This window comes from Oerskovia turbata, assembly GCF_000718325.1.
Lineage (GTDB): Bacteria > Actinomycetota > Actinomycetes > Actinomycetales > Cellulomonadaceae > Oerskovia > Oerskovia turbata.
In genome coordinates, this window is record NZ_JOFV01000003.1 from 1 (window position 1) to 56,285 (window position 56,285).

The window sequence follows — 56,285 nt, forward strand, 5'->3', positions numbered from 1 at the left end:
AGCAGTCGTGTTCACGACCGTGCCCGTCAGACGCACCTGGCCACCCACGTTCTCCGCAGCGACCGACACCTCCTGCGACCACTGCGGCACGTAGCAGCTCACACCGGGCACCTCGTGGCGTGCGACCTCGCGCCCGTCGGCGCGCACGACGAACGTCGTGCCCCGGTAGCCGACCGAGTCGTCCAGCGTCGCGACCTCGCCGGGCTCCACCCCGACCGGGTCGTGCCCGGCGACCGTGAACTCCACCGGCAGCGTCGACGCCGAGTTGTCGAACGTCAGGGTCACGGGCGCCGAGGACGTCCGCGTCTCGGGAACGTAGACGCACGCGCCCACCGTCGGCGTCGGGCTGGCGGGCGCGATCCGCGCCGCTGCATGGCCGACCGTGAGGTGCTGGTCGTACTCGCCCGGGTCGCCGTCGGCGTCGGGCACGGACAGGTGCTGGCTCACGACGAGGTCTCCGGCCGCGAGGTCCTGCTCACCGGTCGACCGGGAGAACGTCGCGCTCTCGCCCGGGTCGATCGTGACCGTCGCGCGGGAGGCCTCCTCGGCCCCTACCGGCGCCATGTCGTCGACCTGGATCGTCAGAGGACGACCGGTCGAGTTGGTGACGGCCGCCTCGAGTCGGACCGCCCCGGCCTCGTTGCCGGTGTGCGTCGTGACGTCGGCGTCCGACAGCCACTGCGGGACGAAGCAGTCCTTGGCGGGGACGCCGCCCACGGGGACCTTGCGCGTGAACTCGAGCCCCTCGACCGTGGTCACGAGCGTCAACGATGCCGGGGCGTCCTTCGCGACGCGCAGGTCGTGGGGCACCTCGAGCCGGGTGGTGGCCTCGCGGCGCAGGGAGAAGCTCTGCGAGACGAGTCCGTCGACGTCGAGGGTCACCCCGAGGTCGTCGTAGGCCGTCGTGTTGGTGACGTCCTTCAGCGCGACGGTCGCGGCGCCGTCGACGCACTGGGCAGCGAACGTGGCCACGGCCGGGACCTCGTCCGCGCCGGCCCACGGCTCACTGACGGTGAGGTCCGCGACCGCAGAGTCCTTCAGTGTCCGGCCGGCCGAGGACGTGGTCGCGGAGAAGGAGAGCCCGGACGTGGTCTCCTCGGCCCCGTCTCCTGCGAGGAGCTGGACGTCGAGGACGACCGGCGGGCCGGACGTGTGGCTCCCGCCGGGAGCCACGAGGTCCACGCCGTACGTCGGCGTGCACGTGACGGACGCGTCACCGGGCGCGCAGGTCCACCGATCGTCCAGGGGCTTCGCCGTGACGCCTGCTGGCAGGTCGCCCACGGAGAACGACACGCCCTGGGCGTCGACGTCGCCCGTGTTGCGAGCCGTGAGCCGGACCGAGGTCGCGCCGGGGTTCACGAGCGGGTCCTTCTTGGTGCCGCCGACGGTCGGTGTCACCAGGTCGATCTCGGCGCCGTACGACGGAACGGGCGCCGGCACGTACTCCTTCTTCACGGGGGGCAGCCCCTTGCCGTGCACGGTGCCACCGAACGTGTAGCTCCCGCCGCGCGCGGCCTGGACCGTGATGACGAGGTCCTTCGTCTCCCCCGGGGAGAGCACCCCGACCGAGCACGAGACGATCGACGACCCGTCGCCGGACGGTACCGCCGGGCCGCACGGCAGCGCCGCGAGCCGGATCGCCGGGACGACGCCCCGGCGTGCGGTGACCGCGGAGGTCACGACCGAGACGTTCTGCGGGAGCGTGACGTCGACGACGACCTCCTCGGCGGACGTGCCGCCCGAGTTGGACGCCGTGAGGGTCAGGTCCTCGGAGACCCGGGGAGCGAGCGTGAGGGGCGCGAACGCGAGATCGAGAGATGCCGGGGCCGGCGGGTCGACGGGGTCGACGGGGTCCGGGGTCCCAGGGACGACAGGGAGGACCGGGGTCAACGGGAACGTCGGAGGCTCGAGAGGCGTCGACGGCTCACCCTGACCGGTCGGCGGGGTGTCGGCCCCCGGGGCCGCACCGCCACCGTTCGACGCCGGCGCTGCAGGACTGGCGGGGTCGGCGGGGGGCGCCTCGGCGAGCGGCACCGTGTTCGTCGGCGACGTGGGGTCACCGCTCGGAGGCGACGGCTCGTCCGTCGGTGAGGTCGTGGGAGCGTCAGACGGCGACGCCGACGGGTCGGGGCTCGCGCCCGCGCTCGGAGGTGGCTCGGACGAGAAGCCACCGGACACGGCGACGACGCCCGCACCGACCGCCGCGACCGCCACGACGCCCACCGTGGCGGCGATCAGCGGGGACGCGGCGATGAGTGCTGCCAGGCCGGTCGCGCCGGCCGCGGCAGCAGCCCCTGTGCCGACCGCGGCGCTCGCGCCCACGGCCGCCGCCGCGCCGAGCCCACCGCTCGTGGCGGCAGCACCGGCCGCCGCAGCGCCTCCCACGACACCGGTCCCTGCGGCCCCTCCGGTAGCGGCGGCGCCTCCGGCGGCCCCGGTCCCGGCCGCGGCTCCGCCACCGCCTGCGGCAGCCCCGGAACCTGCTGCCCCGGAACCTGAGGCTCCGGCGGCACCGCTCCCCGCGCCACCGCCCGCGGCCCCCGTCGCTCCAGCGGCGCCGGCTCCGACGGCTGCGCCCCCCGTGAGCGGGAGCGCGGTCCCGACCAGCCCCAGCCCCGCGACCCCGAGGACCAGGGGTGCGATGACGGCGCGCATGCCGTGCGAGACGTCGCCGAGCTCGAGCACGAGCGCCCGGCACTCGCCGCACTCCTCGAGGTGCGCGTCGACCTTGGCGGTCTCCCGCTTCGCGAGGCCGCCGCGGACGTAGGAGCCGAGGAGAGGGTTGACGTTCTCGCACCCTGCGCTGCTCGCGCCCGTCAGGTGCTGCTGGAGGTAGGCCTGGCGCAGGCCCTCCCGGGCACGGTAGGCGAGCGCGGAGACCCCGTTGGCCGTGAGCCCGAGCAGCGGCGCGATCTGGGCCGGGTTCATCTCCTCGACCTCGGTGTACCAGAGCACGGCCTGCCAACGCTCCGGCAGCCCCTGGTAGGCCTTGGTCACGACGGAGCGCTCGAACCCCTGGAGCGTGGGGTCCTCGGTCGAGGCCATGGGCCCGAACGCGCTCTCGAACGTCTCGATGTCGTCGGTGGGCTGAGTGCGTCGGCCCGCGTTCGACAGGTCGTAGGACAGGCGCCGGACGACGGTGAAGAGGTAGGCGCGGAACGTGACGTCCGGTCCGCCTCCCGACTGCAGGATGCCGAGGACCTTGGCGAACGCTTCCGAGACCATGTCGTCGGCGTCGGACCCCGAGCGCACGTACTGGCGGGCGACCGTGCGGGCCGCGGCGGCGTGCCGCTCGTACAGCGCACCGAACGCCGCGTAGTCGCCTCCGCGGACGGCGGTGATCAGCTCGGCGTCGCTCGTCGAGGCATCGTCCCTCGACGTGTCGACCTGCGTCATGCCCCTACCGCCTCTGACTCCGCCTCATCAGCAGGTGAGGCCCTCCCGTTCATCCTAGACGGCATTTTCGGTGGTGTTATCTACGTCTCACCGCGGGTTCGCCCGTCTTGTCCGTCTGTCAGGATGACAGAACCGCCGGAATGTGCTGCATGTCCGTCGGTGTGTCGAGTGGATGAAAGAGAAACCGGACGGCTGCTGTCGCGTCATGAGCACCAGCCTCGTACGTCTCATGGGTATGGACCTACGACCTGGCTACCCCGAGCCAGCCGTCGCCTCGCTGCTCGACGAGTGGCAGGCGGCCAGCATGAACAGCGTCTGGCTGCGGCCGGGCGACTGGTACCACCCTGCCGTCGAGGCGCTCGTCGAGGCGCTCACGGACGCCCGGTGCCCAGCAGCGGCGGCCGAGAGGCTCGGTGAGGCCCGCGGCCGTGACGGCATCAGCATCGGCGAGACGATCGACGACCTCTCGTGCTTGTTCGACCTGTGGGGAACGGCCCCCGACGTCACCGTGCTGCGGGCAGTCAGCACCGGGTGGGCCGTCGGCAACGAGCTGATCCCCGGCGCACCGCCCACGACCGACCCCCGCTCGGGTCTCGCGACGATGCCCTACCTCGTGCAACGCCTCCAGGAGACGTACGGGCAGGCGGAACGCCTGGGGACCCCCGCGTCCACGACGCACTGCCTCGTCCTGGTGGACGTCGCGATCGAACGCATCGACGGGTGGCAGCGGGTGGCTCGCGCCGCGGCCATGGGCAAGGTCCTGACCGAGACGTTCGGCCTCGGGCACCCGGTCGCGACGCTCGGCGGCGGGATCTATGCCGCGCTCAGCGCCCGCACGGCCGACGTCGGGCCGGTGCGCGCCGAGCTGCGGCACAGGATCGAGCGCACGGCGCTCACCTTCGGTGTGACCGCGATCCTGCGACGTCCGCCTCGCATCTGGGTCGAGCCCCTTCCTGCGCGGCACGCCGACGCCGTGCAGATGCTCCGCGACCTCTCACGCTGAGGGCGCCGACCGCCCCTGCCCGCCGTGGCCCCTCGCACGTGGACAGCGACAGCCCCGCGCACCACGACGCCCCGTCGTCCGGCGAGGGACGAGCGGGGCGTCGTGGAGGATCGCGCCGGGGGGAGCGCGAGGGTCAGCGGGGGCTGTAGGTCAGGCAGTCCGCGTGGTCCGCACCCTGGGGTCCGGCTCCGACGCGGATCGCCGACGCGTTGCACTCGAGCGACTCGTTGTGGGCGCACTCCCCGCGCTGGCAGGCGCCGACGTGGGCGATGACCTTCTCCAGGCCGCCCTTGGAGGTCAGGGGGATGAACGTGGCGCACTCGGCCTCGCTGCCGTGCGCGGCGATCGTCACGGCGCCGGCGTGGCAGCCGTGCTCGTGGTTGTATCCGCAGCCGTCGATCGAACACTCGACGACCTGGGGCATCTCCATCAGGCTGCTCATGGGACTTCTCCTTGCTCGAAGGACAGGGGCGTTCAACCGTGCATCTCCTTCACGGTATTCCTCGGAACGGACCCTGTACAGGAAGCAAGGCCTCACTCACTTCGGCGGAATTCCGCCATTTTTACGTCACACGGACCGCACGTAAAGCCATTCTGGGAAAGTCCTGGGCCGGTCTCTGGTGGCACTGCCCGAGGTCAGGAGCCTCGGCCCGGGCGCCACAGGACGAGCGCTCGCGTCTCGGTGGACTCGACGACCTGGCCGCCGCCACGGCCGGGGTCGGCACCTCGGTCCGCCGTCGTCCGCCGGACACGCCGCCCCCGCGGCACCATGACGACGTCGCCGCTCACCCCGGCCGCGAACACGCGCCCTCCTTCGAGCCGCGCCGACAGGGCGTCGAGGCGGGCCTCGAGCCGGCTCACCTGCTCCTCGAGCGCGAGGATGCGGCGGATGCCGGCGAGGTTGATGCCCTCCTCCTGGGAGAGCCGCTGGACCTCGAGGAGCTTGGCGACGTCCCGCTGGGAGTAGCGGCGCCCGCGCCCCATGGTGCGGCGCGGGGTCACGAGGCCCAGGCGGTCGTACTGGCGCAGGGTCTGCGGGTGCATCCCGGCGAGGGCTGCGGCCTGCGAGATGGCGAGCACGGGGGCGTCGTCGTACGCGTTGAACGGGATCTGGCTCCCCGTGGGAGCCTCGTTCCTGGCCATGCTCTCCTCCTCGCCGCTCCTCGTGCCTGCTGGTCGGTCCGTTACTCGGCCGCGCGCCCGAACAGGTCGGAGCGCACGTCGCTCTCGCCGTCGGTCGCCGCGGCGAGCGTCTCGACGGCCTCCTTGGCGGCCTTCGAGAGCTTCTGCGGCACGACGACCTGGATCGTGACGAGCAGGTCGCCCGTCGCCTTGGCCGTCTTGACGCCCTTGCCCTTGACGCGCAGCGTGCGGCCCGACGGCGTGCCCGCGGGGACCTTGACCTTGACGGGCTTGCCGTCGAGCGTCGGGACCTCGATGGTCGCACCGAGCGCGGCCTCGGCGAACGTCACGGGAACGGTCAGGCGCAGGTTGTGCTTCTCGTCGACCGAGAACACGGGGTGCGGCGTGACGTGGACCGTGATGACCAGGTCGCCGGGGGCGCCACCCGCGACGCCGGGGCGGCCCTTGCCGCGCAGCCGGATCTTCTGGCCGTCGCGCACGCCCGCCGGGATGCGGGCCGTGATGGTGCGGCCCTCGGTCGTGACGTTGACGGTCGACCCTTCGACCGCAGGACGGAACCCGAGCGTCGCCGACGAGTGCACGTCGGCGCCCGCCTGCGGGCGCTGGTAGCCGGCGTTGGGTCGGAACCCGGTCTGGGCTCCCCCACCGCCGAACATCGACCCGAGGATGTCCTCGAAGCCGCCGCTTCCGCCGCTCTGCGTGGAGTACCGCACGCGGCCTCCGCCGCCACCACCGCCGCCGCCGAACATGCCGCCGAAGATGTCCTCGAACCCTCCGGCCCCACCGGCGGGTCCGCCGGCTCCTGCGGAGAAGCGTGCGCCCCCGCCGGCCATGGCACGGATCGCGTCGTACTGCTGGCGCTGCTCGGCGTCGGACAAGACCGCGTAGGCCTCGCCGATCTCCTTGAACTTCGCCTCGGCCTTCGCGTCACCCTGGTTCTGGTCGGGGTGATAGGTGCGGGCCAGCTTGCGGTACGCCTTCTTGATCGCGGCGTCGTCGGCATCCTTGGGGACGCCCAGCGCGGCGTAGAAGTCCTTCTCGATCCAGTCCTGACCGGTCAAGGCGCCTCCTCTCCTAGGTCTCGACCGGCCCCGGGGCCGGTCGTGGTGCTGACGTTCATGGTGGTCGTTCTCCCGGGGGCCCGACGGCGGAGGTCACCTTCACGCGGAAGGTGCGCTCCGCCGTCGGGCGTCCCGGGGCGGTGGGTGCCCGGTCCTGCAGGACTCGGCACCCACCTGTGTCACTACTCCGGTCCGATGACCGAGACGCGTGCGGCGCGCACGATCTTCTCGCCGATCCGGTAGCCCGGCTCGATGACCAGGTTGACCGTGGCCGACGTGGCCTCGGGGTCCACCTGGTGCATGAGCGCCTCGTGGACGGTCGGGTCGAACTCCTCGCCCACGACGCCGTACCGCTCGATGCCGAACTTCGCCAGGCTCGCGTCGAGCTTGTCGGAGATCGCGACGAACGGGCCGTCGAGCTCGCCGTGCTGGCGCGCCCGGTCGATGTCGTCGAGGACCGGCAGGAGCGCGGCCAGGACGTCCTCGACGCCCTTGACCCGCGCGGCCTCCTGGTCACGCAGCGACCGGTTGCGGTAGTTGGTGAAGCTGGCCCGCTCGCGCTGGAGGGCGTCGAGGTGGGCCGCCGCCTCGGACTGCGCAGCAAGAAGAGCCGCATCGTCCCCGGCCTCGCCGGTGGGCTCGAAGTCGAGCCCTGCCAGCGGGTCCTGCTCGGCGTCGTCACCTGCCGAGCCGGCCCCCTCGGGGGCAGCCTCCTTGGGCTGCCCCTCCGGGGTCACCTTGCGCTTGTCCGTGAAGTGGAAGGGCTGGTCCTCGGAGCCGTTGCGCTCCTCGGGACCCTGGGCGTCGCTCGTCACTTCTTGTCGTCCTCGTCCACGATCTCGGCGTCGACGATGTCCTCGTCGGGAGCCGACGACGCCCCTGCCGCGCTGGCCGCGTCAGCGTCAGCGGCGCCCTGGTCGCCCGCAGCCTGCTCCTGCTCGGCCGACGCGTACAGCGCCTCGCCGATCTTCTGGCTCGAAGCGAGGAGCTTCTCGTGGGCCGACTTCACGGCGTCCGCGTCCGTGCCCTCGAGGGCCGTCTTGACCGACGCGATATCGGCCTCGACCTCGGTGACGACGTCGGCGGGGAGCTTCTCCTTGTTCTCCGCGACGAGCTTCTCGGTCGAGTACACGAACGCCTCGGCCTGGTTGCGGGTCTCCGCCTCCTCGCGACGCTTCTTGTCCTCGGCCGCGTGCTCCTCGGCCTCCTTGACCATGCGGTCGATGTCCTCCTTCGGCAGCGCGGAGCCACCGGTGATGGTCATCTTCTGCTCCTTGCCGGTGCCGCGGTCCTTCGCGCCGACGTGCACGATGCCGTTCGCGTCGATGTCGAAGGTGACCTCGATCTGCGGCAGGCCACGCGGCGCCGGGGCGATGCCCGTGAGCTCGAACGTGCCCAGCGGCTTGTTGTCGCGGGCGAACTCGCGCTCACCCTGGAAGACCTGGATCAGCACGGACGGCTGGTTGTCCTCGGCGGTCGAGAACACCTCGCTGCGCTTGGTCGGGATGGCCGTGTTGCGCTCGATGAGCTTGGTCATCACGCCACCCTTGGTCTCGATGCCCAGGGACAGCGGCGTGACGTCGATCAGGAGGACGTCCTTGCGCTCGCCCTTGATGACACCGGCCTGCAGCGCGGCACCGACGGCGACGACCTCGTCAGGGTTGACGCTCTTGTTGGGCTCCTTGCCGCCCGTGAGCTCCTTGACGACCTCGGTCACGGCGGGCATGCGGGTGGAACCACCCACGAGCACGACGTGGTCGATGTCGCTGACGGAGATGCCGGCGTCACGGATGACCGCGTGGAACGGCGCCTTGGTCCGGTCGATGAGGTCCTGCGTCATCTGCTGGAACTGAGCACGCGTGAGCTTCTCGTCCAGGTGGATGGGGCCGTTCTCGCTCATCGAGAGGTACTGCATCGAGATGTTGGTGCTCGTCGCGGACGAGAGCTCCTTCTTCGCCTGCTCCGCAGCCTCACGCAGACGCTGGAGCGCGATCTTGTCCTTGGACAGGTCGACGCCCGAGCTGTTCTTCACCTGCTGGATGAGGTGCTCGACGATGCGGTTGTCCCAGTCGTCACCACCGAGGCGGTTGTCGCCCGAGGTCGCACGGACCTGGATGGTCGAGAAGTCGTCCTCGTCCTTGCCCACCTCGAGGAGGGACACGTCGAACGTTCCACCACCGAGGTCGAAGACGAGGATGAGCTCGTCCTCCTTGCCCTTCTCCAGGCCGTAGGCCAGAGCGGCGGCGGTGGGCTCGTTGACGATGCGCAGGACGTTGAGGCCCGCGATCTGCCCGGCGTCCTTCGTCGCCTGGCGCTCGGCGTCGTTGAAGTACGCCGGGACCGTGATGACCGCGTCGGTGACGGGCTCGCCCAGGTACTCCTCGGCGTCGCGCTTGAGCTTGCCGAGCACGCGCGCGGAGATCTCCTGCGCGCTGTACTTCTTGTCGTCGATCTCGACCGACCAGTCGGTGCCCATGTGGCGCTTGACCGACGTGATGGTGCGGTCGACGTTCGTGACTGCCTGGCGCTTGGCGATCTCCCCGACGAGGACCTCGCCGGTCTTCGAGAACGCGACGACCGACGGGGTCGTGCGAGCGCCCTCGGCGTTCGCGATGACGGTGGGCTCCCCACCCTCGAGGACGGCGACCACCGAGTTGGTGGTGCCCAGGTCGATTCCGACCGCTCGTGCCATGTTCGTGCCTCCGTTGTGTTGCCGTGTGCTGCTACGTGTGCGTCGTTCGATCGGCAGCCCGTGGCGGTTCACTGCCCGACGGCGCGTGGTGGCGCGCACGTCCGGACCTTCCCCTGCCGGGTGTCCCCACCCGACTGCCGGTTGAGTCGTCTTCACTCAAGTTATGCCGGTCCGTGCTGCTGCGCAAGCGACGGGGCCGTGAACTTGAGTCCACTAGGCTCAACTACGGGGTGGGGCGGGGTATTCCCGGGCGGTTGGCCGGAAGGTGCGCCTGGGGCAGCCCAGCCACACGCTCACAGAACCCGCTCGTCGCTCACACCAGCTCGACGGCGTCGGCCTGCGGCCCCCGGTCGCTCTGGCGCACCTTGTACCGGACCCGGTCGCCCTCCTCCAGGACCTCGTCGCCCCGCACGACCGACACGTGCACGAACAGGTCCAGGCCACCGTCGTCGGGGGTGATGAAGCCGAAGCCGCGCTCCTCGTCGTAGCGCGCGACCGTGCCCTCGCCCCCGCGCACCGGCCCGCCGGATGCCGCGGGACGGCCCGGCCGACCCCGGTCCATGGCGCCGCGCCCGCCCCCGGAGCCGCGTGCGAGCTGCACGTTGCGGGCGTTCGGCCCCTTGTCGCCGTCGACGACGTCGTACGTCACGCGGTCCCCCTCGGAGAGCTCGGTCAACCCCGAGCCGAGGGCGCTGACGTGGACGAAGACGTCCCCACCGCCCGAGTCGGGGGCGACGAACCCGAAGCCCTTGACCTCGTCGTACCAGGTCACGGTGCCGTCCGCGCCGTCCGAGGCCGGCCGCGCGGCCTCGGCCCTGAGCGGGAGCAGGTGGTCGGCCTGCGGTCCCTTCTCACCGTCGACGACGAGGAACGCCACCCGCTGCCCCTCTGAGATCACGCCGCCACCGACGATCGCCGAGCTGTGCACGAAGATCTCGACGCGGTCGTCGTCGGGCGTGACGAAGCCGTACCCCTTGGTCGGCTCGTACCAGTTGACGGTGCCGAGCACACCCAGGGGCGCGTCGGCAGCCCGGTCGCCCGTGACCCGGACACGGCGAGCCTGGGGCCCACGGTCCCCCTCGCCCACCTCGAACTCGACCGTCTGCCCCTCACGGAGCAGCTTGGGTCCGTCGTCACCCATGATCTCGGACGCGTGCACGAACAGGTCCTCGCCCTCGTTCCCGAGGTCGAGGAAGCCGAAGCCTCGGTCGGCGTCAAACCATCGGACAGTTCCCTGGGGCACGGAGGACTCCTCGTCTAGACGAACACTTGCTGTCGTCCATTGTCCCCCGGCGGGAACGACGACGGGTTGGTCCAGCGGTTTCCGTGAGGATCACCAGGCCTGTCCCCTCACCCTGCCGCCTCCGCCACCTTCCGGGCGAGGTCCGGCCAGAGCGCGGCGAAGCACCCGACCCAGGGAGCGGGCATCCGCCCCGCCGCGCGGTGCGCATCGACGTCGGCCCACGTGACCCAGGCGGCGTCGTCGACCTCTGCCGGGTCGAGGACCAGCCGCGGACGACCGGGTACGGTCGCGACGTGGACGTCGAGGAACGACGCGGACTCAACGCCCCTCCCCACGCGCTCAAGCGTGCCCTCGTCGAGGACCAGCCCCGTCTCCTCGCGCACCTCGCGCACGGCAGCCTGGATGCCGGTCTCGCCCGCGAGCACGCTCCCGCCGGGGATCTCCCACGCGAACGGGAAGGTCTTGGTCGCGGCGCGGCGGGTCAGCAGGATCAGGCCGTCGGACCGGACGACGCACGTTGCCACCATGAGGTGGAAGCGGCCAGGGGGCCATCCGGGGCCACCTCGGCGGTGAACCTCCCCGGTCGGGTCACCCTGCTCGTCGAGCAGGTCCCAGGTCTCCACATCAGCCATCCAGGCATCCTCGCAGCCGCGTGCGCCGCTCTCCAGGCCTGCCCGACGGCGGATCGCGCCCGTGCACTACGGTTCCAGCAGTCGCCGGGTCGAGAAGGGGAGACGACATGACACAAGGTCTACGACGGGGCGTCCTCGCCCTGTGCTGGCTCGCGATCGTCGGCGGAGCGCTGCTGTTCGCCGCCGGCGCGTACACGGGCTACGTCGAGGGCGTCGCGGCGGACGAGGAGCGCACGGTCGGTCGACTCATGCCCGCCGAGGTCGCGGCGTTCGTGCTCGGGCTCGTCCTCGCGATCACTGGCGGCACCGTCGCGGCGGCGTTGCGCGGCTCTCGGACGACGGTCGCCGACGCGCACTGACACCGCCGTTCGCGAGGTGTCTCAGCGTCGCCGCGCCGCCAGGTCGAGCACCCGCGCCACGGTCGCCGCGTACACGTCGCCGACGTCGAGAGGCAGCCCGTTGAACCAGTGCGTCGCGATGCGGAACACCAGCGCGCGCACGAGGTGCTGCGCGAAGCCCTCCCCTGGGTCGATCGTCTCGAGGAGGGACGGCGGCGCCCCCTCGAAGCAGACCGCGTCGACCGCGACGACCGCCACCGAGTACCGCACCGGCCGCCAGTAGAGCGTCAGGTCGATCACCGCGGGCGGCAGGTCGTCGTCGAACAACACGTTGCCCGTGAGGTCGCCGTGGACGACCGTCGACGGCTCGCTGACCACCCGCCGGGCCGCGAGCAGCGCAGGGAGGTGCGGGACGTCGTCGGGCACGTCCACAGCATCCTCGCCCCAGGCGAGCCGGTCCGCCCGAGCCCAGGCATGCGTCCGCTCGTCGAGGAATCCAGGGCGAGCGGCGCCGTCGAACACTGCCGCGAACCGGTGGGCCACGTCCGCGATCTGCGCCCACCTGCCCGCGACATGCTCGCCCGGGAGGGCCGAGAACGCCGTCCAGCCGTCGACGACGGCGTCACCCGACGCGCTCGCGAGCGGCCGGCCGAGCCGGAGGTCGCCCCCGCCCGACGGCGCATGGTCCCGCAGCCAGTCGAGCTCGGCCGGGAGCACGTCGAGCGGCTTGAGCACGACGTCCCCGACGCGCCAGGCCCGGCCGCGTCCGCCGTCGAGCCTCGTCGCCGGCCCGACGGCGTCGAACGCCTCGAGGACCCGTCTCGGTAGGTGCACCGGGCGAGCCTACCCAGGGCGACGCGAGCGCCCCGCCGTGCGAGTCGTCCCGTGTGCACGTAATGTCCGGGAACTCGCGCCCGACCCACAGGTCGGGCGCGCCGACACGCCTGGAGGCCCCGTGCACCCGTTCGTCCACCGCTACGAGCTCGACACCTCGCGCCCGACAGGCCGCGAGGTCGCCCGCGACCTGGCACTCCGGGCGTTCCTGCCCGGCGCCGCGCTGTGGGTCGTGATCGTGGGGCTCGGGTTCCTCATCAAGGGTCCGCTCGAGAACCTGCCCGGTGAGGCCGACGTCAACCACACCCTCGTCGAGGGCCGGACGCCCCTCCTCGACACCGTCACCGAGATGCTGTCGGCGATCGGGATGACCGAGTTCATCATCGGGGCGTGCGTGCTCGCGGTCGCGCTCATCTGGTGGCGGACCCGGCAGTGGTGGTTCGCCCTGGTCCCCGCGCTCGCGGTGTCGCTCCAGGCCCTGATCTTCCTCACGTCCTCGCTCGTCGTGGGCCGCACCCGGCCCGAGGTCGACATGCTCGACCACGCCCCGCCCACGTCGAGCTTCCCCAGCGGGCACACCGGCGCGTCCACGGCGTTCTACCTGACGCTCGCGCTCCTCGCGCAGCGCGTGCAGAACCCCGTGCTCCGGGTCGCGCTCACGGTCCTGGCGGTGCTCGTCCCGTTCGCGGTCGGCTTCGCACGGCTGTACCGCGGCATGCACTCGCTGACCGACGTCCTCGCCGGGCTCGTCAACGGCGTCGTCTGCGCTGTCCTCGCGTGGGGCTACCTGCGCCGCGACACGTCGCAGGTGCGGGTCTGACGACGGCGGCAGCGCCGACCGGTCACCCTCGGCGGGGTGGGGCGTCACCCTCGGCGGGTCCGGCGGTCACCCTCGGCGGGCTGGCCCACGCCCACGCCACCGCTGCCGCTGCCGCTGCCGCTGCCGAGCATGCGGTCAGCGCTCCTCGAACATGCGGTTGGTGTCGCGAAACTGCTCAATCACGACGCCAACCGCATGTTCGGCACCGAAGCCGCTACCGTCCGCGATCCGCATGTTCGGCACCGAAGCCGCTATCCCTCCGCGATCCGCATGTTCGGCACCGAGACCGCTATCCCTCCGCGATCCGCTTGATCGCAGCGAGGCGGCGGTCCCACTCTGCGCCGATCGCGTCGAGCGCGCGGGCGGTCTCGCCCAGGCGGGACCCGATCGTGCGGTAGCGGACCTCGCGCCCAACGCGCACGGGCTCGACCAGCCCGGCCTCGGCGAGCACGGCCAGGTGCTTGGCGATCGCCTGCCGTGTCACGGGCAGGACGGCCGCGAGCGCCGATGCCGACAGGTCCGCTCGTCCCAGCTCCTGCAGGATCTGCCACCGCGTGTCGTCGGCGAGCGCCGCGAACACGGGGGCCAGCGTCCCGGTGCTCACGCCGCGGGGCCGTCGGCGGAGCGCGCGACGCGCTCGGCGGGGGCTTCCCCTGCCGGGAACCGCGGCCCCTCGACGAACGCGACGAGCTCGTCGAGCTCGTCGGTCCAGCCCGTCCGGTTGTCGGCCATCGCGCCCTCGGCGCGGTCGCCGAGGCGCTCGAACCCGGACTCGACGACGGCGAGCACGGTGTTCTCACCCTCGGGGGTCAGCGTGAACCGGACGAGGGTCGAGGTGTCGGGGCGCAGCTCGGCGCCTGCCTGGTGGGTCCAGGTGAAGGCGAAGGCAGCGGGTTCGTCGTACTCCTCGATGCGGACGGCGAACTGCCCGTAGCCGTCGAAGCCGAACGTGCCCTCTCCGCCCACGCGCAGGTCCGGCAGGTGGGCCTCCTGGCCGAACCACCGGGCGATCAGGTCGTCGCGCGTGAGGGCCGCCCACACCCTGGACGGAGGGGCGTGCACGATCAGGGTGCGGGTCACCTGGAACGCCTCGGTGTCGATCGAGGCCTGCTGGTCGGTGGTCGTCATGGTCGTTCCTCGTCTCTCGGGTCGCGCCGGGTCCTCCACAGGAAGTGCAACTCAAGAGTTGCACCAGAGCGGGCGGAGCGCAACCCTTCAGTTGCACTCGACGCGGCGCCGCGAACCCCGCCCGCACCGCCCAGGTCACGCCCCGGCCACGGATGCCCGCTCGCCGAGCCGCCCCGGGACGTGAGACGTACAGTCGGCAGATGGGCCAGTCCACACGACCCCGTCAGCAGACCTCGGCCGTCAAGGCGCTCGCGCTCCTGATGGCCTTCCTGCTCGTGTCGGCCGTAGGGGGCGTCCTCGCGGCTGGTCTCCTCCTTCCGCTCGCCGCCGGCGCGAACACCGTGACCGAGGACGTCACGAAGATGTTCGACGAGCTGCCCGACGAGCTCGTCCCGGGCCCTCTGGCCGAGCAGTCCCGCGTCTATGCCAACGACGGCACGACGCTGCTCGCGACCTTCTACCAGGAGAACCGCATCGTGGTCGCCCTCGACCAGGTCTCCCAGCCCATGAAGGACGCGGTCGTCGCGATCGAGGACCACCGCTTCTACGAGCACGGCGGGATCGACCCCGAGGGAGTGACCCGCGCCGCCGTCAACAACTTCACGGGCGGCGACACCCAGGGCGGGTCCAGCCTGACCCAGCAGTACGTCAAGAACGTCCTGATCGAGCAGGCCGTGCGCGACGACGACCCGGTCGCGATGCGCGCGGCCCGCGACGACACCCTGGGACGCAAGGCCCGTGAGGCCAAGCTCGCGATCTCGCTCGAGACCGTCATGTCGAAGGAGGAGATCCTCCAGGGCTACCTCAACATCGCGCAGTTCGGCATCCGGGTCTACGGCGTCGAGACCGCCGCGCTGCACTACTTCTCCAAGCACGCCTCGGAGCTCAGCGTCGTCGAGGCCGCCACGATCGCCGGGGTCACCAACGCCCCCACCAAGTACGACCCCGTGACCAACCCGGTCGACTCGGAGAAGCGTCGCAACCGCGTCCTGAGCAAGATGCTCGAGCAGGGCTACATCACCCAGCAGCAGCACGACGAGGCGGTCGCGACCCCGCTGCCCGCGACCCTGGTCGTCCAGCCCGTCGCGGGAGGCTGCCAGACGGCCGGCGGGGCCGCCTTCTTCTGCGACTACGTCACCAAGGTCATCACCTCCGACCCGACGTTCGGGGAGACCAAGGCAGAACGCCAGGCGCTGCTCTACCGCGGCGGCCTCGACATCACGACGACGCTGGACCCTCGGATGCAGGCCGCGGCCGAGGCAACGATCACCGCGGCCGTCCCGCCCGGCGACCCGAGCGGCATCGAGGACGCGCTCGTCGCGGTCGAGCCCGGCACCGGCAAGATCCTCTCGATGGCGCAGAACCGTCCCTACGACGTCGCACGCGAACCCGCGCCGGGCACCACGGCCGTGAACTACAGCACCGACCAGAGGCACGGCTCGTCCCAGGGGTTCTCACCCGGCTCGACGTGGAAGGTGTTCACCCTGGCGGAGTGGCTGCGGTCGGGTCGCACCCTCAGCCAGACGGTCAACGCGAACAAGCGCACGTTCGTGCCGAACCGGGACTTCCACGCCTCGTGCGCCCGCCTCGACCGCATCCCCTGGTCCCCGGGCAACTCGGACGGCTCGACCGACCAGGGCGAGATCCCGGTCCTGCGCGCCACCTTCAACTCGGTCAACACCGGCTACGCCACGATGGAGTCCCAGCTCGACCTGTGCGCCGTGCGGGACATGGCGTGGAACATCGGGCTCCGCCCCTCCCGCACGGCCGAGGTCACGGGCGACGCGTCCGCGATCCACGTCATGCCGACCATGACGATCGGCACGCAGAACTCCTCGCCCCTCCAGCTCGCCGCCGCGTACGCGACGTTCGCGAGCGGCGGGACCTACTGCGACCCGATCGCGATCACCCGCATCGTCGGGGCCGACGGGAGCGAGCTGCCCGTGCCGTCCGCGAGCTGCAACCCGAACGCCCTCGACCCGAACATCGCGAACACCGTGACGTACGCGCTCCAGAACGTCATGACGCAGGGCACGGGCAAGAAGTCTCAGCTCTCGCGCCCGAGCGCCGGCAAGTCCGGCACCGCGAACAACAACAACCACACCTGGTTCATCGGGTACACGCCCCAGATCGTCACCGCCGTGTGGATCGGCAACGCGGAGAGCGACGTCTCGATGAGCCGCATGACGATCAACGGCAAGTACCAGCAGCGCTGGTACGGCTCGACGCTCGCGGCCCCGACCTGGCGCTCCTTCATGGAGACCGCGCTGGAGGGCTCGCCGGTCGCGGGCTTCCCGGCCCCCGACCCGAACATGGTGGGCACCCCGCCCGCCCCCAAGAAGCCCAAGGCTCCCCCGGCGCCCCAGGACGACGCACCGGCCGCCCCGACCGAACCGGCGCCGCCGACGGACCCCGCCCCGCCGGTCGAGCCCGCCCCGCCCGTCGACCCGGGCGTCCCCCCGACGCCGTAGGCACGTCCGCGCCGGCCTCGGGCGACGTTCAGGGTTCTTTCAGGGAGATCCCCGATGCTCCGCCGACCGGTCCACCGCCAGGATGGACGCAGCGGCTCGGAGGGTGAGACGTGGGCGTCCCCCCAACGACGCTCCCCTCGACCGGGTCGCCGCCAGCACGCGCACCCTTCGAGAGAGAGTCCCGCCATGCCTTCCCCGTCCCCTGCCCCGGCCACCGTGCCGGCGGCCACCGCCGGCGGCACCCCGCCCTCCGCCCCCGACGCGATCGCGACCGCGCGCGGCCTGGTCAAGACCTACGGAAAGGGCCCGACGGCGGTCCACGCGCTCGCGGGCGTCGACGTCGACTTCGGCCGGGGTCGGTTCACCGCCATCATGGGTCCGTCAGGTTCGGGCAAGTCCACGCTCATGCACTGCATGGCAGGTCTCGACACCCCGACGGCCGGCACGGTCGTCGTCGACGACCTCGTCGTCTCCACGATGAACCAGCGCCAGCTCACGAAGCTGCGCCGCACCCGGCTCGGGTTCGTCTTCCAGTCGTTCAACCTCGTCCCGACGCTCACGGCCGAGGAGAACATCACGCTCCCGCTCGACATCGCACGCAAGCCCGTGGACCGGGCGTACCTCGCGAAGGTGGTCGACGCCGTCGGGCTGACGGACCGTCTGGGGCACCGCCCGAGCGAGCTGTCCGGCGGGCAGCAGCAGCGTGTCGCGTGCGCGCGCGCCCTGGTCTCCAGGCCGTCGGTCGTGTTCGCGGACGAGCCCACGGGGAACCTGGACTCGACGTCGTCGCGCGAGGTCCTGACCTTCCTGCGCGAGTCGGTCGACGACCTGGGCCAGTCGGTCGTCATGGTCACGCACGACCCCGTCGCCGCGAGCTACGCCCACCGGGTCCTGTTCCTCGCCGACGGCCGGATCGTCGACGAGGTCCTCGACCCGACCCCGGACTCCGTCCTGGAGGTCCTGGGCTCCCTCACGCGCAAGAAGGCGGCCGCCTGATGCTGCGCGTCGCCCTGCGCAACGTCCGTGCGCACCTCGTGCGCCTCGGCATGTCCATCCTCGCGGTCGTGCTGGGCGTCTCGTTCGTCGCGGGCACGTTCTCGCTGCGCGAGATGCTGTCCGCGACGTTCGACGGGATCGTCGACAGCTCGTCGGCCGACGTCCTGGTCCGCGGCGAGGAGGAGTCCTCGGCCCTCACCCAGGAGAACGCGAGCGCGGGCGCGGTCCGCAACACCATCCCGGCGGACCTCACCGAGACGGTCCAGGGGGCCGACGGCGTCGCGCACGTCTTCGCCGACTACACCGGTCCGCTCGTGCTCGTCGGGGCGGACGGCACCCCGCCACCCACCACGGGTGCCCCGACGTTCGGTCTCGCCTACCGGGCCGAGGACCCCGCGACCCCGCTCGTGGAGGGCGCGGCGCCGTCGGGCCCCGGAGAGTTCCTCCTCGAGGCCGCGACGGCCGCGTCCAGCGGCCTGGCGGTCGGTGACACGACGACGATCGTCGTCGCCGGACAGGTCACCGAGGCGACGCTGACGGGCATCGTCGACATGGGCGCCTCGATGGCCGGTGCCAGCATCGTGTTCTTCGACGAGCCGACCGCTGCCGAGGCCTTCGCGCCCGACGGCATGGTCTCGACCCTCACGGTCCTCGCCGAGGACGACGTGAGCGAGGACGACCTGAGCGCGAGCGTCTCCGCCGCGCTCGACTCGGTGTCACCGACCGAGCCCGTCGAGGTCGTCACCGGTGAGGTCGCCCGCGACGAGGCCCGCGAGGACATCGCGTCGATGCTGGGCTTCATCGAGACGTTCCTGCTGGTCTTCGCCGGGATCTCGCTGTTCGTCGGCGGGTTCATCATCGCGAACACGTTCGCCATGACGGTCCGACAGCGTCAGCGCGAGTTCGCGCTGCTGCGCGCCGTCGGCGCCTCGCCGTCCCAGGTCTTCGCCTCGATCCTGGTCCAGGCCGCGATCATCGGCACGCTCGGGGGCGCGCTCGGCATCCTCGGCGGGCTGGGCCTCGTCACAGCCCTCAAGGCCGTGTTCGAGTCCATGGGCATGGACCTCACGGGCGACATCCCCGTCACCGCGTCGATGATCGTGGTCTCGCTCGTGCTGGGCGTCGTCGTCTCGGTCGCCTCGGCGGCCCTGCCGGCGCGGCGCGCAGCGCTCGTCGCGCCCGTCGAGGCCATGCGCGACGACGCCCCCGCCCAGGCCGGGTCGCTCACGGTCCGCGGGATCGTCGGTGCGGTCGTCGCCGGGGCCGGTGCGGGCGCCGTCGTCCTCGCGGTCGCGCAGGCCGCGGCCGACGACACCGCGAGCACCGGGGGCCTCCTGGGGCTCGGTGCCGTGGGCGTGGTCGTCGGGACGCTGATCCTCGCCCCCGTCGTCGCACGCGGCGTCCTGCGCGTCATGTCTGCACCGTTCGTCGCGTGGGCCAAGCCCCTCGGGACGCTCGCGCGCGGCAACGTGACCCGCAACCCGCGCCGCACCGCGAGCACCGCGGGCGCCCTCATGATCGGCATGTCGCTCGTCGGCGCCGCCTCGGTCCTTGCCGCGTCCATGCAGGCGTCGATGAAGAACATCGTGACCGAGGAGTCCCTCGCCGACATAGTGGTGCAGTCCGCGACCGGCACCGTCCCCTCGGGCGCGGTGAGCGACATCGCCGACCTGCCCGAGGTCGGCACGGTCGACTCGATGACGGCCGACCGGTACTTCGTCGGCGAGTCCTCGGGCGACGCCGCCGACGCCACCCCCCTGCTCGTCCTGGGGGTCGACCCCGGGGTGTTCGGCCGGACGTGGCACACCGAGACCGTCGAGGGCAGCCTCGACACGCTCGCCGACGGGCAGGTCTCGGTCCTCCAGGCGACCGCGGACGACGAGGGCTGGGAGCTCGGCGACGAGCTCACGCTGCGGACGCAGCTCGGCAGCACCGACGTGACGATCGGCTCGATCTTCGACTCGCCCGCCCTGGGCGTGCCGGTCGTCGTGCCGGACACGGTGTTCGCGGAGCTCTCCGCGGCACCGACCGAGATGGCGACCCTGGTGCTGCTCCAGGCCGCCGACGGCGTGACCCAGGACGACCTCGACACCGCCGTGACCGCCGCGGCCAAGCCGTACATGATCGTGTCCGTCATGGACAACGAGGAGTTCATCTCGTCCCTCGCGAGCCAGGTGAACCAGATGCTCACGATCCTCTACGCGCTCCTGGGGCTGTCGATCGTCATCGCGATCCTCGGCATCGTCAACACGCTCGCGCTGTCCGTGATCGAACGGACGCGCGAGATCGGGCTCCTGCGGGCCGTCGGGCTGGGACGGTCCCAGCTCGCCGGGACGATCGTCATCGAGTCGGTCCTCACGGCCGTGTTCGGGACGGTGCTGGGCCTCGCGGTGGGCGTCGGCCTCGCGGCCGGGATGCCGACCGTGTTCGCGAGCACGGGCTTCACCGACCTCGTGATCCCGTGGTCCGGGCTCGGCACCATGGTGGGCATCGCGGTCCTCGTCGGGGTCCTGGCCGCCGGGTGGCCCGCGCTGCGCGCAGCCAGGCTCCCCGTGCTCGACGCCGTCACGGTCGACTGAGGGCCCGTCGACCGGCCGGCCGGTCGTCGGTCGGCCGGTCGGCCGGTCGGTCGGCCGGCCGGCCGTCGTGCGCAGGCGACCGATGCACCGGATCGCCTGGCGTCAGGCCACGGGCTCCGCGCTGGGTACAGGACCGCCCGTCGAGAGCCAGGAGCCGAGCGGCGCCGACGGCACGTCCTCGTCCGACTCCTCGGTCCCGCAGACCACGAGGCCACGAGCCCGGTAGTTGGCCAGGGCTGCGGGCCCGTCGAGCGAGCACGTACGCACCCAGACGCGGGTGACCTGCGGAAGGTCGAACCGCTGCGGCAGCGACCACGCTGCGGCGACACCGTGCTCGAGCAGCACCGCTCCCAGCCCGCGACCGATCGCCTGCTCCGCGAGCCCGAAGTAGCGGATCTCGACGTGCGTCCCGTCGACGGCGACGACGGGCTGGAGCTGGACGTAGCCCCACGGCCCGTCCTGGCCGTAGAGGATCCAGAACTCCGTGCCCGGCACCTCGAGCTCCTCCGCCCACTGCTCACGCGTCCAGCCGAGACGGTCGGTCCAGGTCCAGGGACCGCCGACCAGACCGTAGAGGAACCGCGCGTACTCGGGGCGGACCCCCACGGTCCGTTCGAGCCGGACCCCGTCGGGGACCTCACGCGGCGAACGGTCGGGAGCCTGGAGCATCTGGAGCGTCGTGGTCGTGACCTTCACGAGCGTCAACAGTACGGCCGCGACGCCCCCGTCGTTCCCGCCGCGGACCGCGCGAGACGCGCACCACACAGCACCTCGCAGCACCTCGCAGCACCCGGCCGGACGACGCCCCGTCGACCGCGTCCGACGACGTCCCGCACCAGAACGGCTAGCTCGCGGGCGCCGTCGGGTCCCAGACGAAGCCCAGCGCGTCGAGCGCCGCGGTCCGCTCGGGACTCAGCGTGCCGCCCGTCCCCTCGCTGCGTCGGCTGCGCACCCACTGCCCGAGCCGGAACCCGTCGTCGCGCCGGTGCCTGATCGGCACGCGCGCGTGCCCGTGCTCCGCGACGTAGGACCCGAGAGCCTCGATCCCGTGACGCCACAAGGCCTCGTTGTCCCGGATCCGCCACTCGAAGCCGAGCGCGTCGAGGACCTCGACCCGCCGCTGCGCGAGAAGTCCCTTGGCATGTCGGGCACGCACGTACGCGACCCAGTCGCCCAGCCTCCTGCCGTCCGGGCTCACGAAGCCCGCCGGCACACGACAGTGCCCACGCTCGGCCCGAAAGGTCTCGAGCGCGCCCACCCAGGCGCGGAAGGCCTGGTCGTCGGTGCCACGCGTCGCTCCCGTCGACGGCGTCGAGGCCCACTCGAAGCCCAGGGCCTCGAGCTCGTCGACGCGCTCGGCGCGCAGCAGGCCGTGACGGTGCTCCCACCGACGTCGGGCGACCCAGGCGCCCAGGGGGGTCCCGTCGGGGGCGACGTGGTCGCCCGGGACCCGACCGTCCCCGTTCTCCTCCACGTACCGCGCGAGCAGCTCGACGCCCGAGCGCCACAGGTCGTCCTCCTCGTCGCGCACGTGCCAGACGAACCCCAGGTCGTCGAGCCGTGCGACCCGTCCGGCCGAGAGCGTGCCCGCCTCCCGGGACGCGCGCTGACTCGACACCCAGTGCCCCAGGCGGGTCCCGTCGTCGCACTCGAACGTGGTGGAGATGTCCGGCCCGTTGCGCGCGATGTACCTCGACAGGCACGCCAGGTGAGCGTCCCAGTCGTCCGCGTCCGGCACGCTCGGGAACTCGAACCCGAGGTCGCGCAGCTCGCGCTCCTGCGTGGCCGACAGGCGCCCGGCACGCCGGTCGCGGCGCACCCGCGCGACCCAGCCCGACAGGTCGAACCCGTCGCTCGTACGGTACGGGTCCGGCACCCGGCCGTGCCCGTGGTCGGCGACGAAGGCCGCGAACGCCCGGTGGCTGCGGCGCTTCGACGTCTCGAGCGCCAGGGTCCAGTCCATCCCCACGGCGTCGAGGTCCGCGACCTGCTGGTCCGTGGCCTCGCCCGACGCCCGGCGCCTGCGCATCCGCCCGACCCACGCCCCGAGCCCGAACCCGTCCGCGGTCTCGTAGTAGTACGGGACGCGGGTGTGCCCGTGCTCGTCCTTGAACGCCGCCAGCCGGTCCACGTTGCGCTGCCACTGCTTGAGAGGGTGCCGGACCTCGAACGCGAACCCGGCCTCGCGCAGCGCACGCAGTCGCTCGTCCTTCAAGGTCCCGAGGGAGTGCTCACGACGCTGGACCTTGACCCACGTCCCCAGGGCGAACCCGTCAGGCTCGGTGCGGTGGCTCACGGGGACCCGGGGATGCCCGTGCTCGGCGACGAACCGCACGAGGTGGGCGTGCCCCTCCCACCAACGCTCCTCGTAGCGTCCCACGCGACGGCCTCCTCTCCCGGACACACCGGCACCGGCCCGTCCGGGCCGATCAACCTGGAAAGACGCACCACGTCGGCCCTTGTGACGGCACGTCGTCGACCGATCGCCGATTTCATCCGCTGCTCGGACTGCGGAACGCACGACTCGGTGTTAGCCGGTCGCCACATCACCTCCGCGTGACCACCGCGGCGCGCCCGGTGGTGCGCTCGGCGGGGCTCCCCGTGGTGTGCTCGCGGGGTCGGGTGGACAACCCTGGCTCAATGAGTCAATACTATGACTCATTGATCCATTCGAAGGAGCACACATGACCGGCCTGTCGCTCGTCGCTCTCGCCGCGCTCGGCGCCCTCGCCGCAGCAGCCCTGGTCGCGGCCAACGCGGTCCGGTCCCGGCGCCACCCCCGGCGCCCCGTGCTCGACGCCGCGCTCCGGCACGAACGGACCACGTCCGTCGTCGCCGGCGTCGTCGCGCTGTCCCTGATCGTCTCCGTGGTCTCGCCCACGGCGCTCCCGGGCCTGACCGGGGTCACGGACACCCCCGGACTGCTCGTCGCCCTCTCCCCGTTCATCGCCGTCGTCATGGTCCTCGTCGTCCGCGCGATCGGCGAGCTCGCCTGGCCCCGCCCCCAGGGCGCGGTGCGCACGGCTCCCCTCGCGCGGCGGACCGTGCGCGGCCTCGGCGAGTGGCGGCTCCCCCTCTTCCTCGCGACGGCGGCACTCACGGCCGTCGCGCTCACGGTCTTCGGGATCACCGCGGGCGAGGGAGGGGGCACGGTCGACGCACCTCTCCTCGTCACGGTCGACGGATGGGTCACCGGTTCGTCCGGCCCGTACCCCGGCTGGCCCTACGCCGGTCCGCTGCTCGGGGTGCTGGGCGTCATCACCCTCGGGGTGCTCGGGGTGCTGCGTCTCGTCGCGCGGCGTGGCGTCGTGCGCGGTGCCACGGCCCAGGAGGACGACTCGCTGCGCCGGCTCAGCGCCGCCCACGCCCTGGCAGGCACGCAGCTCCTCGTGGGCCTGGGATCGGCCGCCGTCATGCTCACCGCCGCCCTCGCCCTGTTCGGGGCCGACCGGGCGGGAGCCGCCGCCCTCACGTTCGCCGTCGGGTCCGCGATCGGCATCACGTCGGTCGTCGTCGGACTCTCGGTGCTCGCCCGGCAGGCCCTCCCCGCCGCGCCCGGCACGCCCCCCGCACCGGGGACGTCGGCCGTGACGCCCGCTCCTCAGGCATGAAGACCCTCACGGTCGACCTGGACTCCCCCGTCCCCGTCTACGAGCAGATCAGGACCCAGGTCGCGGCGCTCGTGTCGTTGGGGGTGCTGAACCCGGGCGACCGGCTGCCGTCGTCACGCAACCTCGCCCGGGACCTGGGCGTCGCGGTCGGCACCGTCCAGCGTGCCTACCGGGAGCTCGAGGCGGCGGGCACCGTCTCGTCGCGACCGCGGACCGGGACGGTCGTCGCGGCCACCACCCACCGGCGGTCGTCGGTCGCCGACCAACGGTCGTTCGCCGACCTCGCCGCACAGATGGTCGCACGTGGCCGCGAGCTCGGGCTGGACGACTCCGCGATCCTCGACGTCGTCACGGGCCTCCTGCAGCAGCCGGTCGACGCGCCCCGCACGCACGGCCTGCGCTGACCCGACGACGGCCCTGACGGCGTGCACGCCGTGCGGCCCAGCGTGCGGGCCGACCCGTCAGCTCGCGGGGTCGAGCTGGAACTGGCGCACCTCCTGCGCGCACCGGCAGGCGACCGCGATCTTCGCGGCCCACTCGAGAGCCTCCTCGCGCGACGACACCTCGAGGACCGCGTAGCCGCCCTCGATCTGCCTCGTCTGCGGGTAGGTGCCTGCGGTCACGGTGCCGTCCCCGTCGACCAGGACGGGCGGGACGCTCTCGTCGATCCCCCCGCCGAACACCCAGACGCCGGCTCGCCTCGCCTCCTCCACGACCGCGTGGGACGCGTCCGAGACCGCGGGCAGGTCCTCCGCCGAGACGTCCATGGCGCTGCTCGGGAACGAGATCAGGTACTTCGTCATCGCGTCGTCTCCTCAGCCTGGTTCCAGGGAACCATCCTCGCCGAAGCGGGCGCTGCCGACACGACGACGCCGCGTCCCCGACGTGGGAACGCGGCGTCGTCGACGATGGCGAGACCCCCGCGACTGAGCCCGTCTTCCCCGTCCGGGCTCAGCTGTGGACGACCGCCCGCGCACGGTCTCAGACGGCGACCAGCACCTGTGCACGCAGCGCCGCAGCGATCTTCTCGCCCCAGACGTACGCCTCTTCGAGGTGACCGTCGACCAGGGGACCGGCCGCGTCCTCGACGAGGAACGAACGGAGCGGCACGAGCATCTCGTAGCCCTTGCGGGTGATGATGCGCGCAGCGGCACGCGAGGCGGACGACGGGATGGCCCGACCGAGTGCGGTGCGGGTGTCGAACGTCGTGACCCACCGGGGGCCGCGCCCGTCCGAACGGTCCTGGAGCGCGACGCACCACTCGCGCAGGCCGACGTTGCGCGCAGGCACCGTCCCGCCCGAACGCTGGACGGCCTCGGCCCGGGTGCCAGGGCGGCTCATCGACATGGAGTGCGTGGGACCACCGGCGACCACGAGCGCGACGCCGTCCAGGATCGACGGGTCCGCGACCACGTCCGCGACGTCCACGACCTGCACCGGCACGCCGTTCGCCATGCCGGCCGCGATCTGCCGGGCGACCCGCTCACAGTTTCCGAACATCGACTCGAAGACGACGGCAGCAGTCAGGTTCTCTTCGTGGTTCGACATGCTCTCAGCGTCCCCGAGAGCGGCTCTCGGGAACCACGGACGACGGTCCCGGGGAGGTGGGACCTTCGTCCCACGACACAGGGAGGTCGAGGGCCCGGGACGGGCCGTGCGGGTGTTCGGCGAGCGGAGACGTGACCAGGCGTGTTATGGACCGATCTGTCCCTCTAGGTGTTCTCCACACGATTCAGGGCGAGCGCTCTCTCACCTGCTTCTCATCTGCCCGACGACGGTGCTCACCAGGCGCACCAGGACGCCGATTGCCGAACCCCGTTCGCGCGCATACGTGTTTCCCCTTACACCGCGTCGCTGTTTGAAGACTCAACGACCCCTGGCTTAGCGTCACAGCGTTCTGGTCGAGGTGGACCCGAGGCCTCGTGTCTCGCCGTCCACCACAACGAAAGCGAGATGCAGATGAGACGACTACGTGCGGCAATGATCGCCGCCGTGCTCGGCGCCACCGCCATTGTTGCCCCCGTGGTGCTGGCCCCCGCCGCCTCCGCGCACGGCTGGGTCACCTCCCCGCCGAGCCGTCAGGACAACTGCGCCACCGGCGCGACGTCCTTCGACTGCGGCAGCATCAAGTTCGAGCCGCAGAGCGTCGAGGCCGCAAAGGGCTCCATGCAGTGCAGCGGCGGCAGCGGATACGACATCCTCGACGACAACAGCAAGCCCTGGCCGCGCACCACGGTCGCTTCCTCCGTGAAGTTCCAGTGGAAGCTCACGGCCAACCACGCCACGACGACGTGGGAGTACTTCGTCGACGGCAAGCTGCACCAGACCTTCAGCTCGGGCGGCGCGCAGCCCGCGAAGGACATCTCCCACACGCTGACCAACCTGCCTGCCGGGGACCACACGGTCCTCGCTCGCTGGAACGTCGCTGACACCCCGATGGCCTTCTACAACTGCGTCGACCTCACCGTCAGCGGTGGCGGCACGACCGGCGGCACCACGGGCGGCGAGACCGGCGGCACGACCGGTGGCACCACGGGCGGCACGACCGGCGGCACCACGGGCGGCACGACGGGCGGCACGACCGGCGGCACGACGGGCACGCCTCAGTGCTCCGCCGGCCCCTGGGACACGGCCGTCGCCTACACGGGCGGCGCCAAGGTCTCGCTCAACGGTCAGCTCTTCGAGGCCAAGTGGTGGACCAAGGGCGAGAAGCCTGACGCCACCGCGCAGTGGGGCCCCTGGAAGAGCCTCGGCGCCTGCTAAGGACCGCATGACGCGTGACGCGCGACTCGTCACGTGGTACCGGTGACGCCGGGTCAGGAATTCCTGACCCGGCGTCACTTTTTCCATTTCCCGGCCGATTGAATTTCGCACACCCTACGTAGGACCCCCTACGTGCTTCACCGGATTGTGCATGACACATTTATTGCATAGCGTCGAGCTTGTCCGATTCGACATGCGTAGGTCGCCCGGCAATGGGGCCCTACCGACTACCATGGAGAGCGAGAAGAAAAGATGAGACGACTACGCGCGGCAATGGTTGCCGCCGTCCTCGGTGTGGCCGCGATCGCGGCCCCTGTCGTGCTGGCTCCGGCCGCCTCGGCACACGGGTGGATCACCTCGCCGCCCAGCCGGCAGGACAACTGCGCGACCGGCGCGACGTCCTTCGACTGCGGCGGCATCAAGTACGAGCCGCAGAGCGTCGAGGCACCCAAGGGCTCGATGCAGTGTTCGGGCGGCAGCGGGTTCTCGATCCTCGACGACAACAGCAAGCCGTGGCCGCGCAAGAGCGTCGGCAGCTCGGTGACGTTCCAGTGGAAGCTCACGGCGGCTCACAACACGAGCACGTGGGAGTACTTCGTCGACGGCAAGCTGCACCAGACGTTCAGCCAGGGTGGCGCCCAGCCCCCGAGCAACATCTCGCACACGCTGACCAACCTGCCCTCGGGCAACCACACGGTCCTCGCCCGGTGGAACGTGTCCAACACGGTCAACGCGTTCTACAACTGCGTCGACCTCACGGTCAACGGCGGCACCACCGGCGGCACCACTGGTGGCACCACCGGCGGCACCACCGGGGGCACGACCGGGGGCACCACGGGCGGAACCACCGGGACGGGCGTCTGCACGGCTCCCGCCTGGGCGGCCGGCTCGGTCTACACGGGCGGCGCTCGCGTCTCCTACAACAACAAGACGTACGAGGCCAAGTGGTGGACCACGGGGGAGAACCCCGGTTCGAGCGGCCAGTGGGGCGTGTGGAAGGACCTCGGGGCCTGCTGACATGAGCACCGAGCGGTCGGCCCTCAGGAGAAGGGGCTGACCGGCACCTGACCGGCACGCACCAGATCCGCGCCCGGGTCGCCTGGTACACCAGGAGGCCCGGGCGTCGCACTGCCCGGCACCGTTCGGAGCGGTCTGAATCCATGAGACGGGTGGTCCGGTCCCCGACGGGTGCCTGCACCACGGCCCGGGAGACCCGTCTCGGACCGAAGCACCCGTCTCACGTGCGGAGGTGGGAGCCCAGCCCGGCGGTCCCGTCGAGTCAGCCCACCGGTCGGGGCCTGACCACAGACCGACGGTTCGTCCACAGCCCGGGCCGCGCGCCGCCGTCGGGCCGCTGCCGCGGGCACCATCGCGGCCATGACCTCATCGACCCACGACACCGGCGCCCTGGCCGCGCTCGCCTCCCGCCAGGGCGGCGTGCTCCTGACCGCCCAGCTCCCACGCCCCGTCCTGCGCACCGCGCTCTCCCAGAACCTGCTCGAGAAGGTCCGTCGCGGCGCCTACCGCTGGAGGGCGCCGGACGACCCTGCTCCCGGCCACACGCTCGACCAGATCCGAGCCGTCGCGCAGATCGAAGCGGTCTCGCGCCAGCTGCGCAGCCCGTTCGTCCTGTGCCAGGAGTCGGCGGCGCTCGTGTGGGACCTGCCGCTGTGGCGGGTGCCCGCGCGGGTGCACGTCGTGCAGCAGCACCGTCCCGGCACGCCGAGGCCTGGCACGGACCTCGTGCGCCACCTGACGGCGCTCGCTCCCACCGACACCGCGCGGCGCCGGGGGCACGTCGTGACGTCGCTCGCCCGGACGGTCGTCGACTGCGCACGAACGTTGCCGGCGCTCGACGCGCTCGTGGTCGTCGACGCGGCCCTCCGGCGCGGAGTCCTGCCTGAGCGGCTGCGCGACGTGCTCGACCAGGTCGGGGACGGGCGAGGGACCGCGCGGGCCCGGGTCCTCGTGGGCCTCGGCAGCAGGGGCGCGGAGTCACCGGGTGAGTCGGCGGTCCGATTCCACCTGCTGCGCCGCGGACTGCCCGTGCCGACGACCCAGATCCCGGTGACGACCCGGCTCGGGACGTTCCGCGCCGACCTGGGCTGGCCGCAGTGGCGTGTGCTCGTCGAGTTCGACGGGTTCGTGAAGTACTCGACGCTCGCCCAGGGCGATCCGGCGAAGGTGCTGTTCGAGGAGAAGCGGCGCCAAGAGGGCATCGAGGAGGAGGGATGGCGGGTCCTGCGCGTGACCGCGCGGGACCTCAAGGACGGCGCGGAGCTCGTCCAGCGCGTGCTGCGTCTTCTCCCGCCGGGAACGTCGGTCGACCTCGAACGGCGTCCGCACCTGTGGTTCGGAGCCGTCTGAATCCACCGCAACCGGTCAGACGGGCGGCAGCTCGCGCCCCCGCAGCTTGTCGATCTCGCGCCGCTCCCGCTTGGTCGGTCGCCCCGCGCCGCGGTCGCGCACGGGCACGAACGGAACGGCCTCGCGCGGCAGCACCGGCGGGCTGTGGTCGACGTACGCCTTTGCCGCCTCGGGCGCCCCGACCCGCTTGGCGAGGAGCTCGACGACCTCCACGATCCGCTCGCGCTCGCCCCCGCGGTACGTCACGGTGCTCCCGACCCGCACGGTCGCCGACGGCTTGACGCGCACCCCGTCGACCTTGACGTGCCCGGCACGGCACGCAGCCGTCGCGACCGAGCGGCTCTTGGTCAGGCGGACCGCCCAGAGCCAGCTGTCGACCCGCATGGTCACTTCCCTTCCCGACGTCGGACCACCCCAGCGTAGGCGGCGCGCGCCGGGAGTCGGTCCGGACAGGGTCGGCCCCGGTCGTGTCCTGCCCCTGGCTCGACCAGGTCGCCGGACACGACCGTCCGACGTCTGTGGTCAGCCGTCGCCTGGTTCCTTCCCGGAGAGCGCATCGATCTCGGACAGCAGGCTCTCCCGCACTCCGTGGAGCGTCGCAGCGAGTCCGTCGAGCCGGTCTGCGACCCCGGTCGGCGCTTCCGCGTCCGGCCCCTCGGTGAGCGGGCGGAAGCCCTCCAGGTCCGTCGCCAGCTGCTCGGCGACGGCCGTGTACACCTCCAGGAGCAGACGCGCCGCCGTTCCCCACGAGTGCTCGAGGTGCACGAGTCCGAGCAGGTACTGGGATGCCACCCAGTCCGCGGCCTCCGCCCGCTGGTAGACAGGAAGCTGCCGTAGCCACTCCTGGAGGAACTGCGACACCTGCTCGGAGTGCTCGTCCAGGAAGTCGTAGTCGAGAAGCTCCGAGACGTCGGAGAACGTCAGGGAGCGGGCGCCGTGCAGCGCGTCGGCACGGGACGCCTCGTCCCCGGCCGCCACCAGGTCGCGAAAGGTCTCTGCATCCACGTCATTTCACCCATCCGTTGGAGACCTTGCCGCTCACCTTGTCGTAGGTGACCTCGATGATCTTGCCATTGTGCTTCCAGACCGCTACCCGCGCAGTCCCCTTGTACGCCTGGTGGGTGCCCTCGGACATGGCCCGGGCCATGAGCTCGGCTACCTGCTCGCGACTCTTGGCCCCCACCGTCCCCCAGTTGTGCTTCGGCGCCATGATGTGGGACCACTTGTTCGCACTGACGTTGTTCAGCAGGTAGGACTTGACGGCCTTCTTGACCTGCGTCTTTCCGTACCACTTGAGCACATGCTTGATCCCCAGACGTGCCAGGACACCGAGGATGATGAGAACAGGCACGGCTTGCTGTGTGGCGACCGTGGTGTTGACGACGAAGGTCTCGCCCGTGCTCGCCATGCGGAGCGTGACCGCGAAGTCGTCCTCTCCGAGGAGCACGAAGTCCTCGATGACCATCTGCTCACGGATCGTGGTCCCGTCCACGACGGCGTCAACATCGATCGTGGAGAGAAGAACGCTGTCGCCCGACTCCAGGATGCCGACGTCGACCGTGGCCTCGACCCCGGCCGGATCGCTGACGGTGGTGACGAGGCCGCCCGCATCAGGATGCACCGTCGTGGACCCCGCACCGACCGGGACGGCCGCCGCCCCCGGCTCCCCGGAGACCACCTGAGGCAGCACGGTCGGGTCCTCAGGAGCCACGGCAGCGGCTGATGCCACTCCAAGCCCCAGGACAAGGGACATCGTCACCGCGCCGGCTAGCGCGGTGCGGAGTGAGTATCTGTGTCGTTCTGTCATGGTGTTCCTCTCACAAGTCGCCCCCCGGACAGGTCAGTACCGGCACAGGTCCGTCGGGGAACGAAACGGACTCGCCGGATGGCATGGGCTCGTCAGGGCGGGGGATGCGAGGTAGCCAGCAGGAGGCCACTGTCCCGGCCCCCACGGCGGCTGCGACCGATGTCCCGCTCGACGTCTCGTAGCCGCCACCCACGACCGGCGCGAGGACGTCGTGCCCGGGCAGCGAGAACCATGCGCCTCGCCCGTTCGCGAGCGACGCACGGAGGCCGGCGGCATCGTGCGACGTGATCGCCAGGACTCCGTCGTACGCGGCCGGGAAGGCGTCGAACGAGCCGATCCCGTTGCCGTTCGCCGCGACGACGACGGTTCCGCGGTCGACCGCCTCGGCGACCGCTTCCCGGAGGACGGGCTCGTCGTTCTCGAGCGCCATGGAGATCAACACCACGTCAGCGCTGCGGTCCACGGCCCAACCCAGGCCGGCAGCCAGGTCGCTCGCGGTAGCCGTCCCTTGCTCGCCGACCACGACGACATCGAGAAGCCGAACTCCCACGGCGACACCGCCGCCGAAAGGACCGGTGCGGTGCCCCGCGACGAGGCCCGCCATGCTCGTGGCGTGGTCCGAAGTAGCGCTCTCCAGCCGGGGCAGGGTCCATCGCGCTTCGACGACCCCGTCCAGTGCGGGGTGCTCCGCATCGATCCCACCGTCGAGGATCGCGACGACCGGCGGTGCGTCGCCGGTGGGCGCGGGGCGCGTGCCGACGCACCCGGTGAGAACAGTCAGAAAACTCACGAGCACGACGCACGCACGCCGTCGTCGACAACGACGACCTACCCCCACGCGCCCCCCCGGGTTGTTCACGGGGAGCACAACACATCCCCTGCCCGGAATATACTCTTTTGGCTGTGTATCTGAAAAGTCTCGCTCCATGTCGACCGTGCGGGTCCAGCGGGACCGTGCCACGGTAGAAGCACCCGGCGACGGCGCCGGGTCGGCCCTGTGCCCGTTCATCGGGGCCGGTGGGCTCGTCCGACGGACGGAGTGGACCATGTGGTTTCTGTCGTGGATCGTGATCGGACTCATCATGGGGGCCATCGCCCGCGCCATCATGCCGGGCCGAGCGGCGGGCGGATGGGTCGTGACCCTGATCGTCGGTGTCGTCGGCGCGTTCGTCGGCGGGTTCATCGGCCGGGCGTTCGGCTCGGACCCGAACCAGGAGTTCTGGTCGTTCTCGACCTGGTTCTGGGCGTTCATCGGATCACTCGTCGTCCTGCTGATCTGGGGGCTCATCGCGGGACGCAGGTCGAAGGCCTGACGCACGCTGCGCCGTCGGGCATCCCGAGGAGGCGCGGCCCGGGGCGACCGGGCCGCGCCTCCCGCGCCGAACCCCGGAAAACCCGTGGACCGCTCGCGCCTCGCGCGAGACGCTGAGGACATGAGCCATCCCACCGAGTCGACGACGACCTGGCGCATCACCCCGGCCCCACACCCCGCAGACCTCGGCTCCCCCGACGCCTGGGCGTACCACGGCGTGGCCGAGATCGAGGCCGAGGTCATGGTCGAGGCCCACGGCTACGACGACTTCGCGAACGAGGCCCGCGACGTCCTGGCCGGGATGGACAACCAGCAGTACGCGACCAAGCAGCGCTTCGTCGCGGTCCGCGCGGACGCACCCGAGACGCCCCGGCCGCAGGACGTGCTGGGCCACCTGTTCGTCCTCATGATGACGAGCAGCAACGAGCACCTGGGCGAGCTGTACGTGCAGGTGCGACCGGCGGCCCGGCGTCAAGGGCTGGGCACGGCGCTGTGGGACCTGGGCGAACGCCTCCTGCTCGACGCCGGGCGCACCGTCCTGTTCACCGACACCCAGCACGGCGCCGAGCCGCCGCCCGGACCGGAGGCCCTCGAGGCCCGGACCGGCGCGGGCCGCGTCCCGGCGAGCGACCCCGGACCGCGCTTCGTGCGGAGCAAGGGGTACGCCCTGGAACAGGTCGAGCGGCACTCGATCCTGCCGCTCCCCGTCGACCCCGCGCTGCTGGACCGGCTGCGCGAGCAGGCCGACGCCGCCGCGGGACCGGACTACCGCACCCTCGTCTGGGAGGACGACGTGCCGCCCGAGCGGCGAGAGCAGGTCGGGACCCTGTTCACGCGCATGAGCACCGACGCCCCGGTGGGCGGCATCGACTACCGGGAGGACCCGTGGGACGCGCAGCGCGTAGGCGTCTGGGTCGACGAGCTGCTCGGCAAGGGGCACGGCATGCTCATGACGGTCGCCGAGCACGTCCCGACCAGCACCCTCACCGCGTTCTCGGTGCTCGCGTACCCCAAGGACCGCCCCGCATTCGCGTTCCAGGAGGACACGCTCGTCCTGCGCGAGCACCGCGGCCACCGCCTCGGGATGCTCGTCAAGGTCCGGAACCTCGACGAGCTCGCCGCCCGACGCCCCACGACCGCACGCATCCACACCTGGAACGCCGAGGAGAACGACCACATGCTCGCGATCAACATCGACCTGGGCTTCACGCCCGCAGGCGGCTACGCGGGCTGGCAGAAGAAGGCCGGCACCTGACCGGCCCGTCGCAGGCCGCGGCTCCGGCATCGTCCTCCGGCCCGACGGCGTGGCGCGTCCTGCGTGCGCCCGTCCCGGACTCGCTCGACGCACCCGAGGCGTGGGCCGTGCACGGCACGGCGCGCGTGGGCGAGGCGATCGACCGGGAGATCCACGGGCACGCCGACCTCGGTCTCGACGCGGCGACCGTCCTCGTCACGATGACGGCCCAGCAGGAGTACAAGCGCAACGTCCGGTTCGTCGCGGTGGCCGACGCGGCCTCGTCCACCGGCGGACCGGACGCGGCCCCGGTGGCGGGCGACGTCGTCGGGCGCGGGCTCGTCGGCCTTCCCCAGAAGGGGAACACGCACCTCGCGATCGTGTACGTCGGGGTCGACCCCGCGCACCGCGGCCAAGGGGTCGGGGCGGCGCTCTGGGACGAGTGCCTGCGCATCGCGCGCGACGCCGGGCGCACCGTGCTCCTGTCCGACTCCGCGCACGCCCCCGAACCCCCTCCCGGCCCCGGTGCGCTCGACTCGCCGACCGGCAGCGGGCGCGTGCCGCTCGACGACCCCGGCACGCGCTTCGCGCTCTCGCGCGGCTTCGCGCTCGAACAGGTCATGCGGCAGTCGACGATCACGCTGCCGCCCCGCGCCGACGTCGTGGACCCGTTGCGCGACGCAGCCCTGGCGACCGCGGGCGACGACTACCGCGTGCACCTCTGGCAGGACACCGTCCCCGAGGAGTGGATCGACGACTTCGCGGTCCTCGAGACACGCATGAGCACCGACGCCCCCAGCGGCGGGCTCGACCTCGAGGAGGACCCGTGGGACGCCGACCGGGTGCGCGTCGCATCGCAGTCCTTCGTCGACCGCGGCCAGGGATACCTCGTCGCGGTGGCCGAGCACGTGCCGTCGGGGCGGCTCGCCGCGTTCTCGATGGTCTCCTACCCGCACGACCGCCCCGAGGTCGTCATCCAGGAGGACACCCTGGTCCTGCGCGAGCACCGCGGCCACCGCCTCGGGACGCTCGTCAAGATCGCGGTGCTCGACGAGCTGGCCCGCGTGCGCCCCTCATCACGCCGAATCCACACCTGGAACGCGCAGGAGAACCGGCACATGCTCGCGATCAACGAGGCCCTCGGGTTCGAGGTCGCGAGCGTCACCGCGGAGTGGCAGCTGCGGCTCGCCTGACCGACGGGGCGATGTGTCGTTATTGTCTGGCCCGCGCGGACCTGGTCGCGCAAGAGTGGGGCACATGACGAGCACCGAGACCTCCCCGGGGGCCGCGGCCCCCGCAGGCACGACCTGGCGCGCGGTCGACGCCCCTCCCGTCCCGCCCACGCTCGAGCACCCCGACATCTGGGCGTACCAGGCGTACAGCGAGATCGAGCACGACGTGCAGCTCGCGACCTGGGGCTGGACCGACTGGTGGGCTCCCCTGCCCGTGATCCACGGGGCGCTCCAGCAGCAGGAGTACCACCGCAAGATCCTGGTCGTCGCGCTCCCTGGAGATGCTCCGGGGACGGCAGCCGACGCCTCCCCTGGTGCCGACGTCCCGCTCACCGACGGCACCGCCCCGGCCCCCCGCGACGTGGGCGGTGCCGCGATCGTCAACCTCGCGACCGTGAGCAACACGCACCTCGCGTACGTCACGCTCATGGTGCGCCCCGGGCTCGACGGCCAGGGCATCGGTGACACCCTCCTGGCACGGGTCGAGGAGATCGCACGCGCCGCAGACCGGACCACGGTCATCACCTTCAGCAACCACTCTCCCGAGCCCGCCCCCGGTCCCGACGCCCTCGACGCACCGACGGGCGCGGGCCGCGTGCCCGTCGCGTCACGCCCGGCACGTTTCGCGCTCGGTCGGGGCTTCACGCTCGAGCAGGTCGAGCGCGCCTCGGTGCTGAGGCTCCCGGTCGACCCCACCCTGCTCGACGCGCTCCACGCGCGGTCCACCGAGGCGGCCGGCGACGACTACCGGCTGCACACCTGGTGGGACGAGGTGCCCACCGTGTGGGAGGACCAGGTCGCGATCCTGTGGACACGCATGAGCACCGACATCCCCAACGCGGGCCTCGACGTCGCGGAGAGCCCCTGGGACGCCGCACGCGTCCGCAGCCACCTGCGCGACCTCGCCGGCCGGCACCAGCACGTGCTGATCACGGTCGCCGAGCACGCACCCGCGGGCACGCTCGCGGCCTTCTCGGTGGTGCAGATGCCCGTCCCCGACGTGCCCTTCGCCTTCCAGGAGGACACGCTCGTGCTCCGCGAGCACCGCGGCCACCGGCTCGGGATGCTCGTCAAGATCGCCAACCTGCGCGCCTACGAGGAGCGCCGCCCCGGCGAGCGCCGCATCAACACGTGGAACGCCCAGGAGAACGAGCACATGCTCGCGATCAACGTCGCGCTCGGCTTCGAGCCCGTCGGCGTCGCGGCCGTCTGGCAGAAGCGCCTCGACTGACGCTCCCGGCGGGGTCTCGGACCCTGCCACCCGCGTGAGGCGACGGGCACGCCCGGCGGACGCTTCGCCGTCGGGCGTGCACGGTTGTCCGGCAGCGCACCTCACAACCGCTCGCACCGTGAGCCGCCAGGACAACCCCGCAGGTCGCGGCCTACGGTTGTCGGGTCCGGCCAAGAGCCGGGCGCCCCCCGAAGACCCCCACCGACCAGGGAGCAGCGAGACCACCGTGAGCACTGCGAGCACACCGCCGATCGACGCCACCACCACTCCCGCCTGGGCCGACCTCACAGCCCACGAGGCCGCGTTGTCCCCCGACCTGCGCACCTGGTTCGCGCAGGACCCCGGCCGCGCCGGCCGCCTCACGTTCGACGCCGCCGACCTCCACGTCGACCTGTCGAAGAACCTCGTGACCGACGAGACCCTCGCGCTCCTGGTACGCCTCGCGGACGACGTCGACCTGGTCGGGCGCCGCGACGCCATGCTCCGCGGCGACCACATCAACGTGACCGAGGACCGCGCCGTGCTGCACACCGCGCTGCGCCGCCCGTCCGGGGCCGTCCCAGGGCTGACCGTCGACGGCCAGGACGTCGACGCCGACGTGCACGCCGAGCTCGCCAAGGTCTACGCGTTCGCCGACAAGGTGCGCTCGGGCGAGTGGAAGGGCGTCACGGGCGAGCGCGTGCGCACGGTCGTGAACATCGGGATCGGCGGGTCGGACCTCGGCCCCGTCATGGCCTACGAGGCCCTCCTGCCCTACAAGACCGAAGACCTCGACGTCCGGTTCGTGTCCAACATCGACCCGACCGACGTCGCCGAGAAGACCGCGGGCCTCGACCCGCGCACCACGCTGTTCATCGTCGCGTCCAAGACGTTCGGGACGCTCGAGACCCTGACCAACGCGCGCCTCGCACGCGACTGGCTGTGGACCGAGCTGGCTGCGGTCGGGGCACTCCCCGCCGATGCGGACGACGCAGCCCGGGCCGAGGCCGTCGGCAAGCACTTCGTCGCGGTCTCCACGGCGCTCGACAAGGTCGCGGCGTTCGGGATCGACCCGGCCAACGCGTTCGGCTTCTGGGACTGGGTCGGCGGCCGCTACTCGGTCGACTCCGCGATCGGCACGTCGCTCGCGATCGCGATCGGCCCGGCCCGCTTCGAGGAGTTCCTCGCGGGCTTCCACGCGATCGACGAGCACTTCCGCACCACGCCGATCGCGCAGAACGTGCCCGCGCTCATGGGCCTGCTCAACGTGTGGAACGTCAACTTCCTCGGCGCGCACACGCACGCCGTGCTGCCCTACGCGCAGTACCTGCACCGATTCCCCGCGTACCTGCAGCAGCTCACCATGGAGTCCAACGGCAAGTCCGTGCGCTGGGACGGTTCCCCTGTCACGACCGAGACCGGCGAGGTCTTCTGGGGCGAGCCCGGCACCAACGGGCAGCACGCGTTCTACCAGCTCATCCACCAGGGCACGCGCCTGATCCCCGCGGACTTCATCGCCGTGGCGAACCCGGCGCACCCGCTGGTGGATTCCTCGGCAGGCGATGTCGATGTGCACTCGCTGTTCCTCGCGAACTTCTTCGCGCAGACCAAGGCGCTCGCGTTCGGCAAGACCGCCGACGAGGTCCGCGCCGAGGGCACGGCCGAGGACCTCGTGAGCGCCCGCGTGTTCTCGGGCAACCGCCCGACGACGTCGATCCTCGCGCCCGCGCTCACGCCCTCGGTCCTGGGCCAGCTCATCGCGCTCTACGAGCACATCACGTTCGTCCAGGGCGTCGTGTGGGGCATCGACTCGTTCGACCAGTGGGGCGTCGAGCTCGGCAAGAAGCTCGCCAACGAGATCGCCCCGGCCGTCGCCGGTGACACGGCCGCGCTCGCCGAGCAGGACCCGTCGACGCAGGCACTCATCGGCTGGTACCTGGACCAGCGGAGCTGACGCCCGGCGGCCCTGGCTGCCGGCAGCTGGCTGCCGGCAGCCGAGCATGCGGTTGGCGTTCGTCGAGCATGCGGTTGGCGTCGTGATTCACCTGATTCACGACGCCAACCGCATGCTCGGCAGCGAGGCGGGGGGCCGGGGGGGCCGGGGAGGCCGGGGCTAGTGGGCCGCTACCGTCGCGAGGGCCTGCTCGACCGTCGCGACCTCCTCCGGGGCGCCCGTGATCCCGTCTCTCATGACGAGCACGGACGAGAAGACCCCGTCACGGCACGACTGGCCCGTGAGCGCCTGCGGGTCCTCGAGCGAGGGCACGATGTTGACTGTCTCGGTCCGGCCCGGCTCGCCGCCCGCGATCTCGATCGTCGTCGAGAAGATCTCGCACGCCTGCACCGCGTCGAGCTTCTCGCCCGTGCCGACGAGCGCGGACGCCTCGCGGATCGTGCGGGTGTTCTCCGCGTCGTCGACGAGGCCGGTGGCCTCGAGCTGCTGAAGCATCTCGGGCAGCTGCTGCGCCCAGTCCTCGGCAGGGATGCGCGAGACCTGGACCGTGGCACCGGCCGGGTCGCCCCACACGCAGGCGGGGAACTCGACGTTGCCTGCGACCGTCGTCTCGACCGGGCCGTCGAGGGACCGACCGGCCAGCGCGGTCACCTGGTCGGTACCGATCAGGTCGCACGCCCCAGAGGCCGACGGGGTCTCCGTGGCTGCAGCGGGGGCGGGAGCGTCGGTCGCCGGGCCGTCTCCGCCGGCATCCGTGGGTGACGCGCACCCCGTCAGAAGGGTCGCACCGAGCACACCGGGCAGGACAACAGTGAGGACATGCCTCCGCAACGAGTTCACCGGTCAAATCCAACCACACGGTCGGTAGGTATCCGGTCGAGACGCGGCGGTCACGACCCACGTCTTCCAGGCCCGACGGCGAGGCCGCCCCACCGCTGTGGACGTCCCTGCCCCGGCACCCCGGACGGACGGGCCGTCAGCCCTCCGCGCCGCCCGGCACCTTGTCCTTCACGTCGTCGTAGTCCTCGCTGCCCGGCAGGGCGCTCGGGCCGTAGACCAGGTGCACTACCCCCGTGGGGAACACCTCGGAGCGCAGCAGGTGCAGCGGGTAGACGGGCTCTCCCTCGTCGAAGAGGCGCTCGCCCTTGCGCGCGGCGACGGGGTGGATCAGCAGGCTCAGCTCGTCCACGAGCCCGGCGGCGAGGAGCTGCCGGACCACCGAGAGCGACCCTGCGACGAGGACCTTCGCGATCCCCGGGGTCTCCTTGAGCGTCGTCACGGACTCGACCAGGTCCCCGTCGATCCGCTCCACGTTGCGCCAGCCCAGATCGGCGTCACCTCGGGTCACGACGACCTTGCGCACGTCGCCGAGCCGCTTCGCGAACACGGCGTCCTCCTCCCCGGCCTCCTCACGCCCCGGCCACGCGCCCGCGAAGCTGTCGTAGGTGACGCGCCCCAGGAGCAGGGTGTCGACGCCCGAGTAGTCCTCGTCGACAGCCGCACCCATGTGCTCGTCGAAGTACGGGAAGTGCCAGGCGGGGTCGATCTCGGCCACCCCGTCGAGCGAGATGAACAGGGTCGAGACGAGCTTCGCCATGATGGGTCCCTTCGGGAGTCTTCCGGTACGACGCTTGGACCGGGACCGGGCCGCGAAGTCATCGGTCCCCCGGTCCCACCGTGGCACGCGAAAGGGCTCGCGGCTCGCGCAGGTGCGCGCCGCCGTCGGGCCGTGTGCCGGTCAGTCGCCCGGCCACTCCCCCGTCCACTTCTGGAAGGCCCGGGCCCCGCCACGGTCGATGAGCGCCTTGACACCCGAGAAGATCGCGCCCTGGATCAGGGCGGCGATGAGGATCTCGCGCAGCGGGTACTCGGACTGGAGCGGAGTGGGCGCATCCTTGCGGTGGCCCGGGGAGACGCGCTTGTAGATCTGCCTGAACACCTGGCCCGCGACCAGGCCGCCGACGATCGAGCTGATCAGCCCGAACGGCCGGTACAGGATCTTCGCGGCCGTGCCGCCGTGCTCCTCGGTGTGCTCGGACACATGGTCGATCGTGGCGTCGCTCATCCTTCGACGCTAACGCGGGAGCGGTTCGGTCGCAGGGCGGGCGCCGGCACGCCCGCGGGTGCCCCCGGTCCCCGGTCCCCGGTCCCCGGTGACGAGCATGCGGTTGGCGTCGGTATCGGCGGCCTACCGAACGCCAACCACATGGTCGAGCGACGACAACCGCATGCTCGGCCGGACAGCTCTCCGAGCGACCGTCCGGCCGACCGGCCGACCATCCGACCGTCCGATCATCAGTCCGCCGGTACCACTCGGCCGCCTGTGCCCGGCTCAGGCCGGGACCACCGCGTAGCCCGCGCGGTCGAGCACGACCCGGACCTGCTCCCCCGGTGCGGGCGCGAGCGGGAGGTGCGCGGCGCCGTCGGGCCGGAGGGGCATCGCGCCGTCGGACGGCGAGCCCGTCCCGCGAGGCGGCGAGCCGAGCGCGACGACCCGCTGCGTCCCCGCACCGAGGTCGACGTCGACCGTGACCTCGCTGCGTCCGCGCCGGAAGGCGCTGCTCACGACGGCCCCCCACCAACCCCCGGAGTTGTCAGAACCAGCGAGGCCCCCACCCCTCGCACGTTCTGACACCTCGGACACGTGAGGGGTGGCCGTGAGCACGAGTCCCGTCGGGCCGATCGCGAGCAGCGAGCCCTCGCCCACCGGGTCGCCCACCGGGTCGCCCATGGTCACCGAGTTGTCAGAACCAGCGAGCACTCCACCCATCGCTCGTTCTGACAGCTCGGCTGGGACGGCGCGCACCGGCACGAACGCCTGGTACCCGAGGAACTCCGCGACCCGCCGCGACGCGGGCGCGCGCCACAGGTCCTCGGGCGCGGCGACCTGGAGCAGCCGGCCTGCGTCCATGACGGCGACGCGGTCGGCCACGGTGAACGCCTCGTCGTGGTCGTGCGTGACGAACAGCGCCGTGGTCCCGGTCGCGACGAGCGCGGCGCGCAGGTCGCCCGCGAGCCGGTCGCGCAGCCCGCGGTCGAGCGCGGACAGCGGCTCGTCGAGCAGCAGGAGCTGCGGCTCGGGGGCCAGCGCGCGGGCGAGCGCGACGCGCTGGCGCTCACCGCCGCTGAGCGTCGCGACGGGTCGCTGCGCGTACCCCGCGAGCCCGACGAGGTCGAGCAGCTCGGCCACGCGGCCCGCCGCTGCCGGGCGCTTCACGCCCGCCATGCGCAGCCCGAACGCCACGTTCCCCGCGACGTCGCGGTGCGGGAAGAGCTGCCCCTCCTGGAACATGAGGCCGAACCCGCGCTGGTGCACGGGCACGCCCGCGAGGTCGCACCCGTCCCAGGACACGGACCCGGCGGCCACGGGCTCGAGCCCCGCGACGGCACGCAGGAGGCTCGACTTGCCGCAGCCGCTCGGCCCCAGCAGGGCGAGCACCTCGCCCGGCGCGAGGTCGAGGCTCACGCCCCGCACGGCCGTCGTCCCGGTCCCCTTGGAGGAGGCCGGGTCGGGGTAGTGCACGACGACGTCGCGCACCGTGAGCCCTCGGCTCGCCGTGCTCCCGGCCGGGTCGTGCGGCACGTGCGGCTCAGCCGAGCCGTCCGTCGTTCGCTCCACCACCTGGGCTCCGTCCATCAGAACTCTCCTGCCGAGCGGTCGCCGCGCAGGCGCTCCGCCACCATCATGACCGTCGCGGTGAGCACCGCGAGGACGACGCTCGCGGCGAGCGCCATGCCGTAGTTCTCCGCGCCGGGCCGCCCGATGAGCCGGAAGATCACGACCGGGAGGGTCGCGGTGTCAGGGCGGGCCAGGAACGACGTCGCCCCGAACTCCCCGAGCGAGACCGCGAACGCGAACCCGATCGCGAGGCCCAGCGACCGGGCCGCGATGGGCCCGTCGACCGCGGCGAACACGCGTGCGGGCGACGCCCCGAGGGTCGCGGCGGCCTCGCGCAGACGCGGGTCGATCGCGCGCAGCACGGGCAGCACGGTCCGCACGACGAGCGGGATCGCGACGACGGCCTGGGCGATCGGGACGAGCAGCCCCGAGGTCCGCAGGTCCACGTCGAGGCCGAGCGGTCTGTCGAGCGTGATGAGGAACCCGAACCCGACCGTGACGGCCGAGACGCCGAGCGGGAGCATGAAGACCGAGTCGAGCGCGCTGATCGCGCGCCGCCCCGTGCGGGACCGGGGACGCCGCGAGACGACGAGCGCCACGAGCCCCCCGATCACGACCGCGAGGAGCGTCGCGAGCGCCGCAGTCCGCAGGGAGTTGGCGGTCGCCTCCCACACCGTCACCGTCAGGGCGTTGCGCCCACCGGTCGTGCCGAGGTTCGCGTAGTTCGCGAGGCTCCACCCGGCGGGGGTCTGGAACGACCGGACGAGCAGGTTGACGAGCGGCAGCGCGATCAGACCCAGCACGACGACGGCGGTCACCGCGAGCGGGGCGGCGTCGGCCCGCAGGCGCAGCGGCCGGGCGGCGGACGTCGCGGCGGACAGGTTGAGCGCGCGCTCGCGCCGGGAGCGGGTCCGGTTCGCGACGCTCAGCGCGGCCACGACGACCACGAGCTGCACCACGGACAGCACGGCTGCTGTGCGCAGGTCGAGGAACTGGGTGGTCTGGATCCAGATCTCGGTCTCGATGGTCCCGTACTGGATGCCGCCCAGGACGAGCACGACCCCGAACGCCGTGGCGCAGAACAGGAACACGATCGATGCCGCGGACGCGATGGCCGGGGCCAGGGACGGCAGCGTCACCGAGCGGAACGCACGCCACGGCGAGGCGCCGAGCGCACGGGCCGCCTCCTCCGCGCGCGGGTCGAGGTGCTCCCAGAGCCCGCCGACCGTGCGGACCACGACGGAGTAGTTGAAGAACACGAGCGCCAGGACGATCGCCCCGAACGTGCCGTCGAGCCGCAGGAACCCGAGCGGCCCGCCCTCGACGAGCAGCGACCGGAACGCGACGCCGACCACGACGGTCGGCAGCACGAACGGCACGGTCACGAATGCCCGCCAGAACGTGCGTCCCCGGAACCGGCACCGGTACAGCACGTACGCGCCTGGCACGCCGAGCAGCACCGAGACCACGGTCCCGAGGACGCCCTGCCAGAGCGTGAGCCCGATGATGCGCCAGGTCCGCGGCTCGGAGAACACCTCGGCGAAGCCGGACAGGTCGAGGGACCCATCGGTCACGAACCCGCGCGCTACCAGCGTCACGACGGGCCACGCGAAGAACACCCCGAGGAAGAGCAGAGGCAGCCCGGCGGCGAGCCCCCAGAGGAGGACCCGCCCGCCGCGCTGCACGGCCGCGGGCACGCCGCGGCTCACCGAGGACATTCTCAGCCGATCACCGTCGACGTCCACGCCTTGATCCACTCGTCGCGGTGCGCCGTGATGTCGGCGGGAGCGACCTCGAAGGGCTCCGGGGAGAGCGGCGCGAACTGGGCCCAGCCCTCGGGCAGCGTGATGTCGGAGTTCGCGGGGTACATGTACATGTTGTCCGCGACGTCGGCCTGGAACGCGTCGCTCACGAGGAAGTCGACCAGCTTCTTGGCACCCTCGGGGTTCTCTGCGCCCGCGAGCACGCCCGCGTACTCGACCTGGCGGAAGCACGTGTCGAGCAGCGCGCCCGTGCTGGTCGAGGTCCCGTCCTCCGACACGGTGAACGCCGGGGACGTGGAGTAGGACAGCGCGAGGGGCCGGGCGCCCTTGCCCTCTCCGCCGGAGAAGTCGACCGAGTAGGCGTCGGACCAGCCGTCGACGACCTTGACGCCGTTGTCCTTGAGCTTGGCCCAGTAGCCTTCCCAGCCGTCCTCTCCGTACGCACCGACCGTCGCGAGCAGGAACGACAGCCCGGGCGAGGACGTCGCGGGGTTGGTCACGACGAGCAGGTCCTCGTACTCGGGCTTGGTCAGGTCGTCGAGCGTGACCGGCTCGGGGATGCCCGCGGAGGCGAACCAGGCGTGGTCGACGTTGACGCACACGTCGCCCACGTCGATCGGGGTGAGCGCGCCGTCGCCGATCGCGTACTGCGCCGCGGAGTCGGCGAGACCCTCGGGCGTGTAGGGCGCGAGCACGCCCTCGTCGATCGCGCGCGTCGCGAACGAGTTGTCGATGCCGAACACGACGTCGCCCAGCGGCGAGTCCTTGGTCAGGACGAGCTGGTTGACGAGCGCCCCGCCGTCGCCGGGTGCGACCTGCTTGACGGTCAGCCCGGACTCCGCCTCGAACGTGGCGAGGACGTCGTCGCTGACCGCGAACGAGTCGTGCGTGACGAGGGTGACGGTGTCCTGGTCCGACGCCGTGCCCGATCCCGCGTCCGTGGTGCCTGCGCAGGCCGCGAGGGCGAGCGCGCCGATCCCGCCGACGAGCCCCAGGCCGAGCCTGCGGGGGGTGCTGCGGCGGGTACTGATGGTGTTCACGTGTCCTCCTTGGACGTCACAGGAGGGGGACCTCGCGCACGGGGGGTCCCGTGAGCGAGGCTAGAGAAGCCCGACTTCCTCCACCGGTGCTAACCGGATCAGGTTCGAGGGTCTGCGGTGGTCCGCACTCTCAGCGCCCGTTGCCCGGTGTCTCCCGGGCGGTCGGCGCTCCCCTGTCGTTCACCTGCGACTTTACACCGCGGCCCGACGGCGCAGACAGGGCTCCGGCGTGTGACGTCGCCCGGGGCGTGCCCCGCCCCGGGGGCGGCTACGGTGGGACGTGAACTTCGCCGTCGGGCCTGCGGGTACGACGGCGGTCCTGTCCCGCCCGCCTCACACTCCCCGGAGGAACACATGGCCGAGAACGAGCAGACCCTCACCGAGAAGGTCGCGACCGTCGCACTGACGCTGGCCGCTGGCTGGGTCGCGCAGAAGGCCGTGAGCTACGCGTGGGCCAAGGCCACGGGGCACGACGCACCCAAGGACCTGGACGACCCGGAGGTCGGCATCATCAGCGCCGTCACGTTCGCCGCCGCTGCGGCCGCGGCGAGCGTGTTCGCGCGCCGGTTCGCGGGTCGCGAGGCCAAGCGGGTCGTGACGCGGCTCGCGGCCCGCGCGCACTGACACCGGGCCCCGGCGCGAGGTAGAGGCGAACGGTCGAGGTAGAGGGCTAGGACCCTCTACCTCGACCGTTCGCCTCTACCTCGGCACGGGACACGTCACGCCGTGAGCATCGCCGCCGGGTTCTCGTGGGTCAGACGGCGCAGCACCTCACGGTCGACCCCGCGCTGCGCGAGCATCTCGGTGAAGACCGTCGGCACGTACGCGAACCCGTTCCCGCCGTTCTGCACCCACATCTGCTTGAGGAACACGTCGTGGCTCATGAGCACCTGGCCCGCGAACCCCGCCTCGATCAGCCGGTGCACCGCGCCCGCAGTCGTGTGCGGGTCCGGTGAGACGCCCTCCTTGGGGTAGGTGATGTCCATGCCGACCATGTCGAACTCGAGCCACACACCCCGCTCCGCGACAGCCCGCTGATACTCCGGGTCCTCGGCCGAGGGGTCCATGTGGCACAGCACGACCTTCTCCGGCCGCACACCCACCTCGTCGAGGACGAGATCGAGGATCTCGTGCGCGCGACGCTGCCAGCCGGGCAGGTGGATCTGCATCGCGACGTGCGGGTGCTCGAGCTGCGCCAGGGCCGAGGCCCGCAGCGATGCGCGCTCGCCCGCGGTGAAGTCCGGCGAGACACCGATCTCCCCGATCACGCCGGGCCGGATGCCCGTGTCCCGCACGCCGTCGGACAGCTCGCGCGAGATCGCCGCAGCCTGTGCGTCCACGGCCTGGGCCGTGATGCGCTCGCCCTCGAACTTCTCGAGGTAGGCGCCCGCGCCCATGACGATGTTCAGGCCCGTGCGGCTCGCGACGTCCAGCAGACGCTCGGGGTTGCGCCCGATCGACTCGCTCGACGTCGCGTCCACGACCGTCCGACCACCCAGGGCCGCGAAGCTGCGGATCTCGGCCTCGACCGCGGCGACAGGCTTGTCCGCGATGTTGTCGGCGCAGCAGTACGGGTCCTGACGCAGCGCCCACGCGACCGACGCGGACACCGGCTCACGGACCACGGCCCGGGAGAACTCGTAGCTGGGCGCGTCGAGCACCCCCGACAGGTCGTTGAACAGGTGCTCGTGGGGCAGGGTCAGTCCCAGGTCCGCCACGGCGACGCGTCCGGTGACCGTCTGGACGAATCCGGCCGGCGTGACGTTCATCGCGGGCTCACCTCTCCTGCCTCACCACCGCCGACGGCGGCGGCCACTCCTGCGTCACCGCTCCCGGCCGGCGCCTCGGTCGACTTCCCGGACGGGATCATGCCGATCACCGCGGCGACGAGCGCGATCACGGTGCCGATGATCGTGGCCGCGTAGATCGTGTGGCCGAGCGACGGGACCGCCCAGTCGATCAGGAGCGACCCGACGAGCTGACCCGCCGTGGACGCGAGGCCCAGGAGCAGCAGGCCGAGACCGCGGACGAGCAGCGCCATGAGCGCGATCGAGAGCAGGCCCAGGGGGCCGCCGAGGTACATCCACCACGTCGGCGGCAGCTGGAAGTCGACGCCCGAGGTCATGGCGCGGATCCCGTACGCGATGCCGAGAGCCGTGAAGCCGACCAGGAAGTTCCACCCGATCGAGACGAGCATCGAGCCCGTGGCGTCGGCGACCGCGGCGTTTCCGGCGGGCTGCCAGCCGGCGAGGAGACCGCCGACGAACGGCATGATCGCCAGGGCGATCGTGTGCGGGGTCGAGAAGTTCGGCGAGATGACGATGACGGTCGCGACGATCGCGAGGACCGCGCCCGCGAGGCGGAAGAACGTGAGCGGCTGCTTGACCGAGGCCGTGACGCCCAGGCGGTCGCAGATCACGCCCGAGATGACCAGACCCGAGATGAGCGAGATCTGGAACGTCGCGACGCCCAGGACACCGACCGTGACGCCCTCCGAGAGGACGATGACCGCGCCGCAGAGACCGGCGAGGAAGTTCCACCACGGGATCGTGCGGCCCTTGATGAGGCTCGGGATCGCGAGCGCCTCACGCCGCGTCACGGGGCGCGCGAACACGATGACGAACATCAGGACCAGGCCCGTGCCGAACGAGATGAGGGCGGCCGCGTGGCCGTCCCCGATCGTCTTGCCGAGCTGACCGTTGACCGCGGCCTGCATGGGGCCGAGGGCACCTGCGAGGACGGTCGCGAGGACGAGCAGCGCGGTCGCGGTGGTCTTGACCTTGTTGCGCTGCGTCGGAGCGACCGTCTGGGCGCCTCCCGTGCGGGAGGCGGTCTCCGGCGTGGTGTGCTTCATTGCTTGGCCGTGCCTTTCATCTTTCGACGGTACGTCGGATCGGTGGACCGATCGAACGGTCAGCCCTGGGTCGACGCTGAGTGGTCGGGCTGGGTGGGGGTCGTGCGTTGGTGGGGGTCGTGCGGGGTGAGCGGGTCTGGAGGACGTGAGCTCCGGCGTCGGGCCCTATGCGGTGGCAGGGACCTCGTCGGCGAGCGGCAGGGACTCGATGGCCCCGTCGCGGGTGGTGGTGACGGCCGCGACGCGGGCCGCCCAACGGGCGGCCTCGACGAGGTCGTCCCCGCGCAGCAGCCCGTCGGCGAGTGCTGCGCAGAAGCTGTCGCCCGCGGCGGTCGTGTCGATCGCGTCGACGCGCACGGCGGGGACGGGGGTCGGCAGGCCGTGGCGAGGCACCACGAGCGAACCGTCGGCCCCGAGGGTCACGACGACGTCGCCCGGGAAGGCGAGTCCCCTCACCATGTCCACGACGTCGGCGTGGGCCTCGGGGGCCTCGGTCGCGCCCGCGAGGGTCGCGAGCTCGAACCGGTTGGGGACCAGGACGTCGAACCGGTCGCGGATCTCGGTGGGGACCGGGACCGCGGGGGCCGGGTTGAGGATCGTGGTGCCGGTCGCGAGGCGCGCGACGGCGGCGAGCGCACCGAGCGGCGTCTCGCACTGGCACAGGACGACCCGTGCGTCGGCGACGGCCCGGACGGCGGCGTCGCGCGAGTCGACGAACTGCTCGTCGACGTCGGCGTTGGCGCCCGCCTCGATGACGATCGTGGACTCGGGCTGCTCCCAGAGGATCACGGCGGTGCCGGTGGGCTGCTCGGACACCGCGACCGACGCGACGTCGAGCCCTTCGGCCGCGAGCCGGGCCGTGATGGCGCGACCCGCGTCGTCGTCCCCGACGGCCCCGACCATCGCGACGCGGCGGCCCAGGCGCGCGGCGGCGACGGCCTGGTTGGCCCCCTTGCCGCCGGGCGAGCGCTTGAGCCCGGTCGCGCTGATCGTCTCGCCCGAGCGCGGGATCCGGTCGACGGTCAGCCTGATGTCCATGTTCAGGCTGCCGACGACCGTGATCTCGGGGGCGAGGGCGGAGGTGCCCTCGGCCCCTGGGTGGGCGCTCATCAGCCGGCGAGCCAGGTGACGGCCTGGCCGAAGAGCTTGCCGTAGCCGGACCATTCCATGAACTCGCGGGGGGCCCAGTGCGGGGAGATGTCGGACGCGAAGGCGAGCGTGCGGCCTTCGCCCTCGGTGCGGACGGCGACGAGCGGGCGGCCCTCGATCGTGGCGAGGACGGTCGCGTCGGCCTTGGCGGTGAGCTTCTGGTAGCCGAGCAGGATGGGCCACTCGGTGTCGAGGCCCGCGGTCACGGGGTGCTCGACGTCGGTCAGGACGCCGCTGATGCCCTCGGGGGTCTCCTCGCGGTCGTCGTACGGGAGGATCTCGACGGGCAGGACGGCCTCGACCGCGGTGCCGTGGTAGTCGGCCTTGGCCTGGAAGCCCTGGAAGCTGAGGTAGCCGCCGGCCATCATGAGGCCGCCGCCGCGACGCACCCACTCGGCGAGGAGCTTGATGCGGTTCGGGAAGGGACGCCCCTCGGAGAACACGACGGGCGGGAGCAGGAGGGTGTTGGCGCCGATGTCCGACAGGAGGACGACGTCATAGGTGTCGAGCTCCTCGAGGGTCGACGGGAAGTCGGTCGCGACGAGGTGCGACGGGAGGTGCGTGACGTCGTGGCCCTCGGCGGCGAGCGCCTCGAGCAGCTTGGCGCAGCCGATCTCCAGCTGGGCGTGCGGGAAGGCGTCGTAGCCCTTGTAGTCCGTCGCGGCATTGATCCACGACTCTCCGGCTAGCAGCACGCGGCTCATGCGGTTCTCCTCAAGACGGTTCGGGCTCGGCCGCACATCGGCGACGTTGCGCAATGTTGTGTTGCTGTTGCGCAACAACCTAGGCGCGCGGCATCCTGGTGTCAACCGAGCAGCAGAGAGCCCCCGACGACGAGGCACCGACGACGCGACGAGCCCCAGGAAACCGCGGCCGCCACGGACCCCGGGCTCGCCCGGCACCAGCGCAGCGATAGGCTCGGGGAGCACCCGACGGCCGGGGCACGAGCAGAGAGGTGGCGACGATGACACTGACGCAAGTTGCGCAACACGCAGGCGTCTCGACGTCGACGGCCTCCCGCTACCTGCGCGGCCAGCTCAACGTCCAGCCCGAGACCGCGGCCCGGATCGACGCCGCCGTCGCCGCGCTCGACTACCGCGGCGCCACCACGAACCGCAGCGCCCGCACCACCCGGGCGGGCGCAGGACCGCACGCGCGCACCGACGCCGGGCAGGGCGTCGTGGCGCTCGTCGTGCCCGACTTCACCAACCCGTTCTTCACGACCCTCGCCGAGGAGTGCGCCGACCTCGCGGCCTCACGCCAGATCCCCCTGGTCGTCGCCGTCTCTGGCAAGCACGGCGAGCGCGACGGCGGCCTCAGCCCGCTCATCGGGGGCAGCGACGTGCTGGGCGGCCTGATCTACCTCGGCATGAGCCGCACCGACGAGCGCCTCGCCCGCGCCGTCGAGGACGGGCTGCCCGTCGTCGTGATCGACGAGGAGATCGACCTCGACCTCGCGGTCGACACCGTGACCGTCGACAACTACGGCGGCGCCTACCAGGCCACCAGGTACCTCATCCAGCAGGGGCACCGCCGGATCGCCCACGTCGCCGGCCCGCCCGAGCTCTCCACGACCCAGGAACGCAAGCGCGGCTACGTCGACGCGCTCACCGACGCGGGACTGGCCGTCGACCCCGAGCTGGTCCGCCACGGCCCGTACACCGAGCAGTTCGGCGCCTCGACCTTCCCCTACCTGACCCGCCCCGGGAACGCCCCCACCGCGGTGTTCGTGGGCAGCGACATCGTGGCCGTCGGGATGCTCGGTGCCGCCGAGCTCCACGGCATCCGCATCCCCGAGGACCTGTCGGTCGTGGGCTGCGACGGCATCCGCATCGGCCAGTGGCTGCGCCCCCAGCTCACGACGCTCGAGCAGCCCGTCGCGGCGCTCGCGCTCGCGGCGGTCGACGCCCTCGAACGCGCCATGGCCCGCCGCGGCGACGACGCCCCCGGCTCCCCCGACGACGCCGACGACGCCGACGACGCCGCGGAGCCCGCCCGCACGGTCCTGCCGCTCCACCTGGTCATCCGCGGCTCGGTCGCGCCGCCGTCGGGCCCCTGACACCCGGGTTCGCGTTCGTGCAGTCCGTCGTCGCCCTGGTCTCGGTGCTCGTCTCGGCGAGCCTCTTCCCGGGAGCAGGCTGGTCGCCGCGGCCTTCACCGTCCGCGCGCTGAGCCGCGACGTGAACGACCGCTGCACCGGCCCGGCACCGTGCTCGCCCGGGGCGTCGTCACCGGGTGGCCGCCGTGATGGTCTCGAGGAGCGACCCGATCACGACGAGGTAGATGAGCGCGAAGAACACCGTGTAGAGGCCGCTGAACAGCAGTGCGTCGCGCACCTTGCCGGGCCCACGGAAGTAGCGGACGAACTTCCGGAGGAACCCGACGGGGTGCATCAGGTCCCAGCTGTTGAAGCGGATGTAGCGCCCCAGGTAGATGCCGAACGAGACGAGCACGAGGATCACGACGACCACGAGCCACGACGCCGGGCGCAGGAAGGGCTGGCGGTCGTCGGGGAAGCGCAGCACGGCGTAGAACATCTGGACCAGGAAGATGTTGACGACGGTGTTGAGCACCCCGGACATCGCGAGGGTCAGGACCGCGACGATGTCGTACCAGAGCGGCACGTCCTCGCCGTCCTTGCGGTGGCTGAAGTTGAGCTCGGTCACGAGGTACCCGGCGTTGGGGAGCAGCAGGAGCCAGATCGCGAAGCCCGCGACCGCGAGGGTCGCGACGAGCCAGGGCGCCGCCCCGGCCGCGACGAGCGCGAGGTCCACGACGATCAGGGCCGTCAGCACGAGCACGGGCAGCACCGACAGCCCGATGTTGAGCAGCATCGGGCGGTAGACCTCGGTGCGGAACAGGGGCGCGCGCAGGAGGACCAGGGCGAACGCGAAGACGTTGACGAGGATCACGCCGAGGAACAGCAGGGTCATGGGTGGGGCCTTCGTGGTGCGGCGTGGGCGGGACGTGGGGACCACGCTAGGGCCCGACGGCGTCTTCGCCAGCCCGCGCGACACGTCACCTGCGCGGATAGCGTGGGTCGGGCGGGAATCTCGAGCTCCACCGTTTCGTCCGACGACGGGCGACCGACCCCTGGGAGTCACAGTGACGCATCCTGACGAACCAGCCGCGCCGGTGACGTCGGGCGCTGGGCAGGGGGCGCCGTCGCCGACCGCCGATGCCCCGTCGGGCGGGTCCGCGACGCTCATGCTGATCCTCGCCACGATCGGGTTCGCGGTGAACTTCTGGGCGTGGGCGCTCATCAGCCCGCTCGGCGGCGCGTACAGCACGGCGCTCGGCCTGTCGGCGGTCCAGCAGTCGGTGCTGGTCGCGGTGCCGGTGGTCGTGGGTTCACTGGGCCGGATCCCGGTGGGAGCGCTCACGGACCGCTTCGGCGCGCGCATCATGTTCCCGCTGGTGAGCGCGGCCACGATCGTGCCGGTGCTGTTCATCGGGTTCGTCGCGGACAGCTTTCTGCTGCTCCTCCTGGGCGGGTTCTTCCTGGGGCTGGGCGGTACGGCGTTCGCGGTCGGGGTGCCGTTCGTCAACGCCTGGTACCCGCCCGCGCGGCGCGGGACGGCGCTGGGGATCTTCGGGATCGGGATGGGCGGCACCGCGATCTCGGCGTTCACGACCGTGCGGATCACCGACACGTACGGCAAGAGCGCGCCGTTCGTGCTCGTGGCGTGCGTCCTGGCGGTGTACGCGGTCGTCTCGTGGCTGCTCGTGCGCGACTCCCCGGACCGCAAGCCGGCCGCGCGCGGGAACTTCCTGGCACGCACGTGGGCGACGTTCAGGCTCCCCGCGACGCTCCAGCTCTCGTGGCTGTACGCCGTGGGGTTCGGCGGGTTCGTCGCGTTCAGCGTGTACCTGCCGACGTTCCTGGTGAACGCCTACCACCTGACGGCCGCCGACGCCGCCGCGCGGACCGCCGGGTTCGTGGTGCTCGCGGTCGCGTGCCGACCCATCGGCGGGACGCTCTCGGACCGGTTCGGCGGCATCCCGGTGTCGGTCGCGTGCTTCGCGCTCGTCACGGTGCTCGCGGCGGTCGTCGCCTTCCAGCCGGATCTCGTGCCGGTCGGGACCGTCGCGTTCCTGGGCCTCGCGGTGGGGCTCGGTGCGTCGTCGGGCGCGACGTTCGAGCTCGTCGCCAAGGTCGCTCCGCAGGACAAGGTCGGCGCCGTGACCGGGCTCGTGGGGGCTGCGGGCGGGCTGGGCGGGTTCATCCCCCCGCTCATCATGGGCGCGGTGTACCAGCTCAACGGGGACTACGGTCTGGGCTTCGCGGCGCTCGCGGTGACGGCGCTGCTGACGCTGCTGTTCACGCTGGGTCCGGTGCGGCGCGGTACGCGGAGCTAAGGTCCCTGCGCAGCGGCGTGCCCGGTCGTGGGTCTGACCGACGTGACGGCCTACGGTGTCCCCATGGACCTCCACGCCCTGGACCAGTCGTCGCAAGCGCCCTCTGCGGGGGGCCGGTCGCACCCTGACGGCGGGTCCGCGAGCGCCGACGCCTCGTTGTCCCGCGGGATGACGGTCGACGAGTACCGCGACCACGTCCTCGCGCTGGTCTCGCCGCTGGCCGCGGAGCCCGTGGCGCTCGACGAGCTCGCGACCGCCGCCCCGGCACGGCGTGTGCTGGCCGAGGACGTCCGGTCCCTCCTGGACGTCCCCCGCTTCGACGCCTCGGCCATGGACGGGTACGCGCTGCGCGGCGCGGACCTCTTGTCCGCGACGCCCGACGCCCCGGTCGTGCTGCGGGTCGTGGGCGACATCGCCGCAGCGCCCTCCGCCGCCCCCTCTGCCGAGGCAGGCCCTCCCGGCGAAGCCGTCCGCATCATGACGGGCGCTCCCGTGCCGGACGGGTGCGACGTCGTCGTGCCCGTGGAGCGGACCTCGACGCGACGCTTCGTGCCCGGCGCGCCCCTGGACGAGCGGATCGAGGTGTACGAGCCGTCGCGCCCCAACATCCGCCGCCGTGCCGAGGACGTCGCGGTCGGCGACCTGGTCGCCGCGGCGGGCTCCCCGACGACCCCGCGCCTCATCTCGGCCGCGGCCTCGGCGGGGCACGCGACCCTCCCGGTGCACCGCGTCCCGCGCGTCGCGGTCCTCTCGACGGGCAGCGAGCTGGTCCCGGTCGGGACGGCGCCCGGACCGGGCCAGATCCCGGACTCCAACTCGCTCCTGCTCGCGGCGTGCGTGCGCGACGCGGGCGGCGTCCCGGTGCGCGTGGGCGCGGTCCCGGACACGGCGGAGGCGCTGCGCGCGGTGCTCGACGACGTCGCCCCCCACGTGGACCTGATCGTCACCTCGGGCGGGGTCAGCGCGGGCGCGTTCGACGTCGTCAAGGAGGTCCTGTCCGGCCCGCAGGAGGCGCCGGGCGGACCGGCCGGGGGGCCGTCCGAGGTGCGGCTCGTCGCGGTCGGGATGCAGCCCGGCAAGCCGCAGGCGGCCGCCCGCTGGCGCGGCACCCCCCTGCTCGGCGTGCCCGGCAACCCGGTGAGCGCGTACGTGTCCTTCCGGGCGTTCGTACGCCCGGCGGTGCGCCGCCTCGCGGGCCACCCGGAACCGGTCGAACCGCTCGTCGAGCGTGTCGCTGCCGAGGGCTGGCGCTCCCCGGCGGGGCGTCAGCAGTTCCTCCCGGTGCGCTTCGTCGGGCCCGACGGCGTCGCACCCGTCGGGCCCGGCGCGCACCACGTGTCGGCGCTCACGCGGGCCGACGCGATCGCGGTCGTCCCGCCCGAGGTCGAGGCGGTTGGGACGGGCGAGGTCGTGCGTGTCATGGTGATCGCATGAGCGAGTTCACCCACCTCGACGAGCGCGGCCACGCCCGCATGGTCGACGTCACCCTCAAGCAGCCGACCGTCCGTTCCGCGACCGCGACGGGTGTCGTCCGGTGCGGCCCGCACATCGTCGCGGCCCTGCGTTCGGGCGAGGTCCCCAAGGGCGACGTGCTCGCGGTCGCGCGCATCGCGGGCATCCAGGGCGCCAAGAAGACGGCCGAGCTGCTGCCGCTCGCGCACATCATCGGGGTGCACGGCGCGGCCGTGGACCTCGACGTCCAGGACCACGGCGTGGAGATCAGCGCGACCGTGCGCACCGCGGACCGCACGGGCGTCGAGATGGAGGCGCTCACGGCCGTCGCGGTCGCGGGTCTCGCGGTCGTCGACATGGTCAAGGGGCTCGACAAGTCGGTCGAGCTCGGTGACATCCGCCTGCAGTCCAAGACGGGCGGCAAGTCGGGCGAGTGGGTGCGCCCGGTGTGAGCGGGCCCCTGTTCGACGCGGTCGTGCTCGCGGGCGGGCGCGCGCAGCGGCTCGGCACGTCCAAGCCGCAGCTCGTCGTCGCGGGCGCCCGCCTGCTCGACCACGTGCTGACCGCGACCCGCGAGGCCCGGGCGACGGTCGTCGTCGGGCCGGAGGACCTGGCCTCTGGCGCGTACGTCCTCACGCGCGAGGACCCGCCGTTCGGCGGTCCCGTCGCGGGGACCGCGGCAGGCCTCGCCGCCCTGCCCGACGGCGCAGCCCCCTGGGTCCTGCTGCTCGCCTGCGACGTGCCGCGGGCCGCGGAGGCGGTGCCGCTGCTGGTGGCGGCGGCACAGGGCTCCGCGGGCACCGGCCACGGGATCGACGGCGTGCACCTCGCGCACGACGGGCGGGACCAGTGGCTCGTCGGTCTGTACCGGCGCGAGGCCCTCGACGCGGCCGTGGCCCGGCTCGCGGACGACCCGGCACGGGGCGGCCTGCACGGGGCGCCCGTGCGCCGTCTCGTCTCAGGGATGGAACTCACCCGGGTCGAGGACGTGGTCGGCCTGAGCACCGACGTGGACACGTGGCAGGATGCGGAGCAGTACGCGCACCGCGCACGGTTCGACACTCCACGTCACGACCGGCACCGATCTTCGGGAGGCATGGCATGAGCAACCTCGAGCGCTGGGTGGACACCCTCGTCGACGAGTTCGACCTCGACCGTGAGGCGGTCGACATCGGGGCGATCCTCGACCTGGCGCGGGACGCCGCGCACCGGGTCGAGCGCCCCGCGGCCCCGCTCACGACCTTCATCGCGGGGTACGTCGCCGGGCTGTCCGCCGGGGAGGGCGCCGACCACCCCGGTCTGGACGCCATGGAGCGCGCCACCGAGCTCGCACTGGCGTGGGAGGTCGAGCCGACGCTCGACGAGGTCGTGACCGACGCAGCGGACCCCGCGGACCCCGCTGACCCGGCGACCCCCGAGAGGGCGTGACGTGCCGCAGGTCCGCTACTTCGCCGGGGCGGCCGAGGCCGCGGGGCTCGAGGCCGAGTCCCTCCCGGGCGCCTCGGTCGGTGAGCTGTTCGCGGCCATGACCGCCCGCCATCCCGCGCTCGCCGAGGTGCTGCCGCGCTGCTCGGTCCTCGTGGGCGGCGTCCGGACCAAGGACCACGCGGTGACGCTCGCACCCGACCAGCAGGTCGACGTCCTCCCCCCGTTCGCGGGCGGCTGACCCTCACCGCATCCGCTGAGTGCGGAGTTCTTGTGCGACACGCCGGGCGTGTCGCACAAGAACTCCGCACTCAGCGACGGATCAGTGGTCGCCGCCCGCGAGCTGCGAGAACACGTGCGGGAGGAGCGGCTCCAGCACGCTCCACCCGTCGCGCACGCCGCCCGGCGAGCCCGGCAGGTTCACCACGAGCGCCCGCTGACCACGCACACCCGGGGCGGTCCCCACGATCCCCCGTGACAGCACCGCGTTCGGCACGACGGTCGCCCCTCGCCGCCGGATCGCCTCGGCGACGCCCGGCAGCTCCTGGTCGACGACCTCGGCCGTCCCCTCGGGCGTGAGGTCGCGCGGGCCGATGCCCGTCCCGCCCGTGGTGATCACGAGCCGCGCCCCCTCGGCCAGCGCGGAGGTGAGGGCGCCGCGGACGGAGTCGACGCCGTCGGGCACGAGACGCGTCGTGATGTGCTCGAAGCCGCCCGTCTCCAGGAGCGAGACCAGGAGCGGCCCCGAGCGGTCGACGTACTCGCCGCGCGAGCCGCGGTCGGAGACCGTGACGACCG

General features: G+C 72.3%; 55 protein-coding genes and 1 riboswitch (1 of these 56 running past the window's edge). Of the genes, 24 read left to right on the forward strand and 31 right to left on the reverse strand.

Features of this window, described 5'->3' with window-relative positions; genetic code table 11:
- The coding region (locus tag IE95_RS19415; RefSeq protein ID WP_051702657.1) for a sigma-70 family RNA polymerase sigma factor at window positions 1–3,396 on the reverse strand (3,396 nt) is incomplete at its 3' end.
- Between the two features lie 205 nt (window positions 3,397–3,601).
- Here IE95_RS19415 and IE95_RS0103135 point away from each other — a divergent pair.
- A complete protein-coding gene (locus IE95_RS0103135) occupies window positions 3,602–4,399 on the forward strand; it encodes a hypothetical protein (RefSeq protein WP_030150175.1) in 798 nt (265 codons plus the stop codon).
- A gap of 133 nt (window positions 4,400–4,532) precedes the next feature.
- Here the strand turns inward: IE95_RS0103135 and IE95_RS0103140 are convergent, their stop codons facing one another.
- The 7 genes from IE95_RS0103140 to IE95_RS19420 form a co-directional block, all read right to left on the reverse strand.
- A complete protein-coding gene (locus IE95_RS0103140; protein ID WP_030150176.1) occupies window positions 4,533–4,841 on the reverse strand; it encodes a DUF1540 domain-containing protein in 309 nt (102 codons plus the stop codon).
- A 194-nt stretch (window positions 4,842–5,035) separates the two neighbouring features.
- Entirely contained in the window at window positions 5,036–5,542 is a 507-nt protein-coding gene (locus IE95_RS0103145) for a heat shock protein transcriptional repressor HspR (RefSeq protein ID WP_051702659.1), read from the reverse strand.
- Between the two features lie 41 nt (window positions 5,543–5,583).
- On the reverse strand, window positions 5,584–6,603 hold the full coding sequence (locus tag IE95_RS0103150; RefSeq protein WP_030150178.1) for a DnaJ C-terminal domain-containing protein: 1,020 nt from the start codon (window positions 6,601–6,603) through the stop codon (window positions 5,584–5,586).
- A 182-nt stretch (window positions 6,604–6,785) separates the two neighbouring features.
- Window positions 6,786–7,418, reverse strand: a complete 633-nt coding sequence (gene grpE, locus IE95_RS0103155; protein WP_030150179.1) for a nucleotide exchange factor GrpE — start codon at window positions 7,416–7,418, stop codon at window positions 6,786–6,788.
- Entirely contained in the window at window positions 7,415–9,295 is a 1,881-nt protein-coding gene (dnaK, locus tag IE95_RS0103160) for a molecular chaperone DnaK (RefSeq protein WP_030150180.1), read from the reverse strand. Before dnaK ends, grpE begins: the two co-directional genes overlap by 4 nt.
- A 313-nt stretch (window positions 9,296–9,608) precedes the next feature.
- Entirely contained in the window at window positions 9,609–10,538 is a 930-nt protein-coding gene (locus tag IE95_RS21235) for a cold-shock protein (RefSeq protein ID WP_030150181.1), read from the reverse strand.
- A 107-nt stretch (window positions 10,539–10,645) separates the two neighbouring features.
- The gene (locus IE95_RS19420; protein WP_084689755.1) at window positions 10,646–11,170 is read right to left on the reverse strand and encodes an NUDIX hydrolase; all 525 of its coding nucleotides are present in this window, start codon (window positions 11,168–11,170) and stop codon (window positions 10,646–10,648) included.
- 107 nt (window positions 11,171–11,277) lie between these two features.
- Here IE95_RS19420 and IE95_RS0103175 point away from each other — a divergent pair, with 107 nt between their 5' ends.
- Window positions 11,278–11,529 (forward strand): hypothetical protein, encoded by a 252-nt coding sequence (locus IE95_RS0103175; protein ID WP_030150183.1) that lies wholly within the window; start codon window positions 11,278–11,280, stop codon window positions 11,527–11,529.
- Window positions 11,530–11,550: 21 nt separating this feature from the next.
- On the opposite strand, the gene IE95_RS0103180 is transcribed toward IE95_RS0103175, so the two are convergent.
- A complete protein-coding gene (locus tag IE95_RS0103180; RefSeq protein WP_051702661.1) occupies window positions 11,551–12,342 on the reverse strand; it encodes a hypothetical protein in 792 nt (263 codons plus the stop codon).
- 121 nt (window positions 12,343–12,463) lie between these two features.
- Here IE95_RS0103180 and IE95_RS0103185 point away from each other — a divergent pair, with 121 nt between their 5' ends.
- Window positions 12,464–13,162 (forward strand): phosphatase PAP2 family protein, encoded by a 699-nt coding sequence (locus IE95_RS0103185; RefSeq protein WP_030150185.1) that lies wholly within the window; start codon window positions 12,464–12,466, stop codon window positions 13,160–13,162.
- Between the two features lie 289 nt (window positions 13,163–13,451).
- Here IE95_RS0103185 and IE95_RS0103195 read toward each other — a convergent pair whose 3' ends face one another.
- On the reverse strand, window positions 13,452–13,766 hold the full coding sequence (locus IE95_RS0103195; protein WP_030150186.1) for an ArsR/SmtB family transcription factor: 315 nt from the start codon (window positions 13,764–13,766) through the stop codon (window positions 13,452–13,454).
- Window positions 13,763–14,290, reverse strand: coding sequence for an SRPBCC domain-containing protein (locus IE95_RS0103200; RefSeq protein WP_084689756.1), 528 nt, complete (start codon window positions 14,288–14,290; stop codon window positions 13,763–13,765). Before IE95_RS0103200 ends, IE95_RS0103195 begins: the two co-directional genes overlap by 4 nt.
- Window positions 14,291–14,490: 200 nt before the next feature.
- Between IE95_RS0103200 and IE95_RS0103205 the strand changes: the two genes are divergently transcribed.
- From IE95_RS0103205 to IE95_RS0103215, 3 genes are all read left to right on the forward strand, one after another.
- Window positions 14,491–16,761: a transglycosylase domain-containing protein gene (locus IE95_RS0103205; RefSeq protein ID WP_030150188.1), complete on the forward strand. Its 2,271-nt coding sequence runs from the start codon at window positions 14,491–14,493 to the stop codon at window positions 16,759–16,761.
- A gap of 186 nt (window positions 16,762–16,947) precedes the next feature.
- The gene (locus tag IE95_RS0103210; protein ID WP_084689758.1) at window positions 16,948–17,757 is read left to right on the forward strand and encodes an ABC transporter ATP-binding protein; all 810 of its coding nucleotides are present in this window, start codon (window positions 16,948–16,950) and stop codon (window positions 17,755–17,757) included.
- Window positions 17,757–20,336 carry an ABC transporter permease gene (locus IE95_RS0103215; RefSeq protein ID WP_030150190.1) on the forward strand — a complete coding sequence of 860 codons (2,580 nt, stop codon included), beginning with the start codon at window positions 17,757–17,759 and terminating at the stop codon, window positions 20,334–20,336. Before IE95_RS0103210 ends, IE95_RS0103215 begins: the two co-directional genes overlap by 1 nt.
- Window positions 20,337–20,438: 102 nt before the next feature.
- Here the strand turns inward: IE95_RS0103215 and IE95_RS0103220 are convergent, their stop codons facing one another.
- A complete protein-coding gene (locus IE95_RS0103220; RefSeq protein WP_129429544.1) occupies window positions 20,439–21,032 on the reverse strand; it encodes a GNAT family N-acetyltransferase in 594 nt (197 codons plus the stop codon).
- Window positions 21,033–21,180: 148 nt separating this feature from the next.
- Window positions 21,181–22,716, reverse strand: a complete 1,536-nt coding sequence (locus IE95_RS0103225; protein WP_030150192.1) for a helicase associated domain-containing protein — start codon at window positions 22,714–22,716, stop codon at window positions 21,181–21,183.
- 304 nt (window positions 22,717–23,020) lie between these two features.
- Here IE95_RS0103225 and IE95_RS0103230 point away from each other — a divergent pair, with 304 nt between their 5' ends.
- Together IE95_RS0103230 and IE95_RS0103235 are read left to right on the forward strand one after the other, a co-directional pair.
- Window positions 23,021–23,947 (forward strand): hypothetical protein, encoded by a 927-nt coding sequence (locus IE95_RS0103230; protein WP_030150193.1) that lies wholly within the window; start codon window positions 23,021–23,023, stop codon window positions 23,945–23,947.
- Window positions 23,944–24,351, forward strand: coding sequence for a GntR family transcriptional regulator (locus tag IE95_RS0103235; RefSeq protein WP_036570813.1), 408 nt, complete (start codon window positions 23,944–23,946; stop codon window positions 24,349–24,351). The genes IE95_RS0103230 and IE95_RS0103235 overlap by 4 nt, the downstream gene beginning before the upstream one ends.
- Before the next feature lie 57 nt (window positions 24,352–24,408).
- Here IE95_RS0103235 and IE95_RS0103240 read toward each other — a convergent pair whose 3' ends face one another.
- Together IE95_RS0103240 and IE95_RS0103245 are read right to left on the reverse strand one after the other, a co-directional pair.
- A complete protein-coding gene (locus IE95_RS0103240) occupies window positions 24,409–24,750 on the reverse strand; it encodes a YciI family protein (RefSeq protein WP_030150195.1) in 342 nt (113 codons plus the stop codon).
- Window positions 24,751–24,928: 178 nt separating this feature from the next.
- Window positions 24,929–25,495: a hypothetical protein gene (locus IE95_RS0103245; protein WP_030150196.1), complete on the reverse strand. Its 567-nt coding sequence runs from the start codon at window positions 25,493–25,495 to the stop codon at window positions 24,929–24,931.
- A 432-nt stretch (window positions 25,496–25,927) separates the two neighbouring features.
- Between IE95_RS0103245 and IE95_RS0103250 the strand changes: the two genes are divergently transcribed.
- From IE95_RS0103250 to IE95_RS19425, 3 genes are all read left to right on the forward strand, one after another.
- Window positions 25,928–26,710 (forward strand): lytic polysaccharide monooxygenase, encoded by a 783-nt coding sequence (locus tag IE95_RS0103250; protein WP_240666393.1) that lies wholly within the window; start codon window positions 25,928–25,930, stop codon window positions 26,708–26,710.
- 273 nt (window positions 26,711–26,983) lie between these two features.
- Complete coding sequence (locus IE95_RS21240; protein WP_030150198.1) at window positions 26,984–27,727, forward strand: lytic polysaccharide monooxygenase; 744 nt, start codon at window positions 26,984–26,986, stop codon at window positions 27,725–27,727.
- Between the two features lie 360 nt (window positions 27,728–28,087).
- Complete coding sequence (locus tag IE95_RS19425; RefSeq protein ID WP_051702663.1) at window positions 28,088–29,077, forward strand: type IV toxin-antitoxin system AbiEi family antitoxin domain-containing protein; 990 nt, start codon at window positions 28,088–28,090, stop codon at window positions 29,075–29,077.
- Between the two features lie 15 nt (window positions 29,078–29,092).
- On the opposite strand, the gene IE95_RS0103265 is transcribed toward IE95_RS19425, so the two are convergent.
- From IE95_RS0103265 to IE95_RS0103280, 4 genes are all read right to left on the reverse strand, one after another.
- On the reverse strand, window positions 29,093–29,461 hold the full coding sequence (locus IE95_RS0103265) for an RNA-binding S4 domain-containing protein (protein ID WP_030150200.1): 369 nt from the start codon (window positions 29,459–29,461) through the stop codon (window positions 29,093–29,095).
- A 138-nt stretch (window positions 29,462–29,599) separates the two neighbouring features.
- Window positions 29,600–30,082, reverse strand: coding sequence for a hypothetical protein (locus IE95_RS0103270; protein WP_030150201.1), 483 nt, complete (start codon window positions 30,080–30,082; stop codon window positions 29,600–29,602).
- Window position 30,083: 1 nt separating this feature from the next.
- Window positions 30,084–30,884 (reverse strand): polymorphic toxin type 35 domain-containing protein, encoded by an 801-nt coding sequence (locus tag IE95_RS19430; RefSeq protein WP_084689761.1) that lies wholly within the window; start codon window positions 30,882–30,884, stop codon window positions 30,084–30,086.
- Window positions 30,885–30,894: 10 nt separating this feature from the next.
- Window positions 30,895–31,812: a S8 family peptidase gene (locus tag IE95_RS0103280; RefSeq protein ID WP_164984146.1), complete on the reverse strand. Its 918-nt coding sequence runs from the start codon at window positions 31,810–31,812 to the stop codon at window positions 30,895–30,897.
- 118 nt (window positions 31,813–31,930) lie between these two features.
- Between IE95_RS0103280 and IE95_RS0103285 the strand changes: the two genes are divergently transcribed.
- The 5 genes from IE95_RS0103285 to pgi all read left to right on the forward strand — a co-directional run bounded on the left by IE95_RS0103285 (window position 31,931) and on the right by pgi (window position 37,826).
- Window positions 31,931–32,197, forward strand: a complete 267-nt coding sequence (locus IE95_RS0103285) for a GlsB/YeaQ/YmgE family stress response membrane protein (protein WP_030150204.1) — start codon at window positions 31,931–31,933, stop codon at window positions 32,195–32,197.
- A gap of 120 nt (window positions 32,198–32,317) precedes the next feature.
- Window positions 32,318–33,451, forward strand: a complete 1,134-nt coding sequence (locus tag IE95_RS0103290; RefSeq protein WP_030150205.1) for a GNAT family N-acetyltransferase — start codon at window positions 32,318–32,320, stop codon at window positions 33,449–33,451.
- A 107-nt stretch (window positions 33,452–33,558) separates the two neighbouring features.
- The gene (locus tag IE95_RS0103295; protein WP_051702666.1) at window positions 33,559–34,623 is read left to right on the forward strand and encodes a GNAT family N-acetyltransferase; all 1,065 of its coding nucleotides are present in this window, start codon (window positions 33,559–33,561) and stop codon (window positions 34,621–34,623) included.
- A gap of 64 nt (window positions 34,624–34,687) precedes the next feature.
- Window positions 34,688–35,893, forward strand: a complete 1,206-nt coding sequence (locus IE95_RS18615; RefSeq protein ID WP_051702667.1) for an N-acetyltransferase — start codon at window positions 34,688–34,690, stop codon at window positions 35,891–35,893.
- Between the two features lie 226 nt (window positions 35,894–36,119).
- Window positions 36,120–37,826, forward strand: a complete 1,707-nt coding sequence (pgi, locus tag IE95_RS0103305) for a glucose-6-phosphate isomerase (protein WP_030150208.1) — start codon at window positions 36,120–36,122, stop codon at window positions 37,824–37,826.
- Window positions 37,827–37,985: 159 nt separating this feature from the next.
- Here the strand turns inward: pgi and IE95_RS0103315 are convergent, their stop codons facing one another.
- From IE95_RS0103315 to IE95_RS0103340, 6 genes are all read right to left on the reverse strand, one after another.
- Window positions 37,986–38,477 carry a hypothetical protein gene (locus IE95_RS0103315; protein ID WP_129429545.1) on the reverse strand — a complete coding sequence of 164 codons (492 nt, stop codon included), beginning with the start codon at window positions 38,475–38,477 and terminating at the stop codon, window positions 37,986–37,988.
- A 325-nt stretch (window positions 38,478–38,802) separates the two neighbouring features.
- Window positions 38,803–39,423 carry a dihydrofolate reductase family protein gene (locus IE95_RS0103320; RefSeq protein ID WP_030150210.1) on the reverse strand — a complete coding sequence of 207 codons (621 nt, stop codon included), beginning with the start codon at window positions 39,421–39,423 and terminating at the stop codon, window positions 38,803–38,805.
- Between the two features lie 141 nt (window positions 39,424–39,564).
- Window positions 39,565–39,891: a DUF4235 domain-containing protein gene (locus IE95_RS0103325; RefSeq protein ID WP_051702668.1), complete on the reverse strand. Its 327-nt coding sequence runs from the start codon at window positions 39,889–39,891 to the stop codon at window positions 39,565–39,567.
- A 267-nt stretch (window positions 39,892–40,158) separates the two neighbouring features.
- On the reverse strand, window positions 40,159–41,463 hold the full coding sequence (locus tag IE95_RS18620; protein ID WP_084689763.1) for an ABC transporter ATP-binding protein: 1,305 nt from the start codon (window positions 41,461–41,463) through the stop codon (window positions 40,159–40,161).
- The gene (locus tag IE95_RS0103335; RefSeq protein ID WP_030150213.1) at window positions 41,463–43,163 is read right to left on the reverse strand and encodes an ABC transporter permease; all 1,701 of its coding nucleotides are present in this window, start codon (window positions 43,161–43,163) and stop codon (window positions 41,463–41,465) included. The genes IE95_RS18620 and IE95_RS0103335 overlap by 1 nt, the downstream gene beginning before the upstream one ends.
- Window positions 43,164–43,165: 2 nt before the next feature.
- Window positions 43,166–44,248, reverse strand: a complete 1,083-nt coding sequence (locus tag IE95_RS0103340) for a thiamine ABC transporter substrate-binding protein (RefSeq protein WP_030150214.1) — start codon at window positions 44,246–44,248, stop codon at window positions 43,166–43,168.
- A 58-nt stretch (window positions 44,249–44,306) separates the two neighbouring features.
- Window positions 44,307–44,433: riboswitch (TPP riboswitch) on the reverse strand.
- A gap of 169 nt (window positions 44,434–44,602) precedes the next feature.
- On the opposite strand from IE95_RS0103340, the gene IE95_RS0103345 reads away from it, so the two are divergent.
- On the forward strand, window positions 44,603–44,872 hold the full coding sequence (locus IE95_RS0103345; protein ID WP_030150215.1) for a DUF4235 domain-containing protein: 270 nt from the start codon (window positions 44,603–44,605) through the stop codon (window positions 44,870–44,872).
- Window positions 44,873–44,967: 95 nt separating this feature from the next.
- Here the strand turns inward: IE95_RS0103345 and IE95_RS0103350 are convergent, their stop codons facing one another.
- The 4 genes from IE95_RS0103350 to IE95_RS0103365 form a co-directional block, all read right to left on the reverse strand.
- On the reverse strand, window positions 44,968–46,017 hold the full coding sequence (locus IE95_RS0103350) for a phosphotriesterase family protein (RefSeq protein WP_030150216.1): 1,050 nt from the start codon (window positions 46,015–46,017) through the stop codon (window positions 44,968–44,970).
- On the reverse strand, window positions 46,014–47,102 hold the full coding sequence (locus tag IE95_RS0103355; protein ID WP_084689764.1) for a DMT family transporter: 1,089 nt from the start codon (window positions 47,100–47,102) through the stop codon (window positions 46,014–46,016). The genes IE95_RS0103350 and IE95_RS0103355 overlap by 4 nt, the downstream gene beginning before the upstream one ends.
- Window positions 47,103–47,267: 165 nt before the next feature.
- Entirely contained in the window at window positions 47,268–48,212 is a 945-nt protein-coding gene (locus IE95_RS0103360; RefSeq protein ID WP_051702669.1) for a ribokinase, read from the reverse strand.
- A complete protein-coding gene (locus IE95_RS0103365; RefSeq protein WP_030150219.1) occupies window positions 48,212–48,955 on the reverse strand; it encodes a glutamine amidotransferase in 744 nt (247 codons plus the stop codon). The genes IE95_RS0103360 and IE95_RS0103365 overlap by 1 nt, the downstream gene beginning before the upstream one ends.
- Window positions 48,956–49,206: 251 nt before the next feature.
- On the opposite strand from IE95_RS0103365, the gene IE95_RS0103370 reads away from it, so the two are divergent.
- A complete protein-coding gene (locus tag IE95_RS0103370) occupies window positions 49,207–50,310 on the forward strand; it encodes a LacI family DNA-binding transcriptional regulator (RefSeq protein ID WP_338068445.1) in 1,104 nt (367 codons plus the stop codon).
- A gap of 169 nt (window positions 50,311–50,479) precedes the next feature.
- Here IE95_RS0103370 and IE95_RS0103375 read toward each other — a convergent pair whose 3' ends face one another.
- A complete protein-coding gene (locus IE95_RS0103375) occupies window positions 50,480–51,184 on the reverse strand; it encodes a DUF1361 domain-containing protein (protein ID WP_030150221.1) in 705 nt (234 codons plus the stop codon).
- Between the two features lie 274 nt (window positions 51,185–51,458).
- On the opposite strand from IE95_RS0103375, the gene IE95_RS0103380 reads away from it, so the two are divergent.
- The 6 genes from IE95_RS0103380 to IE95_RS0103405 all read left to right on the forward strand — a co-directional run bounded on the left by IE95_RS0103380 (window position 51,459) and on the right by IE95_RS0103405 (window position 55,728).
- A complete protein-coding gene (locus tag IE95_RS0103380) occupies window positions 51,459–52,610 on the forward strand; it encodes an MFS transporter (RefSeq protein ID WP_051702722.1) in 1,152 nt (383 codons plus the stop codon).
- A gap of 63 nt (window positions 52,611–52,673) precedes the next feature.
- A complete protein-coding gene (locus IE95_RS0103385) occupies window positions 52,674–54,044 on the forward strand; it encodes a molybdopterin molybdotransferase MoeA (RefSeq protein WP_240666391.1) in 1,371 nt (456 codons plus the stop codon).
- Window positions 54,041–54,514, forward strand: a complete 474-nt coding sequence (moaC, locus tag IE95_RS0103390) for a cyclic pyranopterin monophosphate synthase MoaC (RefSeq protein ID WP_030150224.1) — start codon at window positions 54,041–54,043, stop codon at window positions 54,512–54,514. Before IE95_RS0103385 ends, moaC begins: the two co-directional genes overlap by 4 nt.
- Window positions 54,511–55,167 (forward strand): molybdenum cofactor guanylyltransferase, encoded by a 657-nt coding sequence (gene mobA, locus IE95_RS0103395; protein ID WP_240666390.1) that lies wholly within the window; start codon window positions 54,511–54,513, stop codon window positions 55,165–55,167. Before moaC ends, mobA begins: the two co-directional genes overlap by 4 nt.
- The gene (locus IE95_RS0103400; protein ID WP_129429546.1) at window positions 55,164–55,490 is read left to right on the forward strand and encodes a DUF6457 domain-containing protein; all 327 of its coding nucleotides are present in this window, start codon (window positions 55,164–55,166) and stop codon (window positions 55,488–55,490) included. The genes mobA and IE95_RS0103400 overlap by 4 nt, the downstream gene beginning before the upstream one ends.
- 1 nt (window position 55,491) lies before the next feature.
- Entirely contained in the window at window positions 55,492–55,728 is a 237-nt protein-coding gene (locus IE95_RS0103405) for a MoaD/ThiS family protein (protein WP_030150227.1), read from the forward strand.
- Window positions 55,729–55,809: 81 nt separating this feature from the next.
- On the opposite strand, the gene IE95_RS0103410 is transcribed toward IE95_RS0103405, so the two are convergent.
- Window positions 55,810–56,285: the 3' portion of a MogA/MoaB family molybdenum cofactor biosynthesis protein gene (locus IE95_RS0103410; protein WP_051702671.1), read on the reverse strand. 55 nt of this gene lie beyond the right edge of the window; the window shows 476 of its 531 coding nt (coding positions 56–531); its start codon lies off the right edge, out of view; its stop codon occupies window positions 55,810–55,812.

Bases quoted from the DNA above. Each gene is read 5' to 3' on its own strand.
- IE95_RS0103335 (WP_030150213.1), bottom strand. From the start codon at position 43,163: ATGTCCTCGGTGAGCCGCGGCGTGCCCGCGGCCGTGCAGCGCGGCGGG.
- IE95_RS0103210 (WP_084689758.1), top strand. From the start codon at position 16,948: ATGCCTTCCCCGTCCCCTGCCCCGGCCACCGTGCCGGCGGCCACCGCC.
- dnaK (WP_030150180.1), bottom strand. From the start codon at position 9,295: ATGGCACGAGCGGTCGGAATCGACCTGGGCACCACCAACTCGGTGGTC.
- IE95_RS0103365 (WP_030150219.1), bottom strand. From the start codon at position 48,955: ATGAGCCGCGTGCTGCTAGCCGGAGAGTCGTGGATCAATGCCGCGACG.
- IE95_RS0103345 (WP_030150215.1), top strand. From the start codon at position 44,603: ATGGCCGAGAACGAGCAGACCCTCACCGAGAAGGTCGCGACCGTCGCA.
- IE95_RS0103355 (WP_084689764.1), bottom strand. From the start codon at position 47,102: ATGAAGCACACCACGCCGGAGACCGCCTCCCGCACGGGAGGCGCCCAG.
- IE95_RS0103385 (WP_240666391.1), top strand. From the start codon at position 52,674: ATGGACCTCCACGCCCTGGACCAGTCGTCGCAAGCGCCCTCTGCGGGG.
- IE95_RS0103235 (WP_036570813.1), top strand. From the start codon at position 23,944: ATGAAGACCCTCACGGTCGACCTGGACTCCCCCGTCCCCGTCTACGAG.
- IE95_RS0103350 (WP_030150216.1), bottom strand. From the start codon at position 46,017: ATGAACGTCACGCCGGCCGGATTCGTCCAGACGGTCACCGGACGCGTC.
- IE95_RS0103380 (WP_051702722.1), top strand. From the start codon at position 51,459: ATGCTGATCCTCGCCACGATCGGGTTCGCGGTGAACTTCTGGGCGTGG.
- IE95_RS21240 (WP_030150198.1), top strand. From the start codon at position 26,984: ATGGTTGCCGCCGTCCTCGGTGTGGCCGCGATCGCGGCCCCTGTCGTG.
- IE95_RS0103215 (WP_030150190.1), top strand. From the start codon at position 17,757: ATGCTGCGCGTCGCCCTGCGCAACGTCCGTGCGCACCTCGTGCGCCTC.
- IE95_RS0103140 (WP_030150176.1), bottom strand. From the start codon at position 4,841: ATGAGCAGCCTGATGGAGATGCCCCAGGTCGTCGAGTGTTCGATCGAC.
- IE95_RS0103205 (WP_030150188.1), top strand. From the start codon at position 14,491: ATGGGCCAGTCCACACGACCCCGTCAGCAGACCTCGGCCGTCAAGGCG.
- IE95_RS0103280 (WP_164984146.1), bottom strand. From the start codon at position 31,812: ATGGAGCGAGACTTTTCAGATACACAGCCAAAAGAGTATATTCCGGGC.
- IE95_RS0103290 (WP_030150205.1), top strand. From the start codon at position 32,318: ATGAGCCATCCCACCGAGTCGACGACGACCTGGCGCATCACCCCGGCC.
- IE95_RS19420 (WP_084689755.1), bottom strand. From the start codon at position 11,170: ATGGCTGATGTGGAGACCTGGGACCTGCTCGACGAGCAGGGTGACCCG.
- IE95_RS0103285 (WP_030150204.1), top strand. From the start codon at position 31,931: ATGTGGTTTCTGTCGTGGATCGTGATCGGACTCATCATGGGGGCCATC.
- moaC (WP_030150224.1), top strand. From the start codon at position 54,041: ATGAGCGAGTTCACCCACCTCGACGAGCGCGGCCACGCCCGCATGGTC.
- IE95_RS0103375 (WP_030150221.1), bottom strand. From the start codon at position 51,184: ATGACCCTGCTGTTCCTCGGCGTGATCCTCGTCAACGTCTTCGCGTTC.
- IE95_RS0103240 (WP_030150195.1), bottom strand. From the start codon at position 24,750: ATGACGAAGTACCTGATCTCGTTCCCGAGCAGCGCCATGGACGTCTCG.
- IE95_RS0103175 (WP_030150183.1), top strand. From the start codon at position 11,278: ATGACACAAGGTCTACGACGGGGCGTCCTCGCCCTGTGCTGGCTCGCG.
- IE95_RS0103265 (WP_030150200.1), bottom strand. From the start codon at position 29,461: ATGCGGGTCGACAGCTGGCTCTGGGCGGTCCGCCTGACCAAGAGCCGC.
- IE95_RS0103320 (WP_030150210.1), bottom strand. From the start codon at position 39,423: ATGGCGAAGCTCGTCTCGACCCTGTTCATCTCGCTCGACGGGGTGGCC.
- IE95_RS0103400 (WP_129429546.1), top strand. From the start codon at position 55,164: ATGAGCAACCTCGAGCGCTGGGTGGACACCCTCGTCGACGAGTTCGAC.
- IE95_RS0103135 (WP_030150175.1), top strand. From the start codon at position 3,602: ATGAGCACCAGCCTCGTACGTCTCATGGGTATGGACCTACGACCTGGC.
- IE95_RS18620 (WP_084689763.1), bottom strand. From the start codon at position 41,463: ATGGACGGAGCCCAGGTGGTGGAGCGAACGACGGACGGCTCGGCTGAG.
- IE95_RS0103245 (WP_030150196.1), bottom strand. From the start codon at position 25,495: ATGTCGAACCACGAAGAGAACCTGACTGCTGCCGTCGTCTTCGAGTCG.
- IE95_RS18615 (WP_051702667.1), top strand. From the start codon at position 34,688: ATGACGAGCACCGAGACCTCCCCGGGGGCCGCGGCCCCCGCAGGCACG.
- IE95_RS0103145 (WP_051702659.1), bottom strand. From the start codon at position 5,542: ATGGCCAGGAACGAGGCTCCCACGGGGAGCCAGATCCCGTTCAACGCG.
- IE95_RS0103325 (WP_051702668.1), bottom strand. From the start codon at position 39,891: ATGAGCGACGCCACGATCGACCATGTGTCCGAGCACACCGAGGAGCAC.
- IE95_RS0103200 (WP_084689756.1), bottom strand. From the start codon at position 14,290: ATGACGACCACCGACCAGCAGGCCTCGATCGACACCGAGGCGTTCCAG.
- IE95_RS19425 (WP_051702663.1), top strand. From the start codon at position 28,088: ATGACCTCATCGACCCACGACACCGGCGCCCTGGCCGCGCTCGCCTCC.
- IE95_RS0103360 (WP_051702669.1), bottom strand. From the start codon at position 48,212: ATGAGCGCCCACCCAGGGGCCGAGGGCACCTCCGCCCTCGCCCCCGAG.
- IE95_RS0103250 (WP_240666393.1), top strand. From the start codon at position 25,928: ATGATCGCCGCCGTGCTCGGCGCCACCGCCATTGTTGCCCCCGTGGTG.
- IE95_RS0103230 (WP_030150193.1), top strand. From the start codon at position 23,021: ATGACCGGCCTGTCGCTCGTCGCTCTCGCCGCGCTCGGCGCCCTCGCC.
- IE95_RS19430 (WP_084689761.1), bottom strand. From the start codon at position 30,884: ATGACAGAACGACACAGATACTCACTCCGCACCGCGCTAGCCGGCGCG.